This is a genomic window from Arcicella aurantiaca, assembly GCF_003148625.1.
Classification (GTDB): domain Bacteria; phylum Bacteroidota; class Bacteroidia; order Cytophagales; family Spirosomataceae; genus Arcicella; species Arcicella aurantiaca.
In genome coordinates this window covers 1-57,664 of record NZ_QGGO01000036.1, presented here as the reverse complement: position 1 = coordinate 57,664, position 57,664 = coordinate 1, and the positions used below count along the sequence as shown (strand labels likewise).

Here is a 57,664-nt window from a genome sequence, read left to right as displayed (position 1 = left end):
GGTGCTTTAATAGGAATTAAAGCTAACAATAACTGAGCAATTATGTCAAAATCAATGGAAAATTCAGTAAAAAAACGCTGAATCCTGCGAAGATTTGTACACGTTTCTCGGTTGTTAAGGGTTACCGCATTTTTACTGTAACTAATGTTTCTGTTACGAATTAGAGAAACAATAAATAAATTAAGAAACTTTAAACGGGCTTTATGCCACGGTAAATAGTTTTGTAATTGTAAATCAATGGTTGTATTTTTATCCTCCATGAGCCAGTGCAATCTGTTTTATGTGTCTTGGTAAACCCATATTACAAATTGCTTGGCTCTTTTCAAAGTTTTGACATATACTCAGCATTCGAGTTTAACTTCTTTTGAATGTCCAGTACCTCAACAATTTCATTTTTGTTTGATGATGAAGGTGCTGGCAAGCGAAAATCTTTTCCAGAAGAAATAAACCACGTTTTCCAGTTGCCTGCATTGGGTTCAACTTGGGCTTGGAGTGTGGTAGCCAATAAAATAAGGGCTAATAAAGAGGTCAGTTTTTTTGTCATAATTTTGTTTTTTCTTCAAATTTAGTAGCCGAAAAAAACAAAAAATGTTAGTCTGAATATACAACCGTTTTGAGTAAACCAACGACAGGTTATCATCAATGAATTTCAGAACCGTAAACTAAAAATTAATGTATTTTGATGATATTCAAATTGTTACTATTTTTTTTGCAAATAAACATTGCCTTTATTTGCACTCGAAACATTTATAGACAACGCCATGACGTATTGAAATTAGATTTGACAAATTTTTGAAAGTAGTCCAATTTAACCAACATTAGACTTCCTGCGAAAGTGTTTTATGATTGAAAAATGGTATATTTTCACTCGAAAAGATGTTGTTTTACGACATTAAATACATACTTCCGTTAAAAAATCACAAAGAGGTGTTTAAAGAAAAAATTAAATTTTATTTATGGGTAGGATTAATCTTGTTATCATTTGATTTATTCGTCGAATATGTATCAAATACAGATGTGTTTTTTTTAAAAATGGCTAACAGTATTTGGTTGATGATTTATGTAATGATAATCAGTTTTTTCATTTTTGAGTATTCGATTCCATTTATCAAGTTCAGATGGAAGAGACTTTTGATGCTACCCTTTATTTTCGTGTTTTATATATTTATGTTTTCCTTTGGATTTTATTGGTGGAGAAATATTGGCGTTAGCTTACATATTTATTTCGCTTTTACTGAATATAAATCGACAAGAGATGCCTTATCTAATTTTTTTCCAAGAGGGCTTTTTTCAGCTATCGTAATCGGCATTATTAAGTATTCTTATGATTTTAGAGTTTTAAAGGAAACAGCTCAAAAACTACGAATAGAGAAACAGGAAGCAGAATTGAATTACCTTAAATCTCAAACCAATCCACATTTTTTGTTCAATACCCTCAATAATATATATTCGTTGGCAAGAGACAATGACCCTTTAGCATCTGAGTCTATTTTACGATTATCCAAAATTTTAAGATTCATGTTGTACCAAACCAATGTCGATTTTATTGCTATCGAACAAGAATTGAAAATTATGGAAGATTACATTTCCCTTGAAAAACTACGGTACGATGAATCTTTGATAATCAATTTTAATCATTCCATAGAAGATATAAAACAAGAAATTCCACCACTTTTATTAATTCCATTTGTTGAAAATGCCTTTAAACATGGTGTATCAGAAACTCGAAATAATCCTTTTGTAGATATTCATTTGTCTGTCCAAAATCATTTATTATTGTTTATCGTAAAAAACTCAACGGAGAAGTCTCCAAGTCATGAAAATTCGAGAGAAAACATTGGACTTTCCAATCTCAGAAGGCAATTAGAACTACTCTATAAGGATTATGAAGTAAACGTTTTTCAGGGAGAATTTGACTTTACAGCAACATTAAAGATAAATCTAAAAAGCCATGTCTAATATCAAATGTATCATCATTGAAGATGAACCCTTAGCGGTAAAAGTATTAGCGGATTATATTTCTAAAATCCCTTTTTTAGACCTTCAAGGTTCATTCAAAGATGCTTTTCTTGCCTCTGAATATCTACATAATAATACGGTAGGACTGATTTTTTTGGATATTCATTTGCCAAAACTCAAGGGTATGGCATTTCTAAAAACACTGATTAATCCGCCGAGCGTCATCATCACAACTGCTTATCATCAATACGCCGTCGAAGGCTTCGAGTTGAATGTGACAGATTATTTGCTAAAACCGTTTGAGTTTGAGCGTTTTTTTATGGCAGTAAACAAAGTAAAAACTATTGCATCTGAAGTGAAAAACTTGGAGATAAAGGATTATATTTTCGTGAATGTTCAAAAGAAGAAAGTGAAAGTTTTATTTTCAGAAATCATATTTATTGAAAGTCAAAAAGAATATATCAAAATAGTGACGACTAAGAATGAATACTTATCAAAAATGGGAACGGGTGAAATAGAAGCACTATTGCCAGAAAATCTCTTTAAACGAATTCATCGTTCCTTTATCATTTCAATACAAAAAATTGAATCCTTTAATGCTGAAATGGTTGAAGTAAATGGCTTCACCATTCCAATTGGGCGAGGCTACAAAGAAACCATCGGTGTTTTTTTAGATACATAGTGTGGATTTAATTCGCTGATTATTAGAATTAGACAAGTACGCTGTTTTAATTTTGTGAGTTTAACACATAAATAGATACTTTGTATGAACTACCAACATTTTACAGAGGTTTTACTTACCGTTAAATAAAAAATGCTTCATTTTTTAAAGTAATATCTCGCCAAGTGCTATATTTAGGACAAGTCGCTCATTATTAAATATTTGCCTTGCCTAATGCTTTGAAAAAACTGCCCTCAATATTATCCTGCCTTATTATTTTATCCAGTTCTGCCTTTACCCAGAATTTACAGATAAGAAGTGTTTGGCATTTTAAGAAAGGAGATATTTCTCAAGATTCTATCCAAAAAATTATTCACAGAAAGCAGCTATTTCTTAAATACAATGAAGTAATTACGCTTCAATTCAGTCCGAGCAATCCAAATTTTACCTATTTTTTTAGAATCCCCCATACTGAAAAATTTAATCAGTGGATGGAAATTGGTCATGAACCTATCGTACAAATACCAGCGTTAGAGGGAGATGATTATTCTTTGGAAATTTGTACTAATCCAAATGATAAAAAAACGATTGCCAAAATATCCATCAATATTGCGAAAGTTATTTGGGAAGAGGGATACTTTTTACCCTCAATCATTATTTATGTACTTTTTCTGATAGGAATAGCGGTTTATTTCTTCTCACTCTATAATCTCCGACAAAAACTAAAACTTCAAGATGTTAGAAATAGAATTGCCGCCGATTTACATGATGAAGTGGGTTCAAACCTCAATAGTATTGCCATATTTGTAGAATTACTTCGTCGGAAATCCCCTCCAGAACTTTTACCAATTCTTGATAAAATAACAAATAATTCCACTGAATCTGTGCAGTTAATGCAAGACACTATTTGGGCGATTCAAGCTAAAAATGATGATTTTCAAAAATTTATAGACCGTATGAAAGGCTTTTCTACTGAAGTGTTAGCAGCGAAAGGCATCTCATTAAATTTTGAAAACCAAGTAGATAGCAGTAGAAATACTCTCTCAATGGATGCCAGAAAAAATGCGTACATGATTTATAAAGAGGCTATCAACAACATTGTAAAACATTCAAAAGCGACTAAAGTTGAGGTGAAAATCTTAATGGAAAATCATCAAATTATCATTGAAATTAGCGATAATGGAGTTGGGTTTGACCCAAATCAAGCTACTGAAGGCAATGGTTTACGCAATTTTGAAGAAAGAGCAGAAAATAATGAAATGAGACTTAATATTAATTCGGTGAAAGGTATCGGAACAAAAGTATTATTAGAAATACCCTTAATTTAAAACTTTTTTCTCCCCAATATTGGGGATTTTTTGGGTAGATAATTCAACATAGTTTTGTATCAAGAATTTTAAAAGAGGCAAATTTATGGTGATGATAACAAAGAGAGTCTATACACTATTATCCAAAATAAATTCTCTAATTAATGATAAAATTATGATTCGGGTTGTGCTATTTGAAGATAATAAAAACCTACGAGAAAGCCTTTCAATGTATTTGGCGAGTTCCGATAGTATTTGGTTAGCGGGTTCATTTTCAGATGCTCGGAATGCACTTTGGGCAATGAAAACTCATCATCCTGACGTTGTATTGATGGATATTCAGATGCCTCATATCACAGGAATTGAAGCGATGATTGATATAAAAAAAGTTTATCCCAACATAAAAGTTTTAATCCAAACCGTGTATGAAGACGAAGACCATATTTTCAAAGCAATTTGTGCAGGGGCAAACGGATACGTAGTGAAAAATCCCAATCCCGAAGTATATATACAAGCCATAGAAGAAGTACACGCAGGAGGCTCACATTTATCACCCAATATTGCAGCCAAAGTATTAGCCATGTTTCAGAGTCAATACGTGAGGATACAACCCACATTTATAGAATTGACACAGCGAGAAAAAGAAGTTTTAGGCTGTATGGTAAAAGGCATGAGTTACAAAATGATAGCCGATGCCTGCGACATCAAATTCAGCACAGTACACTCACATATTAAAAATATTTACGAAAAACTCCACGTCAATTCTGCACCTGAGGCTGTTGTTAAGGCTTTGGAAATGCGGTTAATATAAAATTATGGATGAACAATTACATCTTTTAGACTCTGCTTTAGACCCTACCATAAAAATGGTTGAATCTGAACTATGTTGGGCAGCAAGTATTGATATGGTTGCAAGACAGCAGAAAATCGTAGTAAGTCAAATAAAATTAAGAGATTGCATTAACCAGTATTTGACTAATGAAAATACCTCACATAGATACATTCAGAGTACCATGCCTTCTAATAAAAAATACTTTGAAACATTATTTTTAGAAGAAATATTAGGTAAAATAGGCTGTACTCAATATCAATCAAGTTGTTTTCCTCCAAAAGAGTTTATTGAGAAGTGTATATCTGAGAATTCTCCAATCATTTTTAACGGAATTTTTTATCCACTTTTTGGTATTTCAACCCTACATACATTTGTCGTACAAGGGTATAAAAATGTTGATAATAAATTTTGGATATTAACCCTTGACCCTCGCAGTACAGAAACAACTTGTAAAGTAGCATGGGTTTATAATGAATTAATAAATAGACATAATAAGTTCCAAATTGCCAATGAGAAACACGTAAAAATGGATTTTGTAACGAACTTTTTGCCTGCTCAAAACAAAGGTTTCTATGCGAATGATTTTATACCTGAGCCTTTACAGAGTTATAACACGACAGGACTTAAAGATGAATTGATGGTAAAGCAATTTGCAGAAATTGTGGCGTCACAAAAATATTCATTATTGGAAAATTATTTTGGAGTGAGTCCAGAGGAATTAGAATTATATGGTACAAATGTAAACTATAAAACAAGGTATTGCTCCTTTGATGAAATTCTTTCAAGAACAAATACTTATGGTGTTACATATTATCTACCTGCTCAGGTGAATAAACAAATAAAACTTGAATTTATTTTTTTCGAAGAGAAAGAAAATCAACTTACTTTTCTTGGAATACAAGAACCACTTGGTGTACAGAATATTTTATACATCAAAGTCGATGGCAAGCAAATCAAGCTAAATCATGAAAAACCAGATTATGAAATAGTTACCATCAATGCCAACCAGAAGGATTATGTATTCTTACAAATTACCATAAATGAAACTACATATTTTTCTCCAATTTATAATTATGAGAACTTATTAGTTACAAATACTTATCAAGAGTTTGAACTTAAAAACATTTTTTCATCTAAATAGTAAAAATATGTCTAAATTATTAGCAAAGAGGTATTATTTGACTTATGTTGAGCCTACAAATCGTCCTCCAGCTACTTGGTCTGTGATTGTGAAACAAAAACAACAAGATGCTGAAGAGTATTTAACTCATCACAGAAAAAGAGAAGAACAAAACAGAGAAAAAGTCTTTTTTTACTGCATTTCAAGGGAAATGTGCCTTTCTAACATAGAGAATTCAGATGGGTTATTGATTAAATTAAAAAATAATGGGAAAAGTTGTGACTTTTACCCGTTTGACAAAAATATTCCTTTGGGATTAGGAGATTTTGCTATTTCTCAAGCCGTTATAATAGCCATTTTTAGTGTTCAAGAAATTAATTCTTTAATAGTTTATCCTTGTGAAAATGATTCAATTGTGATTGAAATAGCAAAGGATAGATGTGGAGATGATGGAGCTGGTGGTGATGGCTATAAAGTTAAACTTCCATAATATGATACAAGCAGATAAGACAAAACAAGTCCTCGAATTGTGTGCGTACCTTCTGATACTGTCAAGAGGTATGCTATTTGTTATTAGCTTGTATTGTAGAAAAAACTACCACTTAGACAAAGCTATGAAAGTTTTGTTTTATGTTACTTTAATTGGTTTTGTGATAGCCATTGGCGAAATACTTTTTATTTATTTAGTAAAACACTATACAACTTTTTTTCTACCCTATTTACAAAAATATGAAATTGATGATACCTTCTTTATTTCGCCCTTCTATTATCTCAATGAAATACTTTTTTATGGTTTAGCGTATTCGTATTCTCTTGGTAATAAATATACAAGACCTATCCAAATAGTTACTTTTGTATTGTTCATTGCTGAAATTATCAATACGATTTGGTTGGAAGGATATAAAGATTCTCAACCAGTAGGCTCATTTATATTTTCGAGTTACAACATTGCTTTATCTTTTTTTTATCTTAAAAATTTCTATGCAAAAAATCTACGTTCTAATAGTACCAAAGATGGTATTTTAATTATATCGTGGGGTATCTTACTTCAATCTGTCTTATCAATATTTATTTATATACTATCAAAAAATATTTTTAATGACGATGTTATTCTTTACTATAAAATCAGCATATTTAGGATGGTCATTGAGAGTTTATGTTTCGTTGTAATGGCTTATGGTGTTTGGTTGTCAAGGAATCGTGGATTGAAAGTTTCCACTTAATTCTACTTAAAAGCGAGAAAATTATATAGGTTTTATATTCAAAAGCAAGCTCAAAAGGCTTGCTTTTTTGTGTACAAAATAATTTTAAGAAAGAAATCATGATTTTATAAAATAACGGAATTATCTACGATTTGTCGCACAGCCACCGTACTCTTATCAATCAAATAAATAACCCTAAATTTCTTATGAATATTGAATAATTTTTCCATTTTATTGGAATTTTGATTCGCTTCTATTTAGGTGATTGCTTGTGTTTTGAACTAAAAATGTATTTTTTATAAATTATGTTATAGTTTTTGATTGAAAAATAACAATTAAATCTTTTTTGTTGGACTTTAAATTAAAATTATTTATTCCAAATTTTTGGAATAAATAATTCAATATTCCATATATTTGGAAAAATATTTTAGGGTATAACTTTGTTTCGTCGGTACACTATACAAAAAATAATAAAAAGATAGGGTAATCTAAAAATGGGCTTCCAAAAGAACGTTCGTTTTTAGAGGTACTAAAAGAGTATAATTACGATTGATAATAATTTAATTTTTCAAATCAATGCCACATATTCCCTTAGAAAGTCATTTACCCGGAATCACAGGTTTATTGGAATACCGTCAAGATTCGGCAAAACCCATTCGTGAATTAACACAAATTTTATTGCGTGGAGAATCCACACTGACAGAAGGGGAGCGTGAATTAATTGCCACGTTGGTATCGTCTCGCAATCAATGCGTTTTCTGTACAACTGCCCATACAGCAGCGGCAGATATTCTTTTAGGCGAATCCCAAACCTGTGAAATGGTGAAAAAGGATTTTGAAACGGCTCCTGTTTCAGAGAAAATGAAGGCGTTATTATCCATTGCAGCCGCAACACAAGAAGGTGGTAAAAAGGTAACAGATTCAAAAATTGAACGTGCCAAAAATGCAGGAGCAACCGACCGAGAAATTCACGATACCGTTCTGATTGCTGCTCTTTTTTGTCTTTACAACAAATACGTGGACGGTATGGCAAGTACAACTCCCACAGAACCAGCATTTTATCAAAAATTAGGCGAAAGAATTACCACCAATGGCTACAATCGTGTGCCTTCTATTTATGAGCAATTGAAGAAAGAAGTGGTGTAAACGGATTCCTCATATTTTAGTCGCTTGCCTCTGGCGAGTGACGATTATTAATAGGCATCTTGCCTAATTGTAGTACATTTCAGAAGGCTGGAAGCCTGATAATAGCCGTCACTCGCCAGAGGCAAGCGACTAAAAGTAAAACATATAAAAACCCATGAAACAAATTTACATTTTAACCATCTTTTTAATCAGTACGATTACTACTTTCGCCCAAAATATCACGGGTTCAATATCGGATGCGGAAACCCAAAAACCTTTGGCGGGCGTAACCATCAAAATTAAAGGGAAAACTTCGGGTACTGTTACTGATTCAAAGGGGCTATTTTCTTTAAAATCTAATGAAAAATCGCCTTTTACTTTAATCGTTTCTATGGTTGGTTATGAGCGTCAGGAAGTGAAAGTTTCGGATAATAATACATTGTCAATTGCCTTGAAAACGGGTAATGAATTATTAGAACAAGTAGTGGTATCGGCTTCCAAAGTAGAAGAAAATATCATGAAATCGCCCGTTACGATTGAGAAAATGGACATTAGAGCCATTCAACAAAGTCCTTCTGCTAACTTTTTTGATGCCTTAGTCAATCTAAAAGGTATCGACATGGTAACGAGCAGTTTAACCTACAAAGCCATCAACACTCGTGGATTTAATTCTACTGGAAATGGTAGATTTCTACAAACAGTTGACGGCATGGATAGCCAATCGGCAGGGTTAGGTTTTGCCATGGGTAATCTTTTTGGACCACATGATATTGATGTAGAAAGTGTAGAACTAATACCAGGGGCAGCTTCGGCTTTGTATGGACCTGTGGCTTTTAATGGTTTACTTTCTACTCGTACCAAAAATCCTTTTGATTATCAAGGACTTAGTGTTCAAACCAAAATTGGCGTAAACCATATTGGCGATGGAACAGACTTTGGAGCAAAGCCAATGGTTGATTTAGCCTTGCGTTATGCCAAAGCGTTTAACAATAAAATAGCTTTCAAAATCAACATTTCTCATTTAGGCGGAACGGATTGGTACGCTAACGATTTAACAGATATTGATGCCAACACCGCCGAAGCAAGTCGTGGAATAAATAACTCAGGAAAAAATCAATTGAATATTTATGGTGATGAAGTTGCACAGACAATTGCGGGCATCGGGCGAGTATCACGCACGGGTTATGAAGAACGATATTTGGCAAATTATGGTGTGCGGAGTACCAAAGTAGGCGGTGCTTTGGTGTATCGGTTTAACGATAATTTAGAAGCAAGCTATCAAATTAGTTATAGCGAAAGTGTTGCACAATACACTGGAAGTCAGCGTTTTGGAATAAATGGCTTTGCCTTTACACAACACCGTTTAGAATTAAAAAATAATAAGTTTTATCTCAGAGGATATTCAAGTCAGGAAAATTCTAATAGTTCTTATCAAATCCGTTCATTGGGGCAATTAATCAATAAAACTTGGGTAAAAGACCTCAATGGCAATACCGTAGCTCTCCAAGATGCCGATGCTACTTGGTTTCAACGTTATACTGCTGCTTTTACGGGTAAAATTTCGGGTATTTCTGGGAATAGTGATGCTACCGCAAGAGGTTTTGCCGACCAAGGAAGAATTTTGCCAAATACTCCTGAATTTGAAGCCGCTAAACAAAAACTCATTGAAACACAAGGGCTTAGCGGTGCAGGGATTTATAGCCATTGTGGGTTAATTCATCTTGAAGGAATGTATGATTTTAGTTCTGATTTGAAATTTATGAATCTGCAAGTTGGCGGAAATTTTAGAAAATTCGCTTTGGATACGCAAGGAACTTTATTTGATGATAAGGGTAAAAATTTGACTAATCAAGAATATGGATTTTTTGCTCAGGCTTCAAAATCATTGTTAGAAGAAAAGGTAAAATTAACATTATCAGGCAGATACGATAAAAATGAAAACTTCGAGGGACGATTTACGCCCCGTGCTTCCTTAGTATTTAGTCCAAAAGAAAATCAGCATTTCAGAGCAAGCTATCAAACTGGTTTCCGCAATCCGACCATTGGCGACCAATACATCAAATTGAATGCAGGACCAATTATTATTTTAGGTGGAGCTCCCGTAAATTCAAAAGATACCAAAGAAGCCAATGCGTACAGCAATTCTTATACAATTGCTTCAGTGAGTGCGTTTGGGGGAGCTTTTGGCAAAGAAGTAGCCAGTGGAGTGCCTTTTCCTGTGGCGGTTGCTAATAACAAAGACAAATTGGTGAAATCGAATGTGGCGTATATCAAACCAGAACAAGTACAGAGTTTTGAGGTTGGTTATAAAGGTTTATTGACCGATAAATTATTGTTCGACATCAATTATTATAACAGTCAATACAAAGATTTCTTGATAAATACCGTTGTGATGGCACCCAATAGTGATGTTTTAGGAGCAGACGGAAAATCAAATTTCAATGCGGCAACGGATATTTTAAGCGGTAAAACACAACTCTATCAACTTTATACTAATGCAGCAGACAAGGTTTCTATTCAAGGTATTAGCGTTGGATTATCTTATGTTTTACCTAAAAACTATCGTTTGAATGGCAATACTACGTGGTCAGACTTTAATATTTTAGATGCCAATCCAAGTAATATTCCTGCTTTCAATACGCCCAAATGGAAAACCAATTTGACCTTGAGTAATGCTAAATTAACCGAAAAATTAGGATTTAGCGTGGCATGGCATTGGCAAAGTGCTTTTGATTGGTACGGTACATTTACCACGCCACTTCCCGGCAAAATCAATGCGTATAGTTTAGTGGATGCTCAGGTAAGTTATAGAGTTCCCAATTTAAAAACTATCGTAAAAATAGGAGCAAGCAACCTCACCAATCAATACGTTGTACAGGCGTATGGCTCGCCAGCCGTGGGTGGACTGTACTATGTGAGCTTGAATTTTGATGAATTGTTTAGATAAAATTCTTAACACGGAATCTTTCTCGTGTTACATTTTACAAACCCCAAACCACATGAACCCCAAAAACAATTACATCGCCTTTACCTTTTGCATGATTGTTTACCTCTTTGGCGGAACGGTATCTACTTTAATGTCGGCATCGTTGCCCGTTGCCGTTCCTGAATTATTAGGTGGAAATGTCTCATATAAATCTTGAAAATGACCTTCCCGGAATAAGAGGATTAATGGCTTTCAGACCTGATACTGCTCATCCTCTCAATATCTTAGCTGAAACCTTACTCCGTTCAGATGAAGGATTAACGAAGGGCGAAAGAGAACTAATTGCCGCCTTCGTTTCAGCTTTAAATGATTGTTTTTTCTGTCAGAATATTCATGGGGCAGTAGCTCAATATTATGCTACTGACGATGAAAAGTTAGTACAAAAAGTAAAGGCTGATTATCAAAATGCCCCCATTTCAGATAAAATGAAGTCACTTTTGAGCATTGCCAAAAATGTACAACAAGGCGGAAAATTTGTAAATAAAGACCAAATTCAGAAAGCAAAAGAGGAAGGAGCAAGCGATATTGAAATTCACGATACGGTTCTGATTGCCGCTGCTTTTTGTATGTTTAATCGCTATGTAGATGGTTTAGGAACTTTTGCCCCTGATGCTCCAGAAATGTATAAAGAAAGGGCTAAAAATATTGCTGAAAAAACAGGTTATGCCAACTCAAACCCCAACTAATAACCCATGAAATCCCTTTTCTATATTGGTATTATCGGACTCATCATTTTTGAGATTCTCAATGTCTATTTCATTATGCCTATGCCAGGTAGTCAGCAAATGAGAAGTATTGATATAGCTTATTTCTTGCATACTTACCGCTGGGTTTTTAGACTGATATTGGGTGTTTTGATACTCTTGGGTGTGATGCAAGCCTATCGTTCCCAAAAGTGGCTGGCTATTATAGCTTTGTTGCTGATTGCAGGAGTTAGTTATGCCTTCAATTTTCAGATGGCTGCCGATGTTATGTTTTATCAACCTGATAATCTTCAATTGGTAGGAACAAAAATCAATAAAGTTAAGCCAACCAGATTGGTTTTAGGCGTAACTATCAATGGCGAAGCAAAAGCCTACCCAATTTATTTAATCGGTTATCATCATCAAGTAAGAGATACTTTGGGCGGAAAACCCATTATGGTTACTTACTGCACCGTTTGCCGAACAGGACGAGTTTTTGAGCCTTTGGTAAATGGGAAACCTGAAAAATTTAGATTAGTAGGCATGGATCATTTCAATGCTATGTTTGAAGATGAAACAACCAAATCTTGGTGGAGACAAGCCAATGGTGAAGCCATTACGGGCGAGTTGAAAGGTACGTATTTACCCGAATTAGAAGCTCAGCAAACGTCTTTGGATACATGGTTGAAACTTTATCCTGATTCCAAAATCATGCAACCTGACTTGAAATTCAAAGATAATTATGACAGTACAGCTAAATATGAATCAGGGAAATCGAAAAAAGAATTGACAGGTACGGATTCTCTCTCTTGGAAACGTAAATCGTGGGTGGTAGGTATTCAGCTCAATCAAGAAAGTATTGCCATTGATTGGAATCGTTTATTAAAAGAACGAATTGTCAATATTCAAATCGGCAATAAACCCGTAGTAGTAGCTTTGGCATCTGACAATAAAAGTTTTTTTGCCTTTGAAAGACCTGATATTCAAATGAAATTTAGCCTTAAAAATGATTCTTTAATTACGCAAAATCGACGTTTTGATTTGAAAGGAACAAATACTGATTTAAAAATTTCTCTCAAAAGAATAAATGCCTATCAAGAATTTTGGCATAGTTGGCAGACATTTCATCCTAAAACAAAGCGTTATTGAAGACTACATCGTGGTGGCTTAACCCCCAAATTTCAGGACAGATTTTTCAGTTTGTTAGTTTTAGTTTTTTCATATCTATACCTCTGTTTAAGAGAAATCTATATGGACTTTTGTACTTGACTCCCGAGTGAATTCTTTTAAAATTATAGAATTCTCTAAATTGATTCATGGTAAGAATAGCATCGTTTAAATCATCAAACTCGTAACGTTTGCAGACGACACTTTCCATGATACTATGATAAGATTCTATGATGAGCGTTCTGTTCTGGCGTAGCTGGTTTTGCGGAGTGCCGCCCAGTAAACTCTTGGATGATATTTTTATTTTGGAAATACTGTTGAACTAAGTCTGCGATGAATTGACTGCCGTTGTCATTTCTAACATAAAAATTATCAGGTAGTTCATAAGTTTCAAAGATTTTGTCGAATAAAATAACGACATCTTCTTGACGGATAGTCCACTTGATAATATGTTCCATATTCCATCGACTGAAAACATCAATCACAGTTAATACTTGGGCATTTGTTTTTTTACCTTGTATGTAAATATACTTAATATCAAACTCAAATCGGACCGCCGATGCGGTAAGTGAATTCTTTTATGGGCTTTGGTACTAATTCTTTCACCCATTGACGTTTAGTAAACTCACGAGAGCCTTTATCATTGCATAAAAGGTTATTGGCTTTCATCAGGCGGTAAACTCGGCAGGCGTTCCTGTTCTTAGGATTGATGACATAATTTTTCTCTTCTCGTAAGAAAAACGTTACTTTCAAATATCCATAATCAACGAAAGGTTCGGCTAATAAAGTCTTAATATGTTCAACAACAAGTTCATTATCATCATATCCCCCAGTTGTTTTTTGGGTGTTTTTTGAGAAAACTCTCCCTACTTTTTGAGCTTCCAATTTGGGTTTATAGTAGAAAGAACTTCGGCTAATTTCACAAATTTTGAGGACTAAACTCTTGGTGATTCCTAAGTTTATACAAGCCTGAGCCACTGAAAGCCTTATGGTTTTAGTTAAGGACTTTTTTTTAGAAGTTCGTTTTGAATTCTAATGATTAATTCTTTTTCAGCCACTAACATTTTGAGTTCGTAGTTCTCTTTTTTAATTCTTTCGAGTTCTGGATTTTTGTCCGCTACAACTTTTGCCATCAGTCCTTGTTCTCCATCTTTATCAAAATGACGTTCCCATTTATAAAGCGTGGTACTCGAAATTTCAAGTTGACGAGAGGCTTTTCCGACCCCTTCTCGTTTCATTAATTGGACAGCTTCGAGTTTCTCGGAAAGACTCCAATTACGTCTGTGATTGCTCATAATTTCGTAAAGTTATTAAAACATTGTTTACGAAAAATCTGTCCAGTTAATTAGGGGGTTCGGGAGAAATGTAGAACATTCTAATACGTTCTTAATCAGTGGAATATTAGTTGAAATAATTTAAACAACTTCTTATAATGTGACAGACAAAGCAGGTTCTAAGTCTTTTTGAAAGGAGATTTTAACATTGCTTTGCTTTTAAGTATGGATTTGTTGTTTTTCTTGATATGAAAATATTTATAATAGCTGTTTGTATATGCTTTATGGCTTTCTTCCATATTGAGAATGTTCATGGACAATATTTTAGTTATCTGACGACTAAAGACGGCCTATCCCAAAATCGGGTGAGGGCGATTGTAAAAGATAGATATGGTTTTATGTGGTTTGGTACTTGGAATGGGCTTTGCAGATATGATGGTTACAAATTCAAAATATATAAAAATCACCCCAAAGACCTCCGTTCCATTGCCAGCAATCGAATCCACTATATTTACAAGGATACTTCTGGTGATTTGTGGATAGAAACCTTCCCTTCAATCATTTGTCGCTATAATTATCAAAGCGATGATTTTACTCGGTTCAAAAGTAGTCAACTCCCCAAATCAATACGAGATTCTACCAAACGACAGTTGAGTCTTATAAAAATTCAGCATCTTGCTCCTGAACTTCGTAAAACAGTTGGACTTTTTGACCTTTCTCCGACAAAAGAGAATATTGTTTTTAACTTAAAACCTTCTACCGAAGGAGGACTCAATGACAATAATATCAATTGTGTTTATAAGGACGATGATGCCGTATTGTGGTTAGGGACAACCACAGGAGGTGTCAACAAAATAGCCCTAAATCCTAAACCTTTTCATGCTTATTCTTTAGCTAATATTCTTTCTTCGACTTCTACAATTGCACTAAGAGCCATATTGACAGACTCCGCTGATATTTGGGTTGGAACACAAGATAAAGGTGTTTATTGTTTAGACAGACAGTCACTTGTTCCTAAAAAGTTGCTTGGACTTCAAACTGAAAAAAATATCCGTGCTTTATTGAAGGATAGTGAAGGAAATATTTGGATTGGAAGTCGAACGGGACTCGACAGATTTAGCCCCAAAAGTCATAAAACAGTTCATTATTTTAAAGACAAAAACAGTCAGTTTACTCGCTTTTTCGCAATAGCAGAAGACCCTTCCGACAAATCTATTTGGATTAGTAGTACAAATGGTATTCTGAAATATAATCCTCGGAATAACACTTTTCAAAAACAATCAATTCCATCTTCCTTGAGTAGTTCTGGAGCGGGTTGTTTGTTTTTCGACTCAGCACATCATTTATGGATTGGTTCTGAATATGCTGGTCTGGCAAAAGTAGAACGTGAGGCTAATAGCTTAAATATCAATCGTATCATATCTTACAGAGCTGATGGAAATAAGCCCCTATTGCTCGACAATCGGGTGTATTCGATAGTGCAAGACGAAAAGGGAACAATATGGGCAGGAACGGCAAATGGCTTAGTGAGTATAAACAAGAATGGCAAAATTAGAATCTTTGGGCAAAATGATGGATTACCTGATACCTATATTACCAAAGTGCTGACAGACAAACGAGGATATATTTGGATTGGGCATAAACTGGGACTTTCTCGTTTAAGTATTGCAACAGGAAATATTCGGAATTATACTATTAAGGAAAACACCCCGAACTTTGAATTTACGGATGCCTCAGGTGGTATGGACACCAAATCAGGCGAGTTGTTTTTGGGTAGTACAGAAGGATTTGTGTCGTTTTTGCCACAACAAATTAAGGATAATCCTAAAATCCCGACAGCTTATTTTACTGATATTACTGTTCAAAATAAACCCGTTACACTCGGCGAACAAGTAAATGGTAGAATATTACTACAAAATCCTATTTCGCAGACCAAAGAGCTTACGTTTACCTACGATGATCATTCTTTTTCTATCGAATTTGCTGCTTTAGAATACATTGCCCCACAACGAATTAGGTATGCTTATCAACTGAAAGGCATTGATAAAGAGTGGATTATGACTGATGCTAAACAAAGAGTTGCCAGTTATTCAAATTTACTTGCTGGTCGTTATCAATTACAAGTAAAAGCTACCAATAGTGATGGTATTTGGAGTACGAAACCTACTGTGTTACAAATCAATATACTTCCTCCGTGGTGGCGTACTTGGTGGGCATATATATACTATTCAATGGCAATAGCATTACTCCTTTATGGTATCTTTAAAGTTATAAAAACTCGCCAAGAATATGATAAAAGCCTCTTTGAAGCAAAGCTACAAACTGAAAAAGCCATAGAAATAGATGAACTTAAATCTCGTTTCTTTACCAATATTTCACATGAATTTAGAACGCCACTCAGTCTGATTATTGACCCCATTAATGCCTTACTATTGGGAAAAGTTTCAGCGGAAAAAGAACAAAATTATTATCAAATTATTCATCGCAATGCCAGTCGGATGCTTCTGTTGATTAATGAATTATTGGAGTTTAGTAAGTTAGCCTCTGGCACTCGAAAACTTCATATTCAGCAACAGGATATAGTTTTGTTTATTCGACAGCTTGTGACTTCTTTTGAGTATCGTGCTGAAAAACAGCAGGTTGACCTGCAATTTATAACAAGTTTGGATATGCTCATTTGGGGATTCGATGCCGAAGCACTTAGCAAAATTCTCTATAATTTACTTTCAAATGCGTTAAAATTTAGTCCAGACAAAAGTGCTATTATCATCAAACTTGAGGTAATTAGTACCATACAAGATGAAGTAAGCATATCTGTGCAAGATGCTGGTTTGGGTATTCCTGCAAATCAATTGACTACGATATTTGAACCTTTTGTTCAGGTAGATACCTTTCAGCAATCGAGTTTGGAAGGCACAGGACTTGGGTTATCATTGACCAAAGAATTAGTAGAACTACATCAAGGAAAAATTTATGCTACGAGCGAGCCATTTGTAGCCACTATTTTTCAATTTACCTTAAAAAATTTAGCAGAAAATAAAGCGTTAATTCCTGTTTCTGATTCAGTACCGCAAGTTGATTTACGAGAACAATCTCCTCAGCAAGCACATTCAACAATCGTATTATTGGTAGAAGATAATGACGATATTCGACAGTATTTAAAATCTGTTTTGGAAAATTCTTATCAAATATATGAAGCAAAAAATGGGAAAGAGGGTTTTGAAAAAGCTCAAGAAATTATCCCAGATTTGATTATTACAGACCTGATGATGCCCGAAGAAAACGGTTTAGTATTTTGTCAAAAAATCAAAAAAGATGAACGGACAAGTCATATTCCTGTGATTGTGCTTACTGCCAAGCATTCGCAAAGTACAGAGGTAGAAAGTTATGATTTTGGTGCAGATGCTTTTGTGGCTAAACCCTTTGATACCACGGTGCTTCAAAGTCGTATCCAGAATTTATTACATTCTCGCAAAAAACTTCAAGCCTTGTTTGGTACATCCACAACTTTTGACGCACAAGTGTCTGGGATGAGTGAAATAGACCAACTTTTTATCAATAAAGTAAACGATTTGATAGAAAATAATCTGTTGAATGCCAGCTTGAGTGTGGATTGGTTAGCCGATCAATTGGCACTTAGTAGAACCCAATTGTATCGCAAAATCAAAGCACTTAGCAATCAATCGGTTCATGATTTTATCAGTGTGATTCGACTCAAAAAAGCGACTGTATATTTAAAAGAAAAGCACACGGTAACAGAAACAGCCTATCTCGTTGGATATTCTGACGCTACAACATTCAGCAGGGCTTTTCAAAAACAGTATGGACAAACCCCCAAAAAATTTGGAAGTGCCAATCAGTCATAAAAGCCTATTTATGTATCAAAATGCCTGTTTTTTGGTATAATTTGCCGATATTTTTCATTAGGGTACGGGTAATTTTGCTGCTCAAAACCATAATTATTTTCCTAATGAATTGCTTTAGACGTGTACTTTTACCCTTTTATTTGTCTGGACTTGTTGTGCTGATGCTTGGATTATTTTCCCCAAAAACCTTAGCACAAAAAAGTATAGAAATTGTTTCGAAACCTCAAGTCGGAGCTTTTCCTATTGTGAGTGGCAGCACTGCTACCAATATTGTAGTGGAAACAGAAAATGCTGAAGTAGTCAACATCGCTGCTGAGGCTTTGGCTTCGGATATTCATCAGATTTCAGGTATCAAACCCAAGGTCGTTCATGAACTCCAATCGACTCCATTTCTTATTATTGCTGGCACACTTGACCATTCGCCTTTGATACAACAACTGGTAGCGTCGAAAAAATTGGATATTAGTAAAATTCAACATAAATGGGAATCTTTTACCATTGCGACTATCAATAATCCTTTCCCCAAAATCAAACAAGCCTTAGTAATTGTAGGAAGTGACCGCCGTGGCACGGCTTATGGCTTATTTGAAATTTCTCGATTGGCAGGTGTTTCGCCTTGGCAATGGTGGGCTGATGTACATCCTAAACCAAGAAAAGCACTTTATGCTATCAACGGCAATGTAACTGTTGGTGAACCATCTGTAAAATATAGAGGCATTTTTATTAATGATGAAGACTGGGGTTTGAATGCTTGGTCTAAAAGAAAAATGGATACCGACATCAAGGATATTGGTCCTAATACTTATAGTCATGTGTTTGAATTGTTGCTACGCCTCAGAGCCAACATGATTTGGCCAGCGATGCACGATAGTACCAATGCTTTTTGGTATTATAAGCAAAATCCCAAAGTTGCAGATAAGTATGGTATTGTGATTGGCTCAACGCACTGCGATATGATGCTCAGAAGTAATACTTTTGAATGGGGGAAAAACTATGCAAATGAGTATAAGCAGAAACCCAGCGAATATCGCTATGATAATAACAAGGCTCAAATTTACCAATATTGGGAAGACCGAATCAAGGAAGCTCAAAACTATGAAGCTATTTATACCATCGGAATGCGTGGTGTTAGAGATGGGTCAATCGTTGGGCCAACTACCAAAGAAGGTAAAATTCAGTTATTGGATGTTATTTTTAAAGACCAAAGAGAGATATTTGAGAAATACCTTGGTGGTGTCGCCAAAACACCTCAGATATTTTGTCCATACAAAGAAGTGCTCGATTTATACCGAGCTGGTTTGAAAGTTCCCGAAGAGGCAACTTTGATATGGACAGATGACAATTTTGGCTATATTCGTCAACTTTCAAATCCTGAAGAGCAAAAACGTAGTGGTGCCAGTGGCGTGTATTATCATTTATCCTACCTTGGTGGTCCACACGACTATTTATGGCTTACTACAACATCGCCTTCGTTGATGTCTTATGAAATGACCAAAGCGTATCAATTTGGGGCAAATAGACTTTGGGTACTCAATGTTGGAGATATAAAACCTTCCGAAATGGAAACGCAGTTTTTCTTGGATATGGCTTGGGATGTCAACAAATGGAATCCTGAAAATGCTTCAAAATATGCTGAATATTGGGCTAACAGCACATTTGGTAAAGAACTTGCTCCTGAAATTGCTTCTATCAAAAATCAATATTTACAATTGGCTCAAAATGGCAAGCCCGAACATCTGGGTATTTTACAATTTGATGATGAAGCAAAACAATATCGAATTCAAGCTTATAATCAACTAATGAAACAAGTTGACAAGCTTAAAAAACGTGTTCCGTCGTATCTGCAAGATGCCTTTTTTGAATTAATCGAATATCCCGTTAAAGGTGCTGGGCTCATGAATGATAAAATTTTCTATGCCGAATGGAGTCGTCAGATAGCCCTATCCAATAAACCTTTAGCCATTGAATACACCCGAAAGTTGGCAGAGGCGTTCAAACAAATTCAGGCACTTACTCATCATTATACCACAGCTATTGAAGGTGGAAAATGGGATCATGTCATTACTTATGCTCCTCGAAATTTAGCTGTTTATGGAATGCCACAAGTCGGTGTCCCTGAGATTTTGGACAGTACTATCAAAGCACCCAAAGTGTATGACCGTCGATATTTAGACACTACGCCTGTCAGTGCCTCTTCTCAAACAGATTCATTGACGATTTTTGCGGCTGATTTCCTAAAAAAACATACCATCAATCATGAACAAATCATGACAATCAATGGACTTGGATTAGGTGGTAAAAGTATTAGTCGTTATCCTTTTACGGGCATATCTTTCAAAGAAACTTCCTTCGAAAATGCCCCTTATGTTGACTATGAGTTTTTACTGAAGCGAGGAAATTACGAATTTTCGGTAAAATGTTTGCCTACCCATGCCATTCATGCAGGTAGAAATCTCTTGCTTGGGGTATCTTTCAATCAAGAAAAACCGAGTTTTGTAAATTTTGCCAATCTGAAAGAAGACAAAAAATGGTCTGCCAATGTTCTTCGTGGCTTTGCCGAATCGACTATTCCATTTACGAGTACAAAATCCCAAAAAGTAAAGGTTCGCCTTTATCTGATGGACACTGGCTTGGCAATTAGTCGCTTAGATATGAAGTTGCTGAATAAATAATTATCCATAAATACTTGAATGTTAAATCAATAGCATAATATGAAATTTGTATTTTCTTTTCTCATTTTCCTATTATTAGGCTTTCCAAATATGGCACAAGTGCCTACTCAAGCCGAGAAAATATATTTATCTGGAACAGATGTCAAACACCCGAAAGTATGGCAATTCAAAGTTTCGGATGGTCGAAAGGCGGATGTTTGGTCTGACATTAACGTGCCAAGTCATTGGGAACAAGAGGGCTTTGGGACATATAATTACGGTCGAGATGATGTTAGTTTTGGCAAATTGTTTAAATATGCCGACGAACAGGGTTGCTATAAAACAAGCTTTACAGCTCCCAACACTTGGAAAAATAAGGAAATTTGGATTGTCTTTGAGGGTTCAATGACCGATACCGAAGTAAAAATCAATGGAGAATTAGCAGGGAAAGTACATCAAGGTGCTTTTTACCGTTTTAAATACAATATTTCTGATAAACTCAAATGGGGACAATCCAATCTTTTGGAAGTAAAAGTCAGCAAAATGTCGGCAGAAAAAACGGTCAATAATGCTGAGCGTTTAGCAGATTTTTGGATTTTTGGAGGCATTTTTCGCCCAGTATTTCTTGAAATTAGACCTAAAGAAAATATCGATTGGATGTCGATAGATGCCAAAGCCAACGGGCAGTTTAAGCTAAAAGTACACCTCAATCAAAAGCTTGAAGGTAGAGAAGTTATTGCTCAAATTTTGGATAAACAGGGAAAGCAAATTGCGACAACGAGCACTATTATTGCTCGAAATGACTCAACGGCATTGTTACAAACAAATGTTTCCAGTCCCGCATTATGGACAGCCGAAACGCCTCATTTATACCAAGTAAAAGTCCAACTCAAGAAAGGCAAAGAACTTCTTTATACGACTTCAGAAAAATTTGGTTTTAGGACTATCGAGATACGAAAACAAGATGGTATTTATCTGAATGGTGTTAAAATCAAAATGAAAGGAGTAAATCGTCATGTGTTTTGGCCAGAATATGGACGAGCGACCTTTCCTGAAGGTGATTTGACTGACGTAAAACTCATCAAAGAAATGAATATGAATGCCGTAAGATGCTCACATTATCCTCCTGATGTAAATTTTTTACAGCTATGTGATTCATTAGGTTTGTATGTGATTGACGAGCTAACTGGCTGGCAAAAGGCTTATAATACGAAGGCTGGCGAACCTTTGGTCAAAGAAATGGTGATGCGTGATACCAATCACCCTTCTATTATTTTTTGGAGTAATGGCAATGAAGGTGGACATAACAAAGACCTTGACAATGATTTTAGTACTTACGATATATCAAACCGAACAGTGATTCATGCACATCACAAACCAGATAATGCCTTCAATGGTATAGATTGTAATCATTACGAAAATTATTATAGTACTCAAAAACTGTTGGCAGATACCAATATTTATATGCCAACAGAGTTTTTGCACGCCATGCACGATGGAGGTGGTGCCGCAGCGTTGGCAGATTTTTGGGAATTACATTGGAATGCCAAAAAAGGTGCAGGAGGTTTTATTTGGAATTTTGCGGATGAAGGCATTATGCGTACTGACCACCAAAATATCATCGACATCAATGGTATCAATGCCCCTGATGGAGTTGTTGGTCCACATCGAGAAAAAGAAGGTAGTTTTTATGCCATCCGTGAGATTTATTCGCCTGTAAAAATCTCAATGAAAGAACTTCCGATTGATTTTACGGGAAAAATACCTGTCGAAAATCGCTATCATTTTACGAACCTCAATCAATGTACTTTTCGTTGGCAATTAGTCAAATTTAAAGATAAAGCCGACAAAGAGTCAGGATATACAGTTGAAAAATCTGGAATCGCCTTTGCACCTAATGTATTGCCAACTGAGTACGGAACATTACAATTGGATTTACCAACAGATTGGCAAACTTATGATGGTCTTGTACTACAAGTGTCTGATAACCAAAATAGTGAGTTGTATCGTTGGGTTTGGAAAATTAAAAGTAACGAAACTTTGCTCAAACCATTGCTTCAAATTTCAGCAAATCAACCAACTACTGCTACGGAAACGGATAGTTTGATTATCTTGAAAGCCAATGGAATTGCAGTAAGTTTTCATAAAAATACAGGGAAAATAATCCGTCTCACAAATGATTACAGTGCCAAGCTTTCTTTTACAAACGGCCCTGTTTTGGTGAGTGGCACAGCTTCTTTTGCTGAAATAAAACACTATCCCGAAAATGATGCACAAGTAGTAGAAGTACAATACCAAGGAGATTTAAAGAAAGTTCGTTGGAAAATGAATGCTAATGGTTGGCTTGAAATGGAATATGAATATACCCTCAACGGCAAATATCCATTTGCAGGAATCAGTTTTAATTATCCCGAAGGCTTAGTTTTAGGAGCTAAATGGTTGGGAAAAGGGCCTTATCGAACGTGGAAGAATCGTCCCCAAGGCATTACGTACAATGTTTATGAAAACCTTTACAACAATACGCAAACAGGAAATGCTCCTTGGATTTACCCCGAATTTAAAGGGTATTATGCCAATATTGTTTGGATGGAACTAAGTACTATGGAAGGAAAATTTACGATTGCTTCGCCTGATGATAACTTGTTTGTGCGTTTGTTCCAATTTTATGCCATCAACGGAGCTACGCCTCATCCCACTTTGCCAATCGGTGATATATCGTTTTTGGATGCAATACCTGCGGTAGGGTCAAAAATGGGTGTTAGTGCATCAGAAGTAAAAGGATTAGGACCATCGAGTGACCTAAATACGTTAGAAGGGACAAAAAAACGTAAGCTTCTTTTTTACTTTGGTGCTACGCCAAAATAATCTAAAAAAGTGCATTCTTTCATGCTTTAGGGAGGACTTCATAGAAATTCCCCGACGAAATGTGGACTTTTGTTAAACACCGAAAACAAGGTAAAATCGGACTACCGAAGCGGGTGGCTTTGGTATGCCTACGACCCCGATTCTTGCAAAATATTGGCTTTTCATATCGGAAAACGGAATGATTCAGCTTGTAAGACTTTGATGAAAAAACTGAGCCATTTACAGATTGATTCTTATCGAACCGATGATTGGAAGTCTTACAAAAAGAATATTCCACCCCAAAAACATATTATTGCCAAAGCTAAAACCACTCACATTGAGAGACACAACAGAGATTTTAGAACGCATCTAAAAAGGTTATGCCGAGAAACAGTTTGTTTCTCTAAGAAAGATGTTTGCACTATGGAATTATAAAAGCTTATATTTTTCTTAGAAATAAGTTTGGTTCACTTGTAAAAGCAGAGCATACATTTTAAATCAGTACCAAAATTAAATGTTTCCGAAAGTGTTTTATGATTGAAAAATGGTATATTTTCGATTGAAAATAGCGGGAATTTTGAAAGCATAGCAGAGAAATGGGGGGATGCCCAATCTTGAAAAATTTTCGCTATTTGTAGCCGAAAAGATGTTGTTTTACGACTTAAAACACTTTCGCAGGAAGTCTAATATGTCTGTTTGGGTAAAATATCTAATTATGGTTAAGCAATACCACTTTCTATCCCTAAAATCTGACTTATATCCCACAAATTTTGAGCGTGTGTAAAGGCGAAATAGTTTTGTTGCATAAACAAAAGCAGGAAGCCGAAAATGCTGATTCAGAGTAGGTAAAATTTACTAAGAACCTTAAAAAATGAAAACTTTAAAAATCCTTGGAATGATTCTGTTCATTGGTCTTACATTAACATCCTATGGCCAAGATAGGGGACATTCTTTTAGTCCTAATTATAAAGGCTATTATTATTTGCGAACAGCATTCACGGGCGATGCACTATCTCTTGAAAGCAATGGTTCGGCGAGTAATGTTATGAGTGGTGCATCGTTTATGTCTTCTCAAAAAGGTGCGACTGGAACAATGTGGAAATTAGTCCCAGATGCTAAAAACAAAGGGTGGTATCGCTTACAATCGAAAGATCAGGGCGATGGTAAATGTTTAGAAGCTAACACTGCTGGTGGAGAGAAAGACGGTCGGTCTTTTATGGATAACTTTCAAGATGTAACAGGTCAACTATGGCGATTAGACTTAGTGAGTGCCAACAATGGCGACCACCTTTATAGATTGCGAACAATGCTACATGGCAACAGTTTTTCTTTGGAAGGAAATAAACCTGATAATAAATCAGTATATTCTGGCAATGCGTTTATGGATAAAACTCAAAATGTTTCAGGTCAAATGTGGAGATTAGTGCCAGTACAATAAAACCATAATTATAGTATTGAGACATGATATTGTGAACGTAAAGAGGGGTAATATGACCAGGTATTTATGTCTCAATAGTATATAGTTGTCTCAAAACTACATATCCATTATTATTAAATTAGACTTCCTGCGAAAGTGTTTTAAGTCGTAAAACAACATCTTTTCGGCTATAAATAGCGAAAATTTTTCAAGATTGGGCATCCCCCCATTTCTCTGCTATGCCTTCAAAATTCTCGCTATTTTCACTCGAAAATATACCATTTTTCAATCATAAAACACTTTCGCAGGAAAGTCTATTAAAGCAAATAAAATCAACTTCCCGAAAGAGTTAAAACTTTTGGGAAGTTATTTAGCAATTATGCCGAGCCAACTCATTAAAATATCACTTTTACTAATCATGGCTTTGGCTACCTCTGGCTTCGCTCAACCGCTTAGTCTGCCCACCGAGAAGGTAAATAGATTGAAACAAAATTTGACTGAGGTTGTTGAAGACACCAATAGAGTGATTAGCTTATGGCATTTGGCAAGGTACCATACAATGACAGCACCTCACCAAGCAGTAATATATGCAACCGAGTCAATCAAACTTGCCAGAAAACTTAGTTACACCTACGGAGAATTGGTTTCTTTACAGGCGTTGAGCTTTGTCTCAACCATCACAGGCGATTGGCAAAATGGTATGCAGTCGGCTTATGAAGGCTTGCAGGTAAGTCAAGCAAAATACCCCAAGCTGGAAATCGTTTTTTATAATTTAATAGCTCTTGTTTACGAAAAACAGCAAGATAGCCAACACCGATTAGAATGGTTACTAAAGGCCAAAAATAACCCCGAAATAGAATCATTGCCCAATAATGGAAAATGGCTGATTTACCATAATCTTGGCGAGGTTTACGAAAATCTAAACGAATTTGACTTGGCCATGTATTACGGCAAACTAATGGATACGAGTTGCCGAAAATTGAATATCCCCATAGAGGTATCGTATGCCAATGCCATCATGGGAAGGGTAGAAAAAAAACGCAAAAACTACCCAGAGGCATTGCATTATCTGAGGATTGCGATGAGTTTCTCAAACAAATTTGGCAATCCATTTTTAGAATCTGAGCAGTCGGTTGATTTGGCGGGAGTTTTTCAGGCGATGAATCAGTCTGACTCGGCTATTTTTTATGCAGAAAAAGCATTAAAAGGCGGTCAACAATTCAAAAACTTAGTGCTTACCATAAGTGCTGCCAAACTTTTAGCTCAAATCTACGAACAAAAAAATCCAACCAAAGCAATCAATTATTTGAAAATAGTAAATGCCTCTAACGATAGCATTTACACTTCTTCGAGAATTTTTCAAACGCAAAATATTGTCAATACCATCAAACAACGTGAACGAGAATTGGTAGAAGCTAAAAAAGAATACGACTATTCTATCAGGCAAAATACGCTAATTGGCTTTCTTGCGTTTTTTGGGGTACTGACCATCATTTTGATTCGGAACAACCGTCAAAAACAAAAAGGTAATACGATTTTGAAAGATAAAAATCGAGAAATTAGTCTTCAAAAGGACAAAATTGAAAAAACGATGGAGCAAAAACAGATTCTCCTTTCTGAATTGCAGCATCGAGTAAAAAACAATTTGCAGTATGTTATCAGTATCTTAGAAATCCAAAAAGAATCAGTCAGTCATAGCAACATTGACGACTTGATAAAAAGCAACCAGAATCGGATTCATTCAATTGCTTTGCTCCATAAAAAATTAAATGTTTCCGAAAGTGTTAATGAGGTGGATTTGACACGGTACATAACCGACCTATCCGAACTCGTCAAGGATTCTTATGACATCAAAGAAAAGAATGTGGGTCTGTTTGTCACTTGTGAAATCGAGATTTTATCTATCACCAAAGCCCTGCCATTGGGTTTGATTATCGTCGAGTTGATTAGCAATAGCATGAAACACGCCTTCAAAAATCAAACAAAAGGCATCATTAATATCGAAATCAAACAAGAGAAAAACTCAAAAAAGAATTGCCTACACTACATCGACAATGGCATTGGCTTTGATTTTAAGAATGTACAAACCAAAGGGCTTGGGGTAGAAATCATGAAAGGACTGATTGACCAACTCAATGGCACTGTGGAAACGCAACTCAAAAAAGGGTTTGAACTGAAAATGTGTTTTTAACAACCGTCGCAATGAACTCAAAAGTAATACTAATCGTAGAAGATGATTTTCTGAATAGAAGACTCACTAAGAAAATTCTTCAAGAAAATAGCTATCAGGTTTTAGAAGCTAAAAACGCTAATGAAGCCTTGACAATTCTCAATAAAGAGTTGGTTGACCTCGCTATTCTTGACATCAATCTGGGTGATGGAGAAATGGATGGGATTAGTTTGGGGAATCTCATTCAAAACAAACAAAAAGTACCATTTATCTATCTAACTGCCTACGAAAATGCCAAAGTCATCAGCGAAGCTGTTGCAACTTCGCCCTACTCTTATCTAACCAAACCATTCAAAAACAGCGACTTGATAGCGTCTATTGAATTGGCACTCATAAAATCTTCGAAAGAAGACAAACCGAAACATAGTATTTTGGTGAAAGATGGTGAATATAAAGTTGAGTTATTGTTAGACGACATCAATTTCATCAATTCAGAGGGAAATTATTTACTCTTTTACACCAATGAAAAAACGTTTAAATCTCGGGCTACTATTTCGCAAATCTTAGAATTATTACCTCCCTCAAAATTCATTCAAATTCATAGGGCATTTATAGTTAACAAAGATAAAATTGAGAAGTATAGTGCTAAAAATGTAGTAATAAAAAATACGATAATACCACTTTCAAAGAAAGACCTTTTTGAGAAGTAAATAGAGTATTTCATTGAAAATGAGTCACTTTTGGAGGAGTAAAAGTTAAGATGGAGATTACCCTTTCTAAGCATGATTACATTTTAAAATATAATAGACTTCCTGCGAAAGTGTTTTAAGTCGTAAAACAACATCTTTTCGGCTACAAATAGAGAAAATTTTTCAACCGTAGCTCTGCTATGCTTTCAAAATTCCCGCTATTTTCACTCGAAAATATACCATTTTTCAATCATAAAACACTTTCGCAGGAAGTCTAATCATTTATCGCATATATTTAACACAGAAATCATCATTTAAACTGAAACACAATAGCTGTAAAATCTACAAATGAGACTCTTCTAAAACTGTATAAAATCCAAGCTTTAGGTTTAAAATTAAAAGCTTCTTTATATCAATTACAGTTAATAATATTTATTTCAAGTATGCGAACTTGAGCGGTGTTATTGTTATCACAATAGCACCGTTTTTATAGACCACTTTAATTGGGAAAATAAGGATATTGAAATAGGCTTAACGGTGAATCCAAAATCAGAACTAAGAACCAACACGTGATTCCAAGAATCTGAATCTAAGAACCAAAGCTTGATTCCAAGAATCAGAATCCCAAGAATCAAGAAAAGTATTGCGTTTAAAATAACCGATAGTATCCCTCCAAAATTTCCAGTCCAATCAAACGCCCGTTTAAATAGACAATTCTCCAAAATCAAAAAGTGGACTTTAGTGTTAATGAATTGGTATATATTTATTGTATATTATTCAAAGTATATTTTAATAGCTTGTTTGTAGATAAATATATACTTAATTTAGATGTGCTATAGTATCTATATACCTATGCACTGATTTTAACTCTTCGTTTTTATCTCCCTCCTTTTAATTGTCGAAGTCAGAAATGAATACTACCTAAATGAAAATTTAAAGTAGAACATTTGCCAAAAGTTTTGGGATATGCTAACATATTTGTTAATATCACCAATATGAACTAATTTTTGTGAAATTTACAATTGACCATTATAAATCAATTAACAAGAAAATAGTCCCAATGTCAGATAAGATTCTAATTTTTGATACCTTTTATGATACGTATAAATCAATGGGTTTGCCTACTGATAGTATATTGGATAGCGACAATTTCACAATTAATAATTTAAAACATCTCCATCCTACCTTACCATTCAAGTCAAATGGGTTTCGTCCCAACTACTTTTCATTTCTATTTGTCAAAGATGCTCGAGGAAAATACACAACAGATGATGTCTCTTTTGCTACTCAGCCAGGTACTATTTATTTTACAAATCCAGGTCATTATAAGTCTTTTGAATGGTTTGAAATAGAAGATGTTTGTTTGATAACTTTTACAGAAACGTTTCTTAGAGAGAATGTTCATCCTGATATTTTTAATGAATTTCCATTTTTGTTATCCGAAACCATATACCCAAGAACCTTGCCTGCACACGATTTTATCGAGTTTGAAGAAATTTATCTTCAGATTGAAAAAGAGTTTTGCTCTGCGTCTAAGTTTAAAAACAAAATATTAGGTAGCCTTTTGGTAGTATTATTATTAAAAGTAAAAGAATCGTTTTGGAAAGAGTACAATCCAATTTATGAGGGTAATAAAAGTTCTCAAATCGTAAAAACCTTTAAAACTAATTTAGAACAGCATTTTCGGGAATTGGTAGAGGGAAAAGTTACCAAACAATTAAGAGTAAGTGATTATGCGGCTTTACAAATGCTCAATGAAAGCTATTTGAATAATGTGATTAAAAGTAAAACGGGGAAAACAGTAAGCACTTGGATTTCGGATAAAATGATTGCTCAAGCAAAAGCTCTTCTCCACAATTCAGCATTATCAATTAAAGAAATTACCTTTCAATTGGGCTTTCTCGAAACCACACATTTTAGTAATTACTTCAAAAAATATACACAAACTACACCTGCATCCTATCGCAAATCCATGATTTAGCCCTCATTCTCTGAATCTTGTAAGTATTCCTATAATTCATGTATAATTCTGGCTGATTTTTCATTTCAACTTTGTATTGTCAATTTATTAATAACAATATAAAAAAAGAAATGAGAAGTTTAAACAACAAAGTAGCCCTTATAACAGGCTCAGCAAGAGGTTTAGGAAAAGCCATTGCCGAAAGATATGCTTCATTAGGTGCAGACATTATCATCAATTATTCAAAAGACAAAGCATCTGCTGATGAAGTAGTGTCTAACATTACCGCAATGGGTGTTAAAGTCATCGCTGTGCAAGCGGATGTCAGTAAGGTAAATGATATTCAAAAACTTTTTGATGAAGCCATTAATGTATTTGGCAAAATTGATATTGTAGTAGCAAATGCAGGCATTGAAATGGTAGAAACTCCAGTTACAGCTTTTACCGAAGAGCAGTTTGACCGTTTATTTTCTATTAACACAAAAGGGGCTTATTTCACCATGCAGCAGGCAGCTAAAGCGATTCAAGACAAAGGACGTATTATTTATATTGCTTCAAGTACTACGGTATTTCCTATACCAGGAATGGCTGTATATGGTGGCAGTAAAACCACTCCACGCTACATGGTAGATGTGCTTTCTAAAGAGATTGGACACCGAGGGGTTACCGTTAATTCCATCATTCCTTATGCTGTTGACCATTCTGGCATTTTTGCAGAAGAAGGCGGTTATCAAGAATTGCGAAAAATGATTATAGAAAGTTGCCCGATGGGTAGGATGGCTGAAGTGAAAGACGTAGCAGATGTAGCCGAATTTTTTGCCAGTGACCTTTCTTCGTTTGTGAATGGTCAACATTTGCTTGTGAATGGTGGTGCTACTCTATAAATTGAAAAGCATGGTAAAATTGAAAAATATCATACTTTTTTTGTTCGTAGGCAGTCAATTTGCCTGCGGACAATCTAACACAAAACATTCCCATCAAATTATACCATCAATGGAAATTAGTAAACTAACAAATCCAACTGTGAAGGCGGCCTTTGAGGCTTGGCAATCTGGAAATTCAGATGAGTGGCTTTCATTTTTTACCGAAGATGCCAAACTGTTAGACGATGGTCATCCTCGAAATTTTAAAAAGTTTTCAACAGAGGCTATCGGTCAGGAGTGGTTTACCAGTATCGAAGAAGTCAACGATAACGGATTGACTATTTACGGAGACTTTCACAGCGATAAATGGGGTGATTTCAAAGCTTATTTTAAGTTTTATTGCAATCGTAACGGGAAGTTTTATCAATTAGAAATAGGGCAAACTAAGTAGGAAAGGTTCTACAATAGCATACCCTCTAATTTAGAATGACTATTTGAAAAGTCTTAATTATTTCAAAAAACAATTATTTTTTAACAAAAAGCAAATAAAAAAATGAGAAGTATTTCAAAAATAGCCTTAGTAACTGGCGGTAGCCGTGGTTTAGGCAAAAACATGGCATTAAGCCTCGCAAAAAAAGGTATAAATGTAATTATTACCTATAATAGTAAACAAAATGAAGCAATGGATGTAGTTGCCGAAATTAAAAATCTTGGCGTAAATGCTGCTGCTTTACAATTAAATACAGGCAAAGTACAAAGCTTTGATTTATTTATTGAGCAGGTCAAAGATGTATTGAAAGCTGATTTTCAGACAGAAAAATTCGACTTTCTCATTAATAATGCAGGCATCGGTATTCATGCACCATTTGAAGCCACAAATGAAGAAGCCTTTGACGAATTATTTAACATTCATCTTAAAGGAGTTTTCTTTTTAACCCAAAAAGCATTATCAATTTTGAATGACGGCGGACGTATCATAAATCTTTCTACAGGTTTAACACGTTTCTGTAATCCGGGATTCGCAGCTTATTCGGCAATGAAAGGGGCTATTGAGGTGCTTAGCCGTTATCAAGCCAAAGAGTTAGGCGTGCGTGGTATTACGGTCAACACAATAGCACCGGGTGCAATCGAAACTGATTTTGGTGGTGGTTTAGTAAGAGATAATGAACATGTAAACAAACACATTGCGGAAGTTACAGCTCTTGGTCGGGTAGGTTTACCAAATGATATTGGACCTGTTGTTGCCTTTCTTTGTTCTGAAGAAGCCAGTTGGGTTAATGGACAACGAATTGAAGTTTCTGGCGGAATGAATTTATAATATCTTCCCCCAAAGAAAGCGTAATAAGGCTTAAAGCTTTGTTACGCTTTTTGCTCAGTTATATAGTTTATAGAGTGCGACATAACTTGTTAGCATTATATTTGACGACATTTTTAGAGGCTACCAAAATAAATCCTAAGATTGAATTTCTATTTACTTGGTCGGTCAGAGAGTTTAATTAAGAGGTTCATCTCTGTGGTTTTCTATTGTTTTCTCTGTGGCTCTCTGTGTAACCTCTCTATTTTAAAATGGTTTTGAATCCAACTTTCGTTTACAAACATCGAATATCGAAAACTCAAATTCTATCCGCATAAAAATCCAAAACCTTCGTTCTGAAAATATACTCGTATTTGGCTTGTACTACGCTTACACGCACTTTATCAATGTTATTTTTGGCAAGGGTATATTCCAAAGAACTCAAATTTCCTTCTTCAAATTTCTTCTTCGTCAGGTCAAAAGCTACTTCAAGAGCTGCTAATTGTTTGTTGATTAAACCTAATTTTAGATAAGCCGTTTGCATATTTCGGTAAGCCAATGCTACCGTATTTTTGACTTGGATTTGCGTAATATTCAGTTCATTTTCAGCTTTCAGTTTTGATAAATTGGCTTGCTGAATCTTTATTTTTGAATCAAAAGCATTGAAAATGGGTACTCTAACATTGAAACCAACGATGGTACTAAAATTATATCCTAATTGATTGGTATATCCTAATTTTTGAAAATCGCCACTGGGTACTTCAACTTGCTTGATAATATTTTGTTTCTGCCCGTTTGATAAAACATAGTCGTTTGATTTGGATTCAATAAATTTTGACGGTTTCCCATCTGAAACAAATCGTTGGTCGGGGGCAGCACTCGAATAATTTGTCCCCATATTCAAATTAGCACTAACACTTGGTTTATTGCTGGCTTCTGCCAAATCAATCCCAATTTCAGATATTTCTACCTTAGTTTTAGCTACATCTACAATAGATTGTGTGCCGATGGCACTTTGCATGACTGCATTGACAGGAAAACTATAAGGTTCTGTCGTGGATTGAACCATGTTTTTTGTATCAATTTCTATCGTTGTTTTATTTTCGTTCATTACCTGCAAAAGCACAATTTTTGCATATTCCAAAGCACTTTCTGCATTTGCTACGCCCAATTCTTCTCCCGAAATTTGGGCTTGAATATCAAACAAAACCGCTTTTGAAGCCATACCTTCTTTCAATAACGTTTCGATTCGATTGAGTTGAAAAGTTGAACTTTCAAAAATCTTCTTGGTAATTGCTAATTGTTCTTGGGCATTTAATACTTGAAAAAATGCTTCAATAACTTTGAGTTTGATATTTTCTTTAGTGGCATTCAATTCTTGTTGGCTCGACTTTGCTCCCAATTCATTCAAGCGAATATTATTACGCAAAACTCCTCCTTCAAAAACCACAACGGATGAATTGATGCCTAAATTTTGATAATTGGTATTTTGATTAATGATAACATTCGTGAAGGGGTCGATGATTCTACCAGAAGCAAAATTTTGAGAAAATGAACCGTTTACATTAGGGTACTGACTGAATTTTGAGGATATTATTCGGCTTTCGTTTTCTTGAATCTGATATTGAATTTGTCGTGTTTGAAGATTATTGGCAAGGGCTTTACTGATACATTCCTGCAAGGTCAATGGTTTTATAGTCTGCGAAAAACCTTGAATTGTATGTAACAACAAAACGAACACGGATATTCTGAACATAAAACGTATAGTAATCTATAATTTTGAAGTGGGTAATGTTTTCTATTTTACACCAAAAATCGTACCATTTAAGGGCATTTTTTTTCTTTTTGACATATATCAAAAAGCATTTATGGGCTTATGTATCCCAAGTTCAAATTCATACATTTGTATAGTAACTCTAATATTCTATGGTATAAAAATAGCATAGATTTAACCCTTAAAATATCAATAAAATGAAATCATTAAATAATTTTGCAGCCCTTGAAATCACAAGTACAGAAGAAGTAAAAGGTGGTACTTTCGGACTTTTCTCATTATTAAGTCTTTGTGCTCCAAAACCAGTTGTGTGTCAGCCAGCACCAAAACCAACTCCAGCACCGTGTTATACGGCTCCAGCACCATCATGTAACACAGGTGGTTATACAACTCCTACAACTTCTTGTACGCCAAAGCCAACAACTTGCAATACAGGATTCTCATTCTCACTTAACTTTTCATTAGGTGGTTGCAGATAATTTGCATTTTTTGAGATATAAAAATAAAAGCCTTGAATTTCAAGGCTTTTTTATTTGAAGCTATCTAATAAGTTTTCTGACTGTTGAACTTCCCGAAAGTAAAAATAACTTTCGGGAAGTGAAGACGGCGTTTTATACTTCTCGAAAGTTTTTTCTACTTTCGAGAAGTTCTTTCAGAGAATTAAATTTCTCCCTAAAACTTACTAAACAGTGTATTGAAGCTGTCTATACTTTACCCCTCATTCGGCTAAGCGTTTCTTGGCTCATTCCCAAAAAGGACGCTAAATGTCCTAAAGGCACTCTTTGTAATACTTGCGGGGTTTTTTCCATGAAATGTTCATAACGTTCCAAAGCACTCATCGACCTGATGGAATTGAGTAAATTTATCTCATTCATCAATAAAGATTCATAAATTTTTCGGACGAATACATTAAATTCTACGTGTTCTGCCAAAAGTAAATGGATACTTTTATAGGAAAAAAAGTAACAAGTGGTGTCTTCTAATGTTTGAATATACTCATTTGAAGGCGTTTGAGAAAAATAACTATAAGCACTACAAATAATGTTTTTATCAATGCCAAAATTGGTTGTTATTTCTTTCTCTCCGTTTTCAAGATAGGTACGGCAACACCCTTTTTCAATCAGAAAAATACCTTTACAAATATCTCCCTTTTTTAGAATATAGTCATGTTTGGCAAATTGTAAAACTTGTAGTTTAGACAATATTTGATGCTGAATACATGGACTTAGTGATTCATACTCTTTAAATATGTTGAATGAATAGGTCATATATTTATCGTTGAAGTGCTTTTCTGAATTGGTATAAAATCTTGGCTGCCAATGATTTATCTTCGGTAACAACATCTGCATTTGCCAACATTCCATTTCTGAAACTTAATTTTTTATGATAGGTGGTGGTTAAGCCATTCGGTAGTTTTACGGTAACTAAATAGCTATTGTCTTTTTCGGGAATTTGAGAGATAAACTCTACAATTCCATCCACCGTTCCAAACTCCTCTGATGGATAACTATTGAATCTGATAATTACTTTTTGACCCGCTTTGACTTTCCCTAAATTATCTTGGGCAATCTGGATTTGACCAATCGGTAAATTATTTTGCTGATTGCCAATATAAAATATTTCTTGATTTGCCGCTACTACCTGATTCTCTTGAATATTGCTTTGAAATAAAATATATCCCGCCGAGGGAGCCGTTAAAATATAGGTGTTTTTCCATTTATCGACGGCACTAATGAGTGTTTTTAAGCCTTCAAAAGAATACTTTTTCTGTTCAAAAAGATTTTTATCTAACTCCAATAATTCCTTTGATTTACCACTTTGCTCTGCTTGATTATTGATTATTTGAGATTCTATCTGCTTTAAAGCCAATTGTTTACCTAACATTTTACTTTCTTCTTTCGATAATTCATTAGCCGAAATTATACCCTGACGAGCCAAGCGTTGTTGGGTTGCAAAGTCTTTTTCAGCAAGGATATAATCTCTTTGGTAGATTTGCCTTTGTTCATTGAGTTTAGAGGCGGAGTATTTGGAATTTTCTAACTCATTTACGATAATATTCTTTTTTTGGTTTCCAAAACCCGAAGAAAGCATCGTTTGTAATTGAATTAAGGAGGATTGAAATTGTTGGAAATCAGGTTGTAGTTCTCCAAGGTTTATGAAATTCCCTTTTTGCAAAGCATTCAATTTGGCATAACGTCCTTCTGAAACCTCTTTTTCAATAACTGATAATTGTGCTGAAAGTGCTAAAACTTCTTGATGATTGGCGGTAGATTCTAAATACGCCAAAACATCATTTTGTTCTACAAATGTGTTTTCTTTTACGAATAATTTAATGACTTTACCTGCTGTTTTTGCCACAACAGCTTTTGGCATATTGTAAGAAGTCAGTTTTAAAGTTCCCTTCACAATATCTGGATAGCTAATGAAAAATGTGCCTCCAAACATCAACAGGAAGAAAATAGTGAACAAAGCAGTCCCATAACGAATTAGCCAAGTAGGTTGATAGTTCATTATTTCCTGCACCGAATCACTGCGAAGTTCTTTGTATATTTTTTGTTCCATAATTCTTCTTAACGTATTGGATTACAACATCCCGAAAGTTTCAAACTTTCGGGATGTTCGCTCTACGATAGCATCTAATCAATTCCCTAATTCTAACTGATTTTTTACCAAAGAATAATAATATCCTCGTAAGTTGGTAAGTTGTTCATGTGTACCTTTTTCTACGATTCGTCCTTGTTCAAGCACCACAATTTGGTCGGCATTTTTTACGGTACTCAATCTATGGGCAACCACAATGACCGTTTTCCCCTTAAAAAACTCCGTCAGATTTTCCATAATAATTTTCTCATTATTGGCATCCAACGCATTGGTCGCTTCATCGAAAAATATATAGTCGGGGTCTTTATAAACGGCTCTGGCAATTAATAAACGCTGTTTTTGTCCCTGACTTAGCCCGTTACCTTCTGCTCCAATTTTTGTATTATAACCCAAAGGTAAACCTTCTATAAACTCAGCAATATTAGCAACTTGGGCGGCATGATTGAGGCGATTTAATTCCACAAAATCTTCGCCAACGGCAATATTTCGGGCGATGGTATCCGAAAAAACAAAGCCATCTTGAAGCACCGCACCGCATCTACTTCGCCAATAGTTATGATTAATGCCACTCAAAAAAGTATTTCCTGCGATGATTTGTCCTTGGCTTGGTTGATAAAATTTAAGCAACAATTTCAAAATTGTCGTTTTGCCACTTCCACTTGACCCTACAATAGCAGTGGTTTTTCCTTGTGGAATTACAAAATCTATATTGTCTAAAATATTACGGCTCGTACCGGGGTATTTGAACGATACACTGGTGAATGCCAGCGTTTTATTGGTAGAAAGTTGTACCGACCGCTGTTTGCCAAGGGGTTCTTCGTCTTCTACTTTATGAATGTCATTGAGGCGTTCAAGGCTCAATTTTGCATCTTGATAATCTTGGATAAAATGGATAAACTGTTCGATTGGTCCATTCAACATACCCAAAATATACCCTACCGAAAGTATCATTCCGAGTGTCATTTCGCCCTCAATCACCGCACGAGCCGTGAGGTAAGTAATAAGAATATTCTTACCTTCATTAATAAATAAAGCTCCTGCACTCTGAATTTGTGAAAGCCCCAGTCCTTTCATATTAAGCCTAAATAATGAGGCTTGAATGTTCTCCCAATCCCAGCGTTTTTGTTGTTCGCTATTGGTCAATTTTATTTCTTGAATACCATCAATTATCTGTAAAGTAGCGGTTTGACTTTTAGCAGCTATCTCAAAACTTCGGTTGTTAAGAATTTTTCTTTGATTGAGAAAAAGCCAAATCCAAAGCACATACAAAATGCTTCCTCCCAAAAACATTAGGAATATTTTACCACTAAAAATGCTCAGAACAATACTGAAAATGATAAAATTGAAAAGCCCATAAATGGTACTAATGACGGTATTGGTCAGAAAACTTTCTATTTTTTCATGGTCGCCGATACGTTGTAATAAATCTCCTTGAAACTTGGTGTCGAAATACGAAATGGGTAGTCGAAGCAACTTAATGAAGAAATCTGAAAGGATAGAAATGTTGATTCTTGAGCCAATGTGTAGGAAAATCCAACCCCGAATAAATTCCACGACCGACCGCCCAAAATAAAGCACAAATTGCCCGATAAGAATTAGATTAATGAAGCTGAGATTTCGGGTATTGATACCAATATCAATAATGGATTGGGTAAGAAAAGGCAGAATTAATTGTAAAGCCCCACCCATCAATAAACCCCACGCAATTTGCATGAGAAGGCTTTTGTAGGTAAAAAGGTAATTGAAAATATACTTAAAAGATAGCCCTGAATCTTGTTTGTCTTCGTCGTTGAGAAAAAACTTGGGCGTGGTTTCAAACAACATTACAATGCCCGTTGGTTCGTTGGCATTATTCTGACTACTTACCCAATTGGTTTTAAAATCTTTTATCGAATATTCTACCAAACCAACACCGGGGTCTGCCACAAAAACTTTATCTTTTTTGATGGCATGAACCACCACAAAATGGTTTTGTTTCCAGTGAGCAATAAAGGGCAGGGGAGCATCTGAGACAAGTTTTTCAAAGGAAACTTTGGCGACTAAGGTACGAAAACCGATATATTCGGCAGCCATTCCGATACCCGCCATCGACACGCCTTCTTTGTTGATTCCGCTTTTTTCACGCAAGGTTTGTAACGAATAATTTTTACCAAAATGCTTGGCTATCATTCGCAAACAGGTAGGCCCGCAATCCATTGTATCGAATTGCTTGAAAAAAGGAAAACTTGGCATAAATTAAAAAACTACCCAAACTGTTATTGAAATATTGATGAAATAACAAGTTTGAATGGATTATTATGGGTTGATTATATGCCTATTTCAAGCAAAAATTGTACCACGAATGGCATATTTCTGAAACAGTTTTAAGTAATGAAGGTGTCTGAGCTATTACTACCCATGTTTATTCAAATTTTACCACTTAAAACTCAAAGTAGTCACACCACTTCGCCCATCTGATGCCGACACGCCTACTTCTTGATAATCTGTTGGTCTTTTGGTAAAATATTGTTCATTGCTTAAATTATTCACGCCTAATTTTTAACAATAATTTGTGGCGAATTTTAGGGTAAAATTCAACTTGCTTGTTTCATTGATAGTTTATCAATATCACCTTTGGAAAAGATAGCCCTAAAAATATCATTTCATTTCAAAAGGATTGTTCCTTTGAAAAGGGAAATGTTTTGTAATACACTTTCGCAGGAAGTCTAATAAAAAAGCCGTAGGCTTGACCGATTTTGTAGCGTTGGGTTAAAACCCACCGAAAAAGAAAATGACCATTTTTTGAGTTCCGTAGGAACGAGGCATTAAAAATGGGTCGAGCATCTGGCTCTAAAATGGCATTTCGCATCATTTTCGTTGGGTTAAAACCCACCCCTACAAAATTTAACCGAGCCTATGGCTCTAAATAGATATTCAAATACTTGTGTATAAACCGTAGCGTTTTGAACGATGACTTCTATAAAATACTCATCAAATCTTTAAAATTGGGATAAAAACAAAGCTATTTAAACTTTCTTTTCGGCATAAACCCGTTCATTTTAAATCTGCTAATCCAATATTTACTCAAGATTGGGCATCTCCTTTGCTCTGCTATGCAGGGGCTTCAAATATTAAAATAACAGATGAAAAATGATTCAAATTTCTTCTCAAAATAAAAAGTTTAAACAGCTTTAAGATGAAAACACTTGCTATGGTTTATAAACACCTATTTTTCTCATAGTCATAAGATAATGCAGGACATCAAAATTCCGACTAATTGAAAAAGCGTTTCATAGGTTAATGGATGTGTTGTAATATTTGGATTGATACAATTTTTGTGATATTTTTAACACAGTTCATTCCGTAGTTTTAAGATTGGTTTGATGCCATTAAAGAATAAAATAAAAAGTCAGTTGATGGCATTTCTGTAAATCCCAAATGGTGTGCAATGGTTATAATTTGTCCACGATGATAAGTACCATGATTAAAAAGATGTTGCAAATATTCTGCAAGTGTAAGATTCGCTTCAAACCATGGTGTTTTGATAGATATATTTTCAGCTAAAGTGTTGTCTGTTAGTAGGTTAACTTTTTCTGCAATTATTGAAGACCTGTTTAATAATCCTTCAAACACCTCTTTGGAATTTAAGTCTTGCACACCATAACGATTTACAGCATCGTCGTTTTTGAAAAGGTCGGCACACCACATTTCTTCAATAGCCCAAATGTGGTTTAAGGTTTGAAGAATACCTTTGAAACTTGATGGAACTTCTTGCAAAAGTTGTTCCTCTGATTGTTTGCTTAACCAATTCACGAATTGCTTATTAGCACTTAAATTGTAAGTTGCGTAGCTTGTTATTATTTTTTTGACACTCATTTTGTTATTGTTTAAATTATTATGCAACAAAATTAAAATGAGTCTATGACAACGGTATGTCAAGGGTGATTAGTGGCTGTGATGTTTTTCAAAAAATTCTTGTAAAGTCATTTTATGTGGAGTGAATTTATCTGATAAGATTTGCATTTTTTCAATTCTATCAAGCCGAAAAAAACGAAAGTCTTTACGTAAATGACAATAGGCAATCATAAGCCAACTTTCCATTGTATTTATTAAAGCAAAAGGCTCAACGGTTCTTTTACTTTCTTTATTTTCAGCATTGATGTAGTCAAGTTTTACGATGTGAAAATTGGTAAGGGCATTTTGTAAAGAAGATAATATGTTACTCTTAATTTCAAAATTATCAAGTTTAGCAAATTTTGTTCTTAATGAGAGAAAATTAGCTTTGTCCTTCTCCGTTTGCTTTAAAACAGCTTTTATTTTGTCTATGGCTTCAGCATAATCTTTAATTAGGGAGCTGTCTCTATTTTTTAAAACTAATTGCTCGGCAAGAATTAAAGCATTTGCTTGATTTTCGCTAAACATTATCGGTGGAATTTTATAGCCTTCCATTAGGCTGTAACCTTTCCCGTCTTCCGTCAAAATAGGAACACCAGCTTGTTCTAATGCTTTTAAATCTCTATAAATAGTTCGTGTGCTTACATCAAATTTTTCAGCAAGTTTTGTAGAAGTAACAAGTCGTTTTGTCTGTAAAATTGTTAAGATGGCTACAAGTCTCGAAAGTCTTTTGGTATCGTTATCCTTCATTCTGTAAAAGTCAGCAAATTTTGTTTGGTTGTAGGTTTGTCGCTTGGAATGATAGCTAAGCAACTTTTGGTAGCTTGCCTAATACAAGGTTTTGTAAACCGTCTGCTCAAATTTAATACAAAAAGTTCAATAGTTTTATTCGATAATTAAGTACATATTTTCGTTAACTAATGAGACAAAATAAAGTGATAATTTTATAAATGATTGATAGTCAAAACGATGGTAGTTATCAATAATCTTGGAGAATCTCTAAATACACTGTTTAATAAGTTATTTTAACTTCCCGAAACAATTCCATTGTGGGTTAAACTTTCGGGAAGTTCCCACAATCAAAGATTTTAGGATAAAAATTATTTAGATAACTTATTAAACAGTGTACTAAATCTACTTTGACACTCTAAAAAAAGATGGTAATTTGAGTATTTACCTTTCAACTTCCTGAAAGTCAAATTTGCTCCATTTATTTAAAGTGCCAAAGTAGAAGTAAGTAATCATGCAAATTTAGGCTATATTTTAAAAACCACATAAACTATTGATAATCAAGTCTATGTTAGTCTTAAACCCCCAATCCCCACTCCTATTTACTACCCATTACGCAAATCTATTTTGTAAATTAAGACATTGGCGAAGATGTGCTTTGCTATGTCCAACCACAAAATGATTTAGGAATGACCCTAATTCCATTTCTCCGAATTTTGGCAATTTATGCTGTACTTTTTTAGCCAAATCTTCATCTGTCAATCCTTCCAAAAAGCTCAAACAACTGTCTATACTGCTTGAAATTTGTGCTGATAATTGCTCTGCCGAATCTGCACCATGTTCTGCAATACGAGCCAAACGTCTTTCATTGGTTTTATGTCTGCCTACTTTTTCAGCAGGATTAGCCAATGCTTTAATACTTTCATGTTGGAAAAAGTCTATGGCATCTGTAATATGAGCAACGGCTTCCGCAACAGTCCAACTATCGGTATATGGTCTTGTGTGTAAATTTTGTTCTCCAATATTGCTTAATAAATCAGTAAAAGCTTGTTTATCAGCTTGTAATGACGCTTTCATTTCCTCGATGTTTGGGTATTGCTCTTGCGATTTTGAAGGCAATCTAAAACTATTTCTAAGTACTCCAACATTGGTAATTTCTACTTCAATGGTATCGCCATGTTGAATCCATACAGGTGGTGTGCGAGCTGCCCCAACGCCACCTGGAGTACCCGTAAGTATCACATCACCAGGTTCTAAGGTCATGTATTCCGAAATTTGAGAAACTAAATCCGAAACACTGAAAACCATATCCGCAAGTGGTGTTTCTTGCATAATCTGACCATTCAAACGAAGTACCATGTGTTCTTTATCAACATCATTTAATTCGTCTCTTGTTACCATGAAAGGTCCAATTGGTCCAGATTTATCAAACGATTTTCCTTGTAAAAACTGAATTGTTCTACGTTGATAATCACGAACACTGAGGTCGTTGGCAACTGTATAACCTGCCACGTAGTCGAGTGCATTTTCTAATGAAACGGCTTTTGCTTGTTTTCCGATGACAACCGTTAATTCCGCTTCATAGTCAAATTCTTTAGATACCTCTGGAATTGGAATGATTTCTTTATGTCCAGCAAGTACATTATGATATTTTGCAAAAATCATAGCGTATTTCGGAATCTCCCTTTTCATTTCCAAAATATGTGTTCTAAAATTATGACCTACACAGATAATTTTTTTTGGTTCATGTACAGCAGGTAAAAATTCAATACGGTCGTCTATCATATTGAATGCTTTATTTTCTGCTAACAATTGCTCAACATTGGCATTCTCTACCGCTGTTTGAAAAGAAGATTTAGTTGCTTCGTCTGCATTTATCCATGCTAAAGTATTTTCAATAACTGGTGCCTGCAAAGCATGAGCATCAATAACAATATCTCCTTTCAGCACTCCGAAGGTGCTTTTTCCTTCAATTTTAATATTAGCTAATTTCATTTTTTTTGATTTTTGGCACGCAGATAACGCAGATAGATTCGTAACGCTGATTTTTTCAGATTAAAAAATCAAATACATCTGTGTTTGAAAATCTACATCATCTGCGTGCCATCATTTTTTATTTTAAAATACACTCTTTATTTCTTGATGTCCTCCGTTTTCTTGATATTTCTCTTCTCGATATTTATCCAAAGCTTCCATCGTTGGTCGGTCGTTGAGGCTAAACAAAATGGCTCTTTCCTCAGAAGTATTCACGTGTTCGTGTAATTTCCAGTTTGGAACTACAAAAAGGTCGCCTTGTTGCCAATCAAAACGAATACCGTCAATAACTGAATAACCGCTTCCCTCAAATACAAAATATACTGTACTACAAACTTCTCTATGAGCCTGTGTGTGTACATTGGGGCGAATCATTTGTATCCAACAACTAAATGTTTTCATGACTGAGCTACCCGTTATTGGGTTGATATATTCTAAAGCAATATCGTCATGAGGACAAGCATCGCCACTTTTTGCCAAATCCATGAGAGCTTGTTCCGTTTTAGCCCATTTGAAAGTGCTGATAGGTGGATACATCGGTTTTTGGCGTTCCCAAGCGGGTTTCATTGTTCCTGCACCATATTTGAGAATACTATAATTTTTGACAGTATCTACTTCCTGAACATCTTGATGAAGATGCTCAAAGAAATTGGCATTCAAATATTTTGTAAGCGGAATATCTAAACCATCAATCCAAATGGCTCTTTCGTCGGAATCACTACCGTGGTCGTGCCAAAGCATTGGTGGGTTTAGCACCAAATCTCCTCTTTCCAAATACACTCTATCACCTTCAACGGTGCTATAACTGCCAGCACCATCCACAATAAAACGAATTGCTTGCGAAGTATGACGATGTGCAGGAGCAACTTCTTTTCCGTTGAGCCATTGCACCGCCGTCCATAAGGTTTCGGTAGCAAAAGGCATTCCACCTAATCCCGGATTGGCTAACGCAATAGCACGGCGGTCGCCCCCTTTTTCGAGTGTAATTAATTCTCCTGCATCTTCTGCCAATTCATACAATTTATTCCATTTCCATAGCCAAGGAATGGCATTTGGTTTTGGTGAAAATGGCATTACATCATGTTCAAGCGTCCAAAGAGGCTTGAGATTGGCTTCTTTGAAATTTTGGAGTAATTCATCTATTTTGTTATCGTTCATTTTATTAAATCAAGTAAAAAATTATAGATTTACTTTCATCTTATCTTTCGTTTCTGAATTTCAAATTGTATGCTTTTAATTCTTACGATTTAGCATATACGTCAACTCATTGAAAAATCTCTTCGAAAATATATTTAGTTGTATTCAGTATTTATTAAAAATTAATGGAAGTATATACTTAATGTCGCAAGTTAAATTTGAGTCGAAAAAACCTCACCCGTGCGACATTAAATACATACTTCCGAAAATTAATGCTAAAACTTATAACCGACTGATTAATAGGCTTTAAATTAAAATCCTTATTCCTTTTTGTTTTCAATTCTAACCAAGAAAATAGCAAAAGCAGCAATAGCGGCAGCAAGTGAAAAAGCAAAGAAATTCTGTTCAAATGGTAGTTTCCAACCGACTAAAACGCCCCCTAAAATTGGTCCAATTATTGCCCCTACTCTACCTACGCCCAATGCCCAACCAAAGCCAACTGGACGTAACAATGCTGGATAATATTGGGCTACCAAAGTATTCATAATTATCTGATTTCCAGAGGTTGTAGCTCCTGCCAAGAACATTAAAACATACAGTAAAAATGATGAGGTATAACCCAATAATGCGATAACAATGGTGGCAATGATAAAAAATATAATTACCGTTTTTCTGACATCAAATTTGTCTCCTAACCTTCCGCCCAAGATTGCCCCAAAAACGGCTCCTGTATGATAGACAAGCAAAAAAGTAAGCCCTAAACTCAAATTATCCTTGTATTCTGGTTTGGTCATAATCAATTTAGAAAGCCAAGAACTTACGCCGTATATCACTAAAAGACACATAAAAAAGGCAATCCAAAACATGAGCGTACTCATAAGTCTATTATTTTTGAATAAATCTGCAAGACTTGAATTATTGATTTCGGTTTGGGCAATTACTAAAGCATTATCTTTTTGAGGTACAAATTGCGGGTCTAACTTTACTAAAACTCCCTGTGCTTCATCTGTTTTACCTTTCTTGACTAAAAAACTCAATGATTCTGGAAGGTCTTTTATAATCAAAGGCAGTAAAATGATGGGCAATAAACCTACATAAAAAACTGCTTGCCAACCAAAGTTTGGTATCAAAAACATTCCCATCAAGACGGATAAAATTCCTCCTATTGCATAGCCACTAAACATAGTGGTTACCAAGGTGTTACGAATATTTTTAGGGGCATATTCAGACATTAAAGCAACAACATTTGGCATGACTCCACCAATGCCAAGCCCTGCAATAAATCTAAATATAGCAAAGGTGGTAGGGGAATTGGCAAAGCCACATAAAACCGTAAAAACACTGAATAAAAGAATACAACAAATAATGGCTTTTTTTAAACCTGTGCGTGCCGCCAGCGTGCCAAATATTAATGCTCCGAACATCATACCAAACAACCCATAACTTGCTAAACTGCCCGCTTGCACTGGTGTTAAGTGCCATTCTTTCATCAGAATAGGCAAAACTGTTCCGTAAATACCCAAATCGTATCCATCAAAAATGATGATAAAGGCTGTCCAAAACAACACTTTTTTATGGAATTTATTAAACTGTGCGTTGTCTAAAAAAGGTTGAATTTCAACTTTATTCATGTTGACTTAGGATTAATTTTAACTGTAAAATTTAGTGGTTAGCTCTCAAATTATAAGAGTATAAAGCTATGCTCAAAGAATGGTTATGGATAAATATTAGTTGGCAAAACGAAATTTGCTACTGATAATTATCATATTTTTTCATAACTATTTTTAGTTTTTTTATAGTGATGCAAAGAAATAGACTTTCTGAAAGAAGTATTTAGGACTTTTCATTTGTTTTTAGGACAAATCAAACAATACGAAAGGAAAGTGATTTTTTAGGCTTTTATGCCATGCTTTTCACGATATTCTTTAGGTGTTAAACCTGTTCTTTTCTTAAATAATCGTGAAAAATAGGCGGGGTCGTCGCAGTGAAGTTGATAAGAAATTTGTGTAATTGATTTTTCAATACTGGTAAGTTCTTTTTGGGCTTCTTGAATGAAATAATTGGAAATAATTTCTTTGGGAGAATTATTGGTTATTTGGTGGCAAATTCGGTTGAGATGTCCGGCTGAAATACCTAAATCATTGGCAAATGATTCAACGGTTTTTTTGAAAGTATAGTCTGTTTTGATTAACTGAATAAATCTTCTGAAATAGATTTTACTGGTATTATCTGAATGTAAGGGGTTTAGCGGATGGGTATTTTTCTTAGAAATTCGGTGTAAACCCACGACCAAAATGCTCACCAAATTTTGTAACATAATTGATTTACCAGGCAAATTTTGATTAAATTCTGCTACAATTTTTTTCATCGCAACAATAACTTCCTCTGTCTCCTCCCCTTCTCTTAGATGTTTGATATGTATGGCGTCCAATTCCATCACAATATCTGCGTCTTTTCTGAGGATATTTTCTAAAAATAAATCGGATAAATTAATTATCCAACCTCTGCAATCCTCTGAATTGGTAAGTCCGTGAACGATGTTTTTGGGTATTGTGAAAAATGCAGGGGCGATAATTTCTATGGTATTTTCTTCATATTCAAGACTGGTGATGCCTTCTTCCAACAAAAAACCTTGAAAAAAATTATGTGCATGGGGTTTCACTTCTCTGACAAACAGGCTATCTACAAAGGGAAATGCCGTGACTTGAATCAAGCCATCTTCGAAATCAATTGAATCTTTTTGGTAATTTCCTTTGAAATAGACTTTTGTGGACATTTTTGGTTTTTATCTCAGTTTTTCTTAGAACGTTTTATCGGATTTATTCAAGCCAAGGGCAACAATCATGTATCTTGTTTTAGTGGTTTTTATTTCGATTAAACCGACGTTAATTTTTGCATCAATTTCAACGAATTTCTCTCTTAATTCTTCGCTATTTAAAATCTTTGCGATTTGTTCTTTTCTAAATTGATAGTGTTGTTCAATGATTTGCTTAATGCCATTGAATTGGTTTATTGATGGGGCATTGATGAAGTTTTCGAGGTCGATATTCACTTCTGATTGTGCGTCTCTTTTCCATGAAATAATTTTAAATGTTAACCTGCTGATATTTCTTTGCTTACCATTGGTTGAAATTTCAAAACTAAAATCGGTTTTTTCAGAGAGTTCTTTTTGTGCGACTTCTAACACTTTTCGTCTGAAATCGGAATAAACTGTATAATTGGTAGCGTCTATCATTTCCTTTAATTCTTTTAAATCAATGGAAAAATCAAACTGTTTACGTCCTGCGTGTAGCATAATGAGTTCATAAATTCTTTGGGTATATTTTGAACTGAAAGAAAGAAACATTTCCAGATTGTAGCGTGTGTAAAGTTGCCCTAAATTAATGAAATCTGCTACGCAGTCGGCACTTACAGTCATTTCTAAGACTCCAGAATTATCGACATTATAATTGGCGGTAACAAATAAATTTTTGGTAATAAATTGTTTACTATCTGGATTTTCAATTCTGATTTGTTTGGTGAGTAAACCCTGAGCTGCACTTTTGGCTTCTGTGTAATTCATGTGTTGTGCTAACTCATTTATGGGAATTTTGAACCTTACATTCTTGTCTTTTACGTATTCGTCTTTATGATTGAACTGGTTAATTACGTAACTTAAAATACGCTTTTCTTGCAACGTATAAGATTGACGTGAAGTTGTGAGGGTATTAGGCTGATAATTGTTAATTCTTTTTACAAACCCATCTTGATTATTTTCTGGTTTACTGCTCATAGTTATTGACTTTGGAAATCAAATATAATAAACAGACTTTTCTAAAACAAGGTCTGTTTGTGAGTTTTTCAAGATACTATCTCTTAGACAATTACGTAATTTCAAGCCTTTTGAAAATCTTATAAACCGACTCTTTCATTCATCGAAAAAGTCAGGTTAAGTGATTGAAAAAGTCAGTTTAGAGATGTTCTTTTCATCGAAAAAGTCAGATTAGTCATCAAAAAAGTCAGGTTAAGACTTGTAACTATTTGGTAATCAATGCCTTACAACGCCCTAAACAATCAAATATATATTGATAAATATAATAAATACAGAGTCAGTTACTAAAAATAATAGGTTGGGTCTGACTTTTTGCTAAAAGTATTGATAAATCCCTTTATCAAAGAACATTCTCTTAATTTGGAAATAATTTTATCTAACCTGACTTTTTCAATCATTAAATTCGATTTTGTTTATTCTCAAACAATTTTAAATGAAGATTGAGCCAATAACCTGACTTTTTCAATCAAAATCACCAATAAAAGACCTCAATAGCTTTTAAATAGCTACTAAAAATAGCTAACCTGACTTTTTCGATGAATTATTAAAAGAAAAAGTCAGGTTAAATAGCGTTTAAAGAGGATTTATATTGTAACCTGACTTTTTCAATGAACAATGGCACAATTTATAAAGCTAAACCAACTTAACATATTCCGAAAATCAATTTATATAAAAATAAATATTTATTCTTTATACGATATATATTTTTATATATTTGTGTAATTAAAATATCAGCCAAATGATTACTACTGAAACCGTTAGAAAATTTTTACTTTCTCGACCCTCTATTAATAGAACCCAATTAGAGAAAGAAGCTGGAATACCAACCACCACAATTTATAAAGCATTGGAAGGTGTTCAAGCATTTGCCCCTAAACATCTTGACAAGTTAGAGGAAGTCTTACGGCGATACGGTTATCATGACCAAAGTTTCACGAAAGCTCGTTGTATATCATTAATTAACCATAAAGGAGGCGTTGGTAAAACCACAACAACAATAAACTTAGGAAAGGCTTTAGCTATTTTAGGACATAAAGTTCTTTTAGTGGACATGGATTCGCAAGGGAATTTGTCTCAATGTTTTGGTATTCATAATCCTGAAAAACAAGTGGTGGAATCGCTTATTAGTCGAGACCCCCTCCCTATTCTGCCCATTGAAGAAAATCTGTTTCTTGCTCCTTCAGATATTAACATGGCAACTTATGAAATCAAACTTATTACCGAAGTAGGTTCTGAAATGCGTTTAGCTCGAAAAATTCAAGCCATTGCTGACCAATTTGATTTTATTCTATTCGATTGTCCGCCTTCATTAGGTATTATGACTATTTCGGCTTTGAATGCGTCCAATGAGTGTATTATTCCTATTCAGCCCGAAAGTTCAGCCTTCAATGGCGTTAAAAACTTAATAGAAAAGATTGATAACGTTAAAGAATACACCAATCTGATGTTGAAAGTAAGAGGCTTTTTATTTACGATGGTGCATAATAATCAAACCATTCATCAGGCAATAATGGAGAATGTTCAAGAAACGTATCCAACCTTGCCCGTCTTTAAAAGTTTGATTGAAAACCTGACCGTAATTAAACAAAGTCAGTATTTGAATGAAGATATTTTTAAATTTGACAATAAATCAAAAGCTTCAAAACAATATATGGCTTTGGCTTATGAAGTAGTTTCAACCGAGTAAATAATAGAAAAATGGCATCTAAAAAAGAACTTTTCAGAAAAAAAGCTCAAGAAATGACTCAGATACATAATACACCCAAACCCACAAGTTTAGGTGCTTTTAATGATGTAGAAAGAGTTAAAAATAGCATTGAAATTCTACCAGAGTTACAAGAATTTATCAGACCTCTGACGGGGGAACAATATTCCCAATTAGAACAAAATATTATTCAACACGGTTGTCAAGATGCCCTTGTGCTTTGGGAAACAACCGAGTATGATTTAGGGCGTGGAGATTCTGAAACGCCTGTGTATTTGTTAGTGGATGGACACAACAGATATAAAATTTGTAAAGAACACAAAATTGATTTTAAGATAACGCTCAAAGTTTTTGCTTCTATTGATGATGTAAAGGAATACATGATTGATTTGCAAATTGGGCGACGAAATTTATCGCTTGAAGAAGAATCTTACTACCGTGGACTAAAGTATAATTCCCAGAAAAAAAATAGAGGTGTAGCTTTACAAATTAATGGTAATGACGAGCAAATTATTAACGTTGCTGAAAACTTAGCCGCAACATTTAATGTAAGTTCAAGAACGATAAAAAATGACGGAAAATTTGCTGATGGCATGAGTAAACTTTCAAAACCTTTGAGAGAAGAAGTTTTACAAGGCGTCAGTAAAATTAGTAGAAAAGATATTCAAACGCTTTCAAATGAACCCATTGAAAAAGATTCTGTTGAAAGTATAGAAGCGTTAACCGCAATTATTGACAAAAGTCCATCGGTTAATTTATCAGTTGAAGAACCTAAATTATTACTCGAAATTAAGCAACTTTCACAGAAGTTGAAAACAACTAAAAACTGTGATATTTTGATACAAAAAATCAATCTTTATAAGGATTTTCTCCAAAAGTGAAACGCTTTCACTTTTAGGAAAAATCGTAAAAAACCTTGCAAAATAGACTCAATTTAGTCTCTATTTTGCAAGGCTTTTTTATGCTTCGTAACAAGATTTCTTTCTATAAATTCTTATCGTCTTTTAGTGCATTATTCAGCACTTTTGATAAAATATTTGTATGATTTTACTTGAAAATTCGCAAAAAGTGCCATATATTGCCCTTGTTAAATAAATACTTTCATGGATTTATCACAAGAGTTTAGAAATAGGCGTGAAGAATTGGGAGTTACCCAAGAATATTTAGCGGATTTATCAGGCGTTGGACTACGAACTATCAAATCTTTTGAAAGCGGAAAAGGTAATCCACGGCTGGAAACACTCACAAAATTATCTGAAATTTTGGGAATGGAATTGGTATGGACTATCAGACAAATAGGTTTTAAATCTTAGCTAAAAATTTATATTAATCAATGCGACAATTAGCGGTATATCGAAATAATATTTTGGCGGGAATTCTTACAGAAGAAAGTCGTCAAAACTATCGGTTTGAATATGAGGATAAATATTTTTCATCGCCAGATTGTCAGGATATTAGTTTGACATTTCCCAAAAACAAGCAAGTATTTCAAAGTGATTTTTTATTCCCTTTTTTCTATAATATGTTGAGTGAAGGAGTTAACCGAAAATTACAATGTGTACTCTTTAAAATTGATGAAAATGATAGCTTTGGACTTTTAGCAAAAACCTCTCAATTTGATACCATCGGGGCAATAACCGTAAAACCTTTACCATTATGATAGACTTGAAATATTGTCCCGGTACATTGGCAGAGGGTTATTCATCGTACAGTTCTACTTGTTTGCGAAAAGTATTTCGTAATAAAAAAGTGAGTCATGTTTTGCCGTACCCAAAACCACAAACCAGTGAAGAAATAGAAGATTTGTTTATGGAAAACAGGAAACGAATTTCAATTTCGGGTGTGCAGGAAAAGCTGAGTTTAATATTGGAAAAAAATCAATTAAGACTTACCAAAGAAGGTGAACAAGGAGAATATATTTTAAAACCTATTCCAAGAGATTTAAAGAAAATTGACCAAGTGCCAGCCAATGAGCATCTTACGATGCAAATTGCCTCGCAAGTATTTGGCATTAATACGGCGGCTAATGCCTTGATTTTCTTTGCAGATGGCACGCCAGCTTATATTACCAAACGGTTTGACATTAAAGAAGAGGGAATAAAATGGGGGGTAGAAGACTTTGCGAGTTTGGCAGGAAAAACGAAGGATAATTTTGGGGTTAATTATAAATACGAATTTAGTTATGAAGAACTTGGTGAACTCATACAATTCTTTGTACCAACGTGGAGAATTGAAATGGAAAAATATTTTATCTTGTTGATTTTCAATTATTTATTTAGCAATGGAGACGCTCATTTGAAAAATTTTTCATTGATAGAAACCCCTAAAGGCGATTATGTCCTAAGTCCTGCTTATGACCTTATTAATACTCGTTTGCACGTAGATGATACCGATTTTGCTTTGAGTAAAGGATTATTTAAAGACGATTTTCGGTCGATACACCAAGTGAATTCTGGTCATGCTCATCAGGATGATTTCATGGAATTAGGAAAACGATTGGGTATGAATGAAGCAAGAATAAAGAAATTATTATTGCCATTTTTGGACAAACAACCTTTAGTAGAAACGTTGATTAGTCACTCGTTTTTGACTGATGCCAATAAAAGGGCTTATTCACAAATGATTAGCTCGAAACGTAATTTTTTGAAAAAATAATTTTATTAAAGGTTAAGTTTATTTTTAGAGTTCCCTTTTAAAATTTGATACTCCTAAAAATGTATGTTTTTTGTCTTAAAACTTAATCTATTTGTTGGAGACAGCCCTTATCATTCCGTTATTTTCTTGAAAATCTCTACATTACTTAAACAAGTTCCAAATCAACTTGCAGGGTTGTTACGTCTTTTTTGATGAAATACAATCCTTAAAGATTGAGAACCACACGCTAAAGTTTTAGTAGATTCTTTCCCCAAAATCAAATCTATTGTATTGGGCTGCATTGTGAAAATTAGATTTAATGGGTGGTAGGGATAGTCGTTTATGGTGGCATTATGTGGACTGCAAATTCGTTTTCTAAAGTCAGTCAGTAATTGTATCATTCACGCTGATAAGTATCTCTAAAAACTTGTTTTAACGCTACCCTTTTCAAGATATATTTAAAGTTTAAACTGTTTTTTAAAAATAAAAATTTAGAAGTTTTATGATTTGGATGATAACAGGTGGAGCAAGAAGTGGGAAAAGTAGTTTTGCCCAAAACTTAGCTCTTAGTTTCTCACAAAGTCCTATTTATGTAGCAACTGCCCAACAATGGGATGACGACTTTCAAGAACGCATCAAACGCCACCAATCCGACCGTGATGAGCGTTGGACTACCATTGAAGAACAAATGTATATTGGTAGTTTACCTATTGACAATCAGACAATTGTCTTAGATTGTGCTACTCTTTGGTTGACCAATTTTTTTATTGAAGAAAAATATAATATAGATATTTGCCTTGAAAAAGCAAAAATAGAAATAGACCTTTTGGCAGATAAAGAGGGTAATTTTATCTTCATCACCAATGAGCTGGGTATGGGTGTCCATGCCGAAACAGCTATGGGACGAAAATTCACAGATTTGCAAGGATGGGTAAATCAATATTTGGCTTCCAAAGCCACAAAAGTTACGTTAATGGTTAGTGGAATACCTGTAACGATTAAGTGAAGCTGTTTAAAAAACTGCTTCATAAATATTGTCATCATTGTGTAGGGGAGGGGGCGGTATCGCATACGACTCTACACAATATCAATTTATTTATTCCAAATACTTAGCCCTGCTATATGTCAAAAATTTACTTCGACCTCTTTAAAAATAAACAAATTTTCAAAAGATACCGAAAGTGTAAACAGCTTTAGTAATAAGTCGGGGTTGAGTTTAACAGAATTATTCATTTAAGTAGGGTATTAGGTTGCAAAAATGGCTGTCGGCATTGTTGCTGATGGTTTTAAAAAAGAAAGAATATGACATCAATAGAGAAAAAATTACAACACAAAATTGATTTTAAAACCAAACCATTGGGAGCCTTGGGCATTTTAGAGAAAATCGCTATACAAGTTGCTACTATTCAAAATACGCTTAGCCCAAGTTTACAAAAACCAACTATTATTGTTTTTGCTGGTGACCATGGCGTAGCAAACGACGGTTTGAGTGCTTATCCACAAGAGGTAACATATCAAATGGTAATGAATTTTTTGGCTGGTGGAGCTGCCATTAATGTATTCGCCAAACAACATAATATTACTTTAAAAATTGTAGATGCAGGTGTAAATCATGATTTTGAGCCACATCCCAATTTGGTAGATGCCAAAATAGCTAAAGGTACACAGAGTTTTTTGCGAGAAAAAGCAATGACTGAGGCACAATTGGAAGCCTGTTTTCAACAAGGAAAAGAAATTGTAAACGCTGTTGCTAATACAGGGTGCAACGTAATTGGTTTTGGCGAAATGGGTATTGCCAACACGTCGTCGGCGGCTATGATAATGAGTTATTGCTGTAAAATTCCCATTGAAAAATGTGTTGGTCGTGGTACGGGAATCAATGATTTACAGTTAGAAAATAAAATAGCTAAACTTAAAATGGCGAGTGAATTTCATGGTACTATCACTGACCCAATCGAAATATTAAGAACATTCGGAGGATTTGAAATTACCCAAATAGTAGGGGCGATGCTGACCGCTTTTGAAAAAAATATGCTAATATTAGTAGATGGGTTTATAGCGAGTTCGGCTTTCTTGGTAGCTTTCAGGATAAAGGATGAAATTATGAAAAATGCTGTTTTTTGTCACCAGTCCCAAGAACAAGGACATAAACAGATGTTAGCATTTATGAAAGCGGATTCACTTTTACAGCTCAATATGAGGCTGGGAGAAGGAACTGGCTGTGCGGTAGCTTTTCCAATTATTGAATCATCCATAAATTTTTTAAATGAAATGGCAAGCTTTGAGTCGGCAGGTATAAGCAATAAAGAGTGAAATTATGAAAAATGAATTACGTATTTTTTTCACGGCACTGATGTTTTATACACGTATTCCATGCCCATCCAATACAGACCATTCACCTGATTATATTAACAAAGCCACACGTTACTTTCCATTTATTGGTTGGATAGTAGGAGGGATTAGTTTTATCGTGTTTGCTTTATGCTCATTCCTATTTGAGGTAGAAATAGCCGTTGTATTTTCCTTAATAGCAGGTATTTTGTGTACGGGGGCATTCCATGAAGATGGATTTGCCGATGTATTTGATGGTTTTGGAGGTGGTTGGACAAAAATAAAAATCCTTGAAATAATGAAAGATAGCCGTATTGGGGCTTATGGAGGGATTGCAATTGGTTTTCTTTTGATTTTAAAAATACTGGTTTTAATTAAATTATTGGCAAAAATAGCGAGTAACGATTATTTGACTATATTTTTAATATTCGTTTCTTACCACGCTTTGGCTCGTCTGACGGCAATAAATATTGTGTTCAATAGCGAATACGCCCGAGAAGACGAAACCTCAAAAGCCAAACCAATTGCCAAAGGACATACTTCCGTAGAAATAGTCGGAGCGTACACTTTTGGTTTGATACCCTTGGTCATCTTAGGTTTTATAAACCCTTTATTGCTAATGGTAATTTTGCCTTTATTTCTACTTTATGCGTATGCAAATAGATATTTCAAAAAATGGTTGGGAGGTTACACTGGCGATTGTCTGGGGGCAACTGAACAATTTGGGGAAATCGTTGTTTTATTAACCTATTTGGTGCTATGGAAATATATATAATTAGACATACCGAGATAAAGAACATTAGTTCAATATGTTATGGGCAAAGTAATCCCCCATTGGCTGATACTTTTTTAGAAGAAGTTGCCACAATAAAAGCCAAATTACCTACTGATTTTGATTCGGTTTATTCAAGCCCATTAATTAGATGTCAACTATTGGCAAACGAACTTGGTTTCCAAAATATTCAGTTTGATGATTCACTCATGGAGCTGAATTTTGGAATTTGGGAAGGAAAGCCTTGGAACGAAATCCCGTCTTTAGAATTGAACCCTTGGATGATAGATTTTGTGAATGTTGCACCGCCCGAAGGTGAAAGTTTGATAGATATGCAGGCAAGAGTGAGCAGTTTTATAGAGGCATTACGAACTCAACCCCATAAAAAAGTAATAATTATCACGCATGCAGGGGTGATAAGGTGTATTTTTAGCCATATCTTAAACATTCCACTTATCAATATTTTTAAACTATCAGTAGAATATGGAGAAGTATTCTGTATAAAGCTTGCAAAGGAAAGTGTGATGGATAAGGTTTTTTTAAAGAATCTTTAAGAATAAAATTAGACTTCCTACGAAAGTGTTTTAAGCCGTAGAACAGTATTTTTTCGGATACAAATAGAGAAAATATACCATTTTTCAATCATAAAACACTTTCGTAGGAAGTCTAATATCATATTTGGATGTATTTTAGCTTTTTTCCAAAAGCTGGTTTGTTAAACAGATTCGATAAAATGTACTTCAGTCTGCTCCATCCATTCTTAATTTTTTCACAATTTCAGAGGCTATCTTTTTCCCAAGTTCAAGTCCAACTTCGTTATCGGTTCTAAAATGGATACCCCCATGAAATCTGGATTCTGCAACATCTTTCGCTTTATTTTGAAAATATAACTTGTCTTCAGGGAAAAAATAGGAATATAATTCGGCTGTAATACTGCTAACCGTTGCATGACCAGACGGATAACCGGGAAATGGTGGACTTTCAAATAAAACAGGTTTAAAAGTGGTATCATATTGTTCTGGACGAATGCCCCAATAAGTATATTTAGCGTCAAAGCATGATACAAATCCATCATAATAGCCAATGGCAGATGTGGCATAAATTCGGGCAGCCTTGGGAGCATTCAAATGTAGGTTTTTCTCAAATATTTTCTTGGTAATTAAATCATTCCAAAATGGTTGACTATCATAAAAAAACGCATTTGACATAGATTTATGGGTAGGTTTAAAGTTTTTCAATTCAACCATATCTTTAGCAAAATCTGGTGGGGGCAATGGTCTAAACTGACTTGCATTCATCAAGACAATCGTTTTACTTTTTCCAACATTGGCAAATGCAGCGTATTTTCCGTTCCAAAGCCCTTTCCCTTCTGGATATTTACCATCCCAAGGAGTATTTACCATAAAATCTTTGGTAGATTCTATTTCTTGCAGTGCAATTCTTTTTCCCAACTCAAAGCCAGCCCGTGTATCACTCGGAAAAGCAACACCCGTAGCAATTCGGGATTCCATCGCCAGTTTAGCCATACGATTGACAGAATCAGCCATTTTAGGAAAATAATGAGCTATTATAGTGGAAGCAACACCTGCTGCAACAGAATATTCACAAGGGTACGATGGACTATCAGGTTTCAATCCAAATGTTTGAATGCGTTTGTCCGACGCAAATGGACGACTTCTATTGTACACATATTTACTATCCCAAGCAGCAATAGTAGCATCATAAATACTCACAGAAACAAGCATATTAGCCAAAACTCCATTTTTTTGTGCATCCGACTGCCATAATTTACTAATCAAATCTTGCCAACGGAAACTTGGAGAGCCTGTATTCCAAAATTCAATATTTCTTTTATCATTCGAGTCTAAGTACGTGTCAAAAGTTGTAAGTAATGTTTAATTATCTGACTATCAAAGGTTAATGCTTTTATTAGGTGGTCTAATCCATACCTAAAAATGCTAAAAGCTCTTCTTTGATGGGCTAAAATAGGGATTGTTTTTTGTTGATTTTCATAATCACCAATCAAATACACCCAAACAAAAGCAATGGCAATAACTGCTAATAGTTTTTCGAGGCGTTTTTGGTCTTTCAAGTGAGTATCTTCTATATTAAAACCAGCGGTTTTAATGGCTTTAAAAAAACACTCAATAGTCCATCTTTTAGCATATACTTGCATAGCCTGTGAATTGTACT

50 protein-coding genes and 1 pseudogene are annotated in these 57,664 nt (G+C 34.7%); 33 read left to right on the top strand and 18 right to left on the bottom strand.

Annotation, left to right across the window (positions count from 1 at the left end):
* A pseudogene (locus LV89_RS25630) lies at positions 1-260 on the bottom strand (hypothetical protein); the annotation flags it as partial.
* Between the two features lie 62 nt (positions 261-322).
* Positions 323-544, bottom strand: coding sequence for a hypothetical protein (locus LV89_RS22075; protein ID WP_109745102.1), 222 nt, complete (start codon positions 542-544; stop codon positions 323-325).
* A 488-nt stretch (positions 545-1,032) separates the two neighbouring features.
* Here LV89_RS22075 and LV89_RS22070 point away from each other — a divergent pair, with 488 nt between their 5' ends.
* The 12 genes from LV89_RS22070 (at position 1,033) to LV89_RS22015 (ending at position 13,024) form a co-directional block, all read left to right on the top strand.
* Positions 1,033-1,959, top strand: coding sequence for a sensor histidine kinase (locus LV89_RS22070; RefSeq protein ID WP_211321256.1), 927 nt, complete (start codon positions 1,033-1,035; stop codon positions 1,957-1,959).
* Complete coding sequence (locus LV89_RS22065) at positions 1,952-2,641, top strand: LytR/AlgR family response regulator transcription factor (RefSeq protein ID WP_109745100.1); 690 nt, start codon at positions 1,952-1,954, stop codon at positions 2,639-2,641. Before LV89_RS22070 ends, LV89_RS22065 begins: the two co-directional genes overlap by 8 nt.
* Positions 2,642-2,859: 218 nt before the next feature.
* Positions 2,860-3,948, top strand: coding sequence for a sensor histidine kinase (locus LV89_RS22060; protein WP_146199232.1), 1,089 nt, complete (start codon positions 2,860-2,862; stop codon positions 3,946-3,948).
* 154 nt (positions 3,949-4,102) lie between these two features.
* Positions 4,103-4,738: a response regulator transcription factor gene (locus LV89_RS22055; protein ID WP_211321255.1), complete on the top strand. Its 636-nt coding sequence runs from the start codon at positions 4,103-4,105 to the stop codon at positions 4,736-4,738.
* 4 nt (positions 4,739-4,742) lie between these two features.
* Complete coding sequence (locus LV89_RS22050; RefSeq protein ID WP_109745098.1) at positions 4,743-5,900, top strand: hypothetical protein; 1,158 nt, start codon at positions 4,743-4,745, stop codon at positions 5,898-5,900.
* Between the two features lie 7 nt (positions 5,901-5,907).
* On the top strand, positions 5,908-6,369 hold the full coding sequence (locus LV89_RS22045; RefSeq protein WP_109745097.1) for a hypothetical protein: 462 nt from the start codon (positions 5,908-5,910) through the stop codon (positions 6,367-6,369).
* Position 6,370: 1 nt separating this feature from the next.
* Positions 6,371-7,102: a hypothetical protein gene (locus LV89_RS22040; protein ID WP_146199231.1), complete on the top strand. Its 732-nt coding sequence runs from the start codon at positions 6,371-6,373 to the stop codon at positions 7,100-7,102.
* A gap of 555 nt (positions 7,103-7,657) precedes the next feature.
* Positions 7,658-8,227, top strand: a complete 570-nt coding sequence (locus LV89_RS22035) for a carboxymuconolactone decarboxylase family protein (protein ID WP_109745095.1) — start codon at positions 7,658-7,660, stop codon at positions 8,225-8,227.
* Between the two features lie 154 nt (positions 8,228-8,381).
* Positions 8,382-11,153, top strand: coding sequence for a TonB-dependent receptor (locus LV89_RS22030; RefSeq protein WP_109745094.1), 2,772 nt, complete (start codon positions 8,382-8,384; stop codon positions 11,151-11,153).
* A 52-nt stretch (positions 11,154-11,205) separates the two neighbouring features.
* Positions 11,206-11,349, top strand: coding sequence for a hypothetical protein (locus tag LV89_RS25350; protein ID WP_158279661.1), 144 nt, complete (start codon positions 11,206-11,208; stop codon positions 11,347-11,349).
* Positions 11,330-11,878 (top strand): carboxymuconolactone decarboxylase family protein, encoded by a 549-nt coding sequence (locus tag LV89_RS22020; protein ID WP_109745092.1) that lies wholly within the window; start codon positions 11,330-11,332, stop codon positions 11,876-11,878. The genes LV89_RS25350 and LV89_RS22020 overlap by 20 nt, the downstream gene beginning before the upstream one ends.
* A gap of 6 nt (positions 11,879-11,884) precedes the next feature.
* On the top strand, positions 11,885-13,024 hold the full coding sequence (locus tag LV89_RS22015; RefSeq protein ID WP_109745091.1) for a DUF3179 domain-containing (seleno)protein: 1,140 nt from the start codon (positions 11,885-11,887) through the stop codon (positions 13,022-13,024).
* A gap of 233 nt (positions 13,025-13,257) precedes the next feature.
* On the opposite strand, the gene LV89_RS25735 is transcribed toward LV89_RS22015, so the two are convergent.
* From LV89_RS25735 to LV89_RS22005, 3 genes are read right to left on the bottom strand one after another with little or no spacing between them, the layout of a single operon-like run.
* A complete protein-coding gene (locus LV89_RS25735) occupies positions 13,258-13,563 on the bottom strand; it encodes a hypothetical protein (RefSeq protein ID WP_229201577.1) in 306 nt (101 codons plus the stop codon).
* 22 nt (positions 13,564-13,585) lie between these two features.
* Positions 13,586-14,020, bottom strand: a complete 435-nt coding sequence (locus LV89_RS25730; RefSeq protein WP_229201576.1) for an IS3 family transposase — start codon at positions 14,018-14,020, stop codon at positions 13,586-13,588.
* A 20-nt stretch (positions 14,021-14,040) separates the two neighbouring features.
* The gene (locus tag LV89_RS22005) at positions 14,041-14,337 is read right to left on the bottom strand and encodes a transposase (RefSeq protein WP_109745090.1); all 297 of its coding nucleotides are present in this window, start codon (positions 14,335-14,337) and stop codon (positions 14,041-14,043) included.
* A 227-nt stretch (positions 14,338-14,564) separates the two neighbouring features.
* Here LV89_RS22005 and LV89_RS22000 point away from each other — a divergent pair, with 227 nt between their 5' ends.
* The 11 genes from LV89_RS22000 (at position 14,565) to LV89_RS21950 (ending at position 32,094) form a co-directional block, all read left to right on the top strand.
* Entirely contained in the window at positions 14,565-18,182 is a 3,618-nt protein-coding gene (locus tag LV89_RS22000) for a hybrid sensor histidine kinase/response regulator transcription factor (protein WP_109745089.1), read from the top strand.
* 104 nt (positions 18,183-18,286) lie between these two features.
* Positions 18,287-20,854, top strand: a complete 2,568-nt coding sequence (locus tag LV89_RS21995) for a glycosyl hydrolase 115 family protein (RefSeq protein ID WP_158279660.1) — start codon at positions 18,287-18,289, stop codon at positions 20,852-20,854.
* A gap of 39 nt (positions 20,855-20,893) precedes the next feature.
* A complete protein-coding gene (locus LV89_RS21990; RefSeq protein WP_109745087.1) occupies positions 20,894-23,698 on the top strand; it encodes a glycoside hydrolase family 2 protein in 2,805 nt (934 codons plus the stop codon).
* A gap of 69 nt (positions 23,699-23,767) precedes the next feature.
* Entirely contained in the window at positions 23,768-24,112 is a 345-nt protein-coding gene (locus tag LV89_RS21985) for an IS1 family transposase (RefSeq protein WP_109745086.1), read from the top strand.
* A gap of 547 nt (positions 24,113-24,659) precedes the next feature.
* The gene (locus LV89_RS21980) at positions 24,660-25,115 is read left to right on the top strand and encodes a hypothetical protein (protein WP_158279659.1); all 456 of its coding nucleotides are present in this window, start codon (positions 24,660-24,662) and stop codon (positions 25,113-25,115) included.
* A gap of 337 nt (positions 25,116-25,452) precedes the next feature.
* Entirely contained in the window at positions 25,453-27,285 is a 1,833-nt protein-coding gene (locus tag LV89_RS21975) for a tetratricopeptide repeat-containing sensor histidine kinase (RefSeq protein WP_146199230.1), read from the top strand.
* A gap of 11 nt (positions 27,286-27,296) precedes the next feature.
* Positions 27,297-27,974, top strand: coding sequence for a LytR/AlgR family response regulator transcription factor (locus LV89_RS21970; RefSeq protein ID WP_109745083.1), 678 nt, complete (start codon positions 27,297-27,299; stop codon positions 27,972-27,974).
* 1,039 nt (positions 27,975-29,013) lie between these two features.
* On the top strand, positions 29,014-29,934 hold the full coding sequence (locus LV89_RS21965; RefSeq protein WP_109745082.1) for a helix-turn-helix domain-containing protein: 921 nt from the start codon (positions 29,014-29,016) through the stop codon (positions 29,932-29,934).
* 110 nt (positions 29,935-30,044) lie between these two features.
* Positions 30,045-30,797 carry an SDR family oxidoreductase gene (locus LV89_RS21960; protein ID WP_109745081.1) on the top strand — a complete coding sequence of 251 codons (753 nt, stop codon included), beginning with the start codon at positions 30,045-30,047 and terminating at the stop codon, positions 30,795-30,797.
* Positions 30,798-30,906: 109 nt separating this feature from the next.
* Positions 30,907-31,227: a nuclear transport factor 2-like protein gene (locus tag LV89_RS21955; RefSeq protein WP_109745103.1), complete on the top strand. Its 321-nt coding sequence runs from the start codon at positions 30,907-30,909 to the stop codon at positions 31,225-31,227.
* 102 nt (positions 31,228-31,329) lie between these two features.
* Positions 31,330-32,094: an SDR family oxidoreductase gene (locus tag LV89_RS21950; RefSeq protein ID WP_109745080.1), complete on the top strand. Its 765-nt coding sequence runs from the start codon at positions 31,330-31,332 to the stop codon at positions 32,092-32,094.
* A gap of 295 nt (positions 32,095-32,389) precedes the next feature.
* On the opposite strand, the gene LV89_RS21945 is transcribed toward LV89_RS21950, so the two are convergent.
* Complete coding sequence (locus tag LV89_RS21945) at positions 32,390-33,826, bottom strand: TolC family protein (protein WP_109745079.1); 1,437 nt, start codon at positions 33,824-33,826, stop codon at positions 32,390-32,392.
* A gap of 215 nt (positions 33,827-34,041) precedes the next feature.
* Between LV89_RS21945 and LV89_RS21940 the strand changes: the two genes are divergently transcribed.
* The gene (locus tag LV89_RS21940; RefSeq protein ID WP_109745078.1) at positions 34,042-34,323 is read left to right on the top strand and encodes a hypothetical protein; all 282 of its coding nucleotides are present in this window, start codon (positions 34,042-34,044) and stop codon (positions 34,321-34,323) included.
* A gap of 225 nt (positions 34,324-34,548) precedes the next feature.
* On the opposite strand, the gene LV89_RS21935 is transcribed toward LV89_RS21940, so the two are convergent.
* From LV89_RS21935 to LV89_RS21885, 10 genes are all read right to left on the bottom strand, one after another.
* Positions 34,549-35,112, bottom strand: a complete 564-nt coding sequence (locus LV89_RS21935; RefSeq protein WP_158279657.1) for a Crp/Fnr family transcriptional regulator — start codon at positions 35,110-35,112, stop codon at positions 34,549-34,551.
* A 4-nt stretch (positions 35,113-35,116) separates the two neighbouring features.
* Positions 35,117-36,406, bottom strand: a complete 1,290-nt coding sequence (locus LV89_RS21930) for an HlyD family secretion protein (protein ID WP_109745076.1) — start codon at positions 36,404-36,406, stop codon at positions 35,117-35,119.
* A gap of 78 nt (positions 36,407-36,484) precedes the next feature.
* A complete protein-coding gene (locus tag LV89_RS21925) occupies positions 36,485-38,677 on the bottom strand; it encodes a peptidase domain-containing ABC transporter (protein ID WP_109745075.1) in 2,193 nt (730 codons plus the stop codon).
* 1,116 nt (positions 38,678-39,793) lie between these two features.
* Positions 39,794-40,300 carry a DinB family protein gene (locus LV89_RS21915; RefSeq protein WP_109745073.1) on the bottom strand — a complete coding sequence of 169 codons (507 nt, stop codon included), beginning with the start codon at positions 40,298-40,300 and terminating at the stop codon, positions 39,794-39,796.
* Between the two features lie 69 nt (positions 40,301-40,369).
* Positions 40,370-41,068, bottom strand: a complete 699-nt coding sequence (locus LV89_RS21910; RefSeq protein ID WP_109745072.1) for a helix-turn-helix transcriptional regulator — start codon at positions 41,066-41,068, stop codon at positions 40,370-40,372.
* A 591-nt stretch (positions 41,069-41,659) separates the two neighbouring features.
* Entirely contained in the window at positions 41,660-43,042 is a 1,383-nt protein-coding gene (locus LV89_RS21905) for a fumarylacetoacetate hydrolase family protein (RefSeq protein ID WP_109745071.1), read from the bottom strand.
* A 123-nt stretch (positions 43,043-43,165) separates the two neighbouring features.
* Positions 43,166-44,239, bottom strand: coding sequence for a cupin domain-containing protein (locus LV89_RS21900; RefSeq protein ID WP_109745070.1), 1,074 nt, complete (start codon positions 44,237-44,239; stop codon positions 43,166-43,168).
* A gap of 299 nt (positions 44,240-44,538) precedes the next feature.
* Positions 44,539-45,849: an MFS transporter gene (locus LV89_RS21895; protein ID WP_109745069.1), complete on the bottom strand. Its 1,311-nt coding sequence runs from the start codon at positions 45,847-45,849 to the stop codon at positions 44,539-44,541.
* Positions 45,850-46,109: 260 nt separating this feature from the next.
* Positions 46,110-46,994, bottom strand: a complete 885-nt coding sequence (locus LV89_RS21890) for an AraC family transcriptional regulator (RefSeq protein WP_109745068.1) — start codon at positions 46,992-46,994, stop codon at positions 46,110-46,112.
* A gap of 24 nt (positions 46,995-47,018) precedes the next feature.
* Positions 47,019-47,990, bottom strand: a complete 972-nt coding sequence (locus LV89_RS21885) for a replication initiation protein (RefSeq protein ID WP_109745067.1) — start codon at positions 47,988-47,990, stop codon at positions 47,019-47,021.
* Positions 47,991-48,768: 778 nt separating this feature from the next.
* On the opposite strand from LV89_RS21885, the gene LV89_RS21880 reads away from it, so the two are divergent.
* The 9 genes from LV89_RS21880 to cobC all read left to right on the top strand — a co-directional run bounded on the left by LV89_RS21880 (position 48,769) and on the right by cobC (position 56,025).
* A complete protein-coding gene (locus LV89_RS21880) occupies positions 48,769-49,716 on the top strand; it encodes a ParA family protein (protein ID WP_109745066.1) in 948 nt (315 codons plus the stop codon).
* 11 nt (positions 49,717-49,727) lie between these two features.
* Positions 49,728-50,615, top strand: coding sequence for a ParB/RepB/Spo0J family partition protein (locus tag LV89_RS21875; protein WP_109745065.1), 888 nt, complete (start codon positions 49,728-49,730; stop codon positions 50,613-50,615).
* A 222-nt stretch (positions 50,616-50,837) separates the two neighbouring features.
* Positions 50,838-51,047 carry a helix-turn-helix domain-containing protein gene (locus LV89_RS21870; protein WP_109745064.1) on the top strand — a complete coding sequence of 70 codons (210 nt, stop codon included), beginning with the start codon at positions 50,838-50,840 and terminating at the stop codon, positions 51,045-51,047.
* A gap of 20 nt (positions 51,048-51,067) precedes the next feature.
* Positions 51,068-51,394 carry a HipA N-terminal domain-containing protein gene (locus LV89_RS21865; protein ID WP_109745063.1) on the top strand — a complete coding sequence of 109 codons (327 nt, stop codon included), beginning with the start codon at positions 51,068-51,070 and terminating at the stop codon, positions 51,392-51,394.
* On the top strand, positions 51,391-52,389 hold the full coding sequence (locus tag LV89_RS21860; RefSeq protein WP_109745062.1) for a type II toxin-antitoxin system HipA family toxin: 999 nt from the start codon (positions 51,391-51,393) through the stop codon (positions 52,387-52,389). Before LV89_RS21865 ends, LV89_RS21860 begins: the two co-directional genes overlap by 4 nt.
* Before the next feature lie 481 nt (positions 52,390-52,870).
* Entirely contained in the window at positions 52,871-53,374 is a 504-nt protein-coding gene (locus LV89_RS21855) for a bifunctional adenosylcobinamide kinase/adenosylcobinamide-phosphate guanylyltransferase (RefSeq protein ID WP_109745061.1), read from the top strand.
* Positions 53,375-53,670: 296 nt separating this feature from the next.
* Positions 53,671-54,681, top strand: a complete 1,011-nt coding sequence (cobT, locus tag LV89_RS21850; protein WP_109745060.1) for a nicotinate-nucleotide--dimethylbenzimidazole phosphoribosyltransferase — start codon at positions 53,671-53,673, stop codon at positions 54,679-54,681.
* A 4-nt stretch (positions 54,682-54,685) separates the two neighbouring features.
* Complete coding sequence (locus LV89_RS21845; protein ID WP_109745059.1) at positions 54,686-55,474, top strand: adenosylcobinamide-GDP ribazoletransferase; 789 nt, start codon at positions 54,686-54,688, stop codon at positions 55,472-55,474.
* Complete coding sequence (cobC, locus tag LV89_RS21840; protein ID WP_109745058.1) at positions 55,459-56,025, top strand: alpha-ribazole phosphatase; 567 nt, start codon at positions 55,459-55,461, stop codon at positions 56,023-56,025. Before LV89_RS21845 ends, cobC begins: the two co-directional genes overlap by 16 nt.
* A 186-nt stretch (positions 56,026-56,211) precedes the next feature.
* On the opposite strand, the gene LV89_RS21835 is transcribed toward cobC, so the two are convergent.
* Positions 56,212-57,270, bottom strand: a complete 1,059-nt coding sequence (locus tag LV89_RS21835; protein WP_109745057.1) for a phosphatase PAP2 family protein — start codon at positions 57,268-57,270, stop codon at positions 56,212-56,214.
* Positions 57,271-57,335: 65 nt separating this feature from the next.
* Positions 57,336-57,664 (bottom strand): transposase (locus tag LV89_RS21830; RefSeq protein WP_146199229.1); only part of this gene is annotated, 329 nt, incomplete at its 5' end.

Excerpts from the sequence above, each read along its gene's own strand:
- LV89_RS22075 (WP_109745102.1), bottom strand. The coding sequence starts at position 544 with ATGACAAAAAAACTGACCTCTTTATTAGCCCTTATTTTATTGGCTACC.
- LV89_RS22070 (WP_211321256.1), top strand. The coding sequence starts at position 1,033 with ATGGCTAACAGTATTTGGTTGATGATTTATGTAATGATAATCAGTTTT.
- LV89_RS22065 (WP_109745100.1), top strand. The coding sequence starts at position 1,952 with ATGTCTAATATCAAATGTATCATCATTGAAGATGAACCCTTAGCGGTA.
- LV89_RS22055 (WP_211321255.1), top strand. The coding sequence starts at position 4,103 with ATGATTCGGGTTGTGCTATTTGAAGATAATAAAAACCTACGAGAAAGC.
- LV89_RS22050 (WP_109745098.1), top strand. The coding sequence starts at position 4,743 with ATGGATGAACAATTACATCTTTTAGACTCTGCTTTAGACCCTACCATA.
- LV89_RS22045 (WP_109745097.1), top strand. The coding sequence starts at position 5,908 with ATGTCTAAATTATTAGCAAAGAGGTATTATTTGACTTATGTTGAGCCT.
- LV89_RS22040 (WP_146199231.1), top strand. The coding sequence starts at position 6,371 with ATGATACAAGCAGATAAGACAAAACAAGTCCTCGAATTGTGTGCGTAC.
- LV89_RS22035 (WP_109745095.1), top strand. The coding sequence starts at position 7,658 with ATGCCACATATTCCCTTAGAAAGTCATTTACCCGGAATCACAGGTTTA.
- LV89_RS22030 (WP_109745094.1), top strand. The coding sequence starts at position 8,382 with ATGAAACAAATTTACATTTTAACCATCTTTTTAATCAGTACGATTACT.
- LV89_RS25350 (WP_158279661.1), top strand. The coding sequence starts at position 11,206 with ATGAACCCCAAAAACAATTACATCGCCTTTACCTTTTGCATGATTGTT.
- LV89_RS22020 (WP_109745092.1), top strand. The coding sequence starts at position 11,330 with ATGTCTCATATAAATCTTGAAAATGACCTTCCCGGAATAAGAGGATTA.
- LV89_RS22015 (WP_109745091.1), top strand. The coding sequence starts at position 11,885 with ATGAAATCCCTTTTCTATATTGGTATTATCGGACTCATCATTTTTGAG.
- LV89_RS22005 (WP_109745090.1), bottom strand. The coding sequence starts at position 14,337 with ATGAGCAATCACAGACGTAATTGGAGTCTTTCCGAGAAACTCGAAGCT.
- LV89_RS22000 (WP_109745089.1), top strand. The coding sequence starts at position 14,565 with ATGAAAATATTTATAATAGCTGTTTGTATATGCTTTATGGCTTTCTTC.
- LV89_RS21995 (WP_158279660.1), top strand. The coding sequence starts at position 18,287 with ATGAATTGCTTTAGACGTGTACTTTTACCCTTTTATTTGTCTGGACTT.
- LV89_RS21990 (WP_109745087.1), top strand. The coding sequence starts at position 20,894 with ATGAAATTTGTATTTTCTTTTCTCATTTTCCTATTATTAGGCTTTCCA.
- LV89_RS21970 (WP_109745083.1), top strand. The coding sequence starts at position 27,297 with ATGAACTCAAAAGTAATACTAATCGTAGAAGATGATTTTCTGAATAGA.
- LV89_RS21965 (WP_109745082.1), top strand. The coding sequence starts at position 29,014 with ATGTCAGATAAGATTCTAATTTTTGATACCTTTTATGATACGTATAAA.
- LV89_RS21960 (WP_109745081.1), top strand. The coding sequence starts at position 30,045 with ATGAGAAGTTTAAACAACAAAGTAGCCCTTATAACAGGCTCAGCAAGA.
- LV89_RS21955 (WP_109745103.1), top strand. The coding sequence starts at position 30,907 with ATGGAAATTAGTAAACTAACAAATCCAACTGTGAAGGCGGCCTTTGAG.
- LV89_RS21950 (WP_109745080.1), top strand. The coding sequence starts at position 31,330 with ATGAGAAGTATTTCAAAAATAGCCTTAGTAACTGGCGGTAGCCGTGGT.
- LV89_RS21945 (WP_109745079.1), bottom strand. The coding sequence starts at position 33,826 with ATGTTCAGAATATCCGTGTTCGTTTTGTTGTTACATACAATTCAAGGT.
- LV89_RS21940 (WP_109745078.1), top strand. The coding sequence starts at position 34,042 with ATGAAATCATTAAATAATTTTGCAGCCCTTGAAATCACAAGTACAGAA.
- LV89_RS21935 (WP_158279657.1), bottom strand. The coding sequence starts at position 35,112 with ATGACCTATTCATTCAACATATTTAAAGAGTATGAATCACTAAGTCCA.
- LV89_RS21930 (WP_109745076.1), bottom strand. The coding sequence starts at position 36,406 with ATGGAACAAAAAATATACAAAGAACTTCGCAGTGATTCGGTGCAGGAA.
- LV89_RS21925 (WP_109745075.1), bottom strand. The coding sequence starts at position 38,677 with ATGCCAAGTTTTCCTTTTTTCAAGCAATTCGATACAATGGATTGCGGG.
- LV89_RS21915 (WP_109745073.1), bottom strand. The coding sequence starts at position 40,300 with ATGAGTGTCAAAAAAATAATAACAAGCTACGCAACTTACAATTTAAGT.
- LV89_RS21910 (WP_109745072.1), bottom strand. The coding sequence starts at position 41,068 with ATGAAGGATAACGATACCAAAAGACTTTCGAGACTTGTAGCCATCTTA.
- LV89_RS21905 (WP_109745071.1), bottom strand. The coding sequence starts at position 43,042 with ATGAAATTAGCTAATATTAAAATTGAAGGAAAAAGCACCTTCGGAGTG.
- LV89_RS21900 (WP_109745070.1), bottom strand. The coding sequence starts at position 44,239 with ATGAACGATAACAAAATAGATGAATTACTCCAAAATTTCAAAGAAGCC.
- LV89_RS21895 (WP_109745069.1), bottom strand. The coding sequence starts at position 45,849 with ATGAATAAAGTTGAAATTCAACCTTTTTTAGACAACGCACAGTTTAAT.
- LV89_RS21890 (WP_109745068.1), bottom strand. The coding sequence starts at position 46,994 with ATGTCCACAAAAGTCTATTTCAAAGGAAATTACCAAAAAGATTCAATT.
- LV89_RS21885 (WP_109745067.1), bottom strand. The coding sequence starts at position 47,990 with ATGAGCAGTAAACCAGAAAATAATCAAGATGGGTTTGTAAAAAGAATT.
- LV89_RS21880 (WP_109745066.1), top strand. The coding sequence starts at position 48,769 with ATGATTACTACTGAAACCGTTAGAAAATTTTTACTTTCTCGACCCTCT.
- LV89_RS21875 (WP_109745065.1), top strand. The coding sequence starts at position 49,728 with ATGGCATCTAAAAAAGAACTTTTCAGAAAAAAAGCTCAAGAAATGACT.
- LV89_RS21870 (WP_109745064.1), top strand. The coding sequence starts at position 50,838 with ATGGATTTATCACAAGAGTTTAGAAATAGGCGTGAAGAATTGGGAGTT.
- LV89_RS21865 (WP_109745063.1), top strand. The coding sequence starts at position 51,068 with ATGCGACAATTAGCGGTATATCGAAATAATATTTTGGCGGGAATTCTT.
- LV89_RS21860 (WP_109745062.1), top strand. The coding sequence starts at position 51,391 with ATGATAGACTTGAAATATTGTCCCGGTACATTGGCAGAGGGTTATTCA.
- LV89_RS21855 (WP_109745061.1), top strand. The coding sequence starts at position 52,871 with ATGATTTGGATGATAACAGGTGGAGCAAGAAGTGGGAAAAGTAGTTTT.
- cobT (WP_109745060.1), top strand. The coding sequence starts at position 53,671 with ATGACATCAATAGAGAAAAAATTACAACACAAAATTGATTTTAAAACC.
- LV89_RS21845 (WP_109745059.1), top strand. The coding sequence starts at position 54,686 with ATGAAAAATGAATTACGTATTTTTTTCACGGCACTGATGTTTTATACA.
- cobC (WP_109745058.1), top strand. The coding sequence starts at position 55,459 with ATGGAAATATATATAATTAGACATACCGAGATAAAGAACATTAGTTCA.